Genomic DNA, 55,198 nt, shown 5'->3' with positions numbered 1-55,198 from the left:
GGCCCCAACACGACGGTGCTCAACGGCGCCCTGCTGCTGGCGCTGCCCATCGCCCTGCTCGGCGGCCTCGTCTCCTTCTTCTCCCCGTGCGTGCTGCCGCTCGTGCCGGGCTACCTGTCGTACGTGACCGGCGTCACCGGCACCGACCTGGCCGAGGCCCGCCGCGGCCGGATGGTCGCCGGCGCCTCCCTGTTCGTGCTCGGCTTCACCGCGGTGTTCGTCTCCAGCGGGGCCCTGTTCGGCTACTTCGGCGACACCCTCCAGGCGCACAAGGGCGTCCTGTCGAAGGTGCTCGGCGTCTTCATGATCCTCATGGGCGTCTTCTTCATGGGCCTGATGCCCTGGATGACCCAGCGCGAGTTCCGCCTGCACAAGCGGCCCACGACCGGTCTGCTCGGCGCGCCCGTGCTGGGCGCCCTCTTCGGCATCGGCTGGACGCCCTGCATCGGCCCGACCCTGTCGTCGGTGCTGATCCTCTCCCAGGACCAGGGCAGCGCCGGGCGCGGCGCCCTGCTGACGGTCGCCTACTGCCTCGGCCTCGGTGTGCCGTTCGTGCTCGCCGCGGTCGCCTTCCGCAAGGCGCTCGGCGCCTTCGGCTGGGTCAAGCGCCACTATGTGTGGGTCATGCGCGTCGGCGGCACCATGATGATCGCGACCGGTCTGCTGCTGCTGACCGGCGCGTGGGACAGTCTCGTGCAGCAGATGCAGACCTGGTCCAACGGCTTCACTGTGGGGATCTGATCGATGAGCAAGACCACCGCCTCCGAGCCGGGCCCGGTCCCCGCCGAGGACCAGGACCTCGGCGCCGCGGGCTCCCAGCTCTCCACCGCCCCCCAGGAGGAACAGCCCGGCCTGCCCGCCCTCGGCGTGATCGGCTGGGTGCGCTGGTTCTGGCGGCAGCTGACCTCCATGCGGGTCGCGCTGCTGCTGCTCCTGCTGCTGTCGCTGGCCGCGATCCCCGGCTCGGTGATCCCGCAGACCGGCATCGACGTGCTGAAGGTGGCCGAGTTCCGCAAGGAGCACACCACCCTCGCGCCCATCTACGACAAGCTCGGCCTGTTCCACGTCTACAGCTCGGTGTGGTTCTCCGCGATCTACATCCTGCTGTTCGTCTCCCTCATCGGCTGCATCGTCCCGCGTACCTGGCAGTTCGTCGGCCAGCTGCGCGGCCGTCCGCCGGCCGCGCCGAAGCGGCTGACCCGGCTGCCCGCGTACACCACCTGGCGCACGGAGGCCGACCCCGGGCAGGTCCGTGAGGCCGCGCTCGCGCTGCTGAAGAGGCGCCGCTTCCGCGCGCACGTCGCCGGGGACGCCGTCGCCGCCGAGAAGGGCTATCTGCGGGAGGCCGGCAACCTCGCCTTCCACATCGCGCTGATCGTGATGCTGGTCGCCTTCGCCTGGGGCCAGCTGTACAAGTCCGAGGGCAACAAGCTGATCGTGGAGGGCGGCGGCTTCTCCAACACCCTCACGCAGTACGACGACTTCAAGTCCGGCAACCTCTTCACGCAGGACGACCTGGACCCGTTCAGCTTCCGCCTGAACCAGTTCACCGGCACCTACGAGCTGACCGGCCCCAACCGCGGCACCCCGCGCACCTACCAGGCGGACGTCACCTACAGCGTCGGCGCCTACGGCAAGGACAAGCGGACGATCATCAAGGTCAACGAGCCGCTCCAGATCGGCGACTCCAAGGTCTACCTGGTCAGCCACGGCTACGCGCCCGTCATCACCGTCCGCGACGGCAAGGGCAAGGTCGTCATGAACCGGCAGGCCGTGCCGCTGCTGCCACTGGACGGCAACGTCACCTCCTCCGGCGCGATCAAGGTGATGGACGGCTACCGCAACCCCGAGGGCAAGAAGGAGCAGCTCGGCTTCCAGGCGTTCTTCCTGCCGACGTACGGCGGGAAGGGCTCGACGATGCTGTCGGCGTTCCCGGCGCTGCTCAACCCGATGCTCGCGCTGAACGCCTACCACGGCGACCTGGGCGTGGACTCGGGCATCCCGCAGAGCGTGTACCAGCTGAACAAGAAGAACCTGAAGGAGTTCAAGGACTCCAAGGGCGAGCTGTTCAAGAAGCAGCTGAAGATCGGCGAGACGATGACGCTCCCGGGCGGGGCCGGCTCGGTCACCTTCGAGGGCGTCGAGGAGTGGGCGGGCTTCCAGGTCACCCGGCAGCCCGGCAGCGTCTGGGCACTGGTGGGCGCGGTCGCCGCGATCCTCGGTCTCGCCGGGTCCCTGTTCATCCAGCGCCGCCGCGTCTGGGTGCGCGCGGTGACCGGCGACGACGGCGTGACGGTCGTCGAGATGGCCGGCCTCGGCCGCAGCGAGTCCGCGAAGGTGCCCGAGGAACTCGGCGACCTCGCCGCCACCCTCTACGACCGGGCGCCGGGCGCCCCCGACCCGGAGTCCCCCGAAGACGACCGAGCCTCCGTACCTGCCGAAGGGGCTGAGCAGAAGTGACCCACGCCGCGACAGAGCTGGCCGCCGCGACCAACGAACACCTCGCGAGCATCAGCAACACGCTGATCTACTCCGCGATGGCCGTCTACACCCTGGCCTTCTTCGCGTACATCGCCGAGTGGATCTTCGGCAGCCGCAGCAAGGTCGGCCGTACCGCCGCCGCGCTCACCGCGCAGACCGCGGCGAAGGCGAAGGCGGCGGCGCCGGCCGTCACCGTGAACAAGGCCGGCGGCACCGCCGTACTGGAGCGGCCGAAGGTCGTCGTGCGGTCCGCGGCCGGGTCCCGGGACGTGCCGGACGGTCCCGGCGCGCACGGCGGTGACGAGCAGGGCGACCTGTTCGGCCGGGTCGCGATCTCCCTCACCGTGCTCGCGTTCCTGGTGGAGCTGGGCGGCGTGGTCGCCCGCGCGGCGTCCGTGCAGCGGGCGCCGTGGGGCAACATGTACGAGTTCAACATCACCTTCTCCACGGTGGCGGTCGGCGTCTACCTGGGCCTGCTCGCGCTGAAGAAGAACGTGCGCTGGCTCGGCCTGCTGCTGATCACCACCGTCCTGCTGGACCTCGGCCTCGCGGTGACGGTCCTGTACACCGCCAGCGACCAGCTGGTCCCGGCGCTGCACTCGTACTGGCTGTACATCCACGTCTCGACGGCGATCTTCTGCGGCGCGTCCTTCTACGTGGGCGCGGCCGGAGCGGTCGCCTACCTCTTCAAGGACTCCTACGAGAGCAAGCTGGCGGGCGGCGGAAAGCCCGGCACCTTCGCCACCTCCGTCCTGGAGCGGCTGCCCTCGGCGGCCACGCTGGACAAGTTCTCGTACCGCATCAACGCGGCGATCTTCCCGCTGTGGACGTTCACGATCATCGCGGGCGCGATCTGGGCGGGCGACGCCTGGGGCCGCTACTGGGGCTGGGACCCCAAGGAGACCTGGTCCTTCATCACCTGGGTCGCCTACGCCTGCTACCTGCACGCCCGCGCCACGGCCGGCTGGAAGGGCCGCAAGGCCGCCTACCTGGCGCTGATCGCGTTCTCGTGCTGGCTGTTCAACTACTACGGCGTGAACTTCCTCTTCAGCGGCAAGCACTCCTACGCGGGCGTGTAGCCAGGTCAGCGCCCCGGCGGGGTGCGGATCGGGCGCCCCGGGGTCAGGCTGGTGTCATGACCGGAGCCATCGAGCAGGGCACCAGCCAGACGCACGGGAACACGCACATCCTGCACTTCCTGGTGCGGCTTCCCGGCACCATGGAGTCGGTCTGGCCCGCGCTGTCCACGCCGGAGGGGCTGGCGGCCTGGTTCACCGCGGTCGACGTGCTGGAACCCCGGCTCGGCGGGATCGTCGCCCTGCGCGGCCTGGGCGCCGGTGAGGTCACCGCCTGGGACGTGGACCGGGTCGCCGAGTACACCGTCGAGGGCGGCGGCCGGATCCGCTTCCACCTGGAGCGCGGCGGCGACGCCGGCTGCCTGCTCCGCTTCACCCACGAGTTCCAGGGCGAGGACGGCGAGACGGAACCGTCCTGGCGCGCCCGATTCGAAACCTTGATCGAACAGCTGGGCCGGGGCTAGGCCGGACACGGCCTGGAGCACTCCTACGCCGCCGGTGTCAGGCACTCCGCCGTCGGCGGCTTCCCCTCCGGCCACGCCAGCTTCACGAACCGCGACCCGCCCTCCGGCGTCAGTTCCACGATCGGTACGGCCTTGTCGTACGGGTTGCCGTGGACGTTCAGGCAGATCCAGCCGCTCGCCCCGTCCACCCGCAGCTCCCTGCCCTTGACCTGCGGCCACTGCAGGCCCACGTCCGCCAGCGGCGGGGCCGTCTTCCCCTCGGGGGTGGCCTCGCGGATGCCGTGCACGGCGAGCTGCATCGCGTCGTAGCCGATGATCAGCTGCCCGTCGTCCAGGGCGACCTGGCCGATCGGCCCGATCGGCGCCCGCTCGGCCCGCTTCAGCAGATCGCTCAGGTCCCGCATCGCCTGCGGAGAGCCGCCCGTCGCGGGCGGGTTCTGAGTCCAGGCCATCGGGTGGGCGAGCGAGGTGTAGCGCACCGACAGGTTGTGCCGTAGCGCGCCCCGGTCCAGCGCCTTCTCGCCGCTCAGGTACGACCCCTCGTCCCCGGTCAGCACCGTGAACCTCCGCTCCTGGCAGCCGCGCGCGCCGAGCGCGTTGACGAACTGCCGCAGCTGGGTGTGCCGGCCCGCGAAGAGGATCGTGTCGGTGGTGGGGGCCGTGTTGCACACCAGGTGGCTGATCTGCCGGAACGTGTTCGCGGTCGTGCCCTCCTGGCTGCGGTCGGCGGGCGGTGTGAAGGGCTGCGGCTCGTACGGCGAGCCCTTGATCAGCGCGGCGAACGACCGCTGGAGCGTCCGCGTGTACGGGTCGCCGGGCCGGTCGTACACCAGCAGCGCTTTGCCCGCGGTCACCTTCGCGAAGGAGGCCAGCGCCCGCGCCTCGTCGGTGTTGGTGGGGGAGACCCGGGCCAGCCCCGGGAAGGGGTCCTTGCCGTCCTGGCCGTTGGCCAGGTCGTCCGCGGTGATCGAGGAGCCGACCACGGGGATGCCGCGCCGGGTCAGCTCGGCCACCGCCTTCTTGTTGTTGTCGGTGCTCATGCCGACCCCGGCGACCGCCCGCAGCCGGTCCGACGACGTCGTCATCCGCTCCAGCCGGTCCACCAGCAGCTCCCAGTGGTCGCTGGTGGCGCCCGGGTTGGCGAGCACCAGCCGGATCGCGGGCGCCTGACCGTTGGCGGCGTGGTTGGCCTGCCACTGCGCGAGATAGGCGCCCTGGAGTTCGTGGTGGATGTCGCTGAGCGTGGACGGGGTGGTCGCGGTGTACGGCAGCATCAGCGCGACGGTGACGTAACCGCCGTCCTTCAGGCGGTCGTTCTCCTTGTCGATGGCCTGCACGACGTCCCGGAACTGCGGCCGCCCGAAGTCGTACGCCGTGCTCGTCACGCCGACGCAGTCGTCGCTGCCCTCGGGCCGTGCGACGCCGGGCGCGCAGGCACGGTCGTCGTGCGCGAGGCTGCGCACGGCGAAGTACAGGCCCGTCACCAGGGCCACCGTGACCACCACGGCGACGTACCGGTACAGGCGGATCTCCCAGATCTCCCGCAGCCACCCCATCACGCGCCCCCGTCCCCCTCGTCGGTGTCCTCGTCGGCGGGCGTACGCAGTGCCCGCCCCGCCAGCACCTCGCGCGGCCAGTCCTGCGCCGCCTGCCACAGCAGCGCCCCGCCCTCCTCGCGCAGGTCGCACAGTTGCAGCAGCTCGAACCGGAGCCGGTCGCACACCCGCGGATCGGGCAGCACCAGCGGGTCGGACAGCTGCCATACCGCGTGCAGCAGCCGCCGCACCCGCTGGTGCAGGACCGCGTCCACGCCCTCGGGCGGGGTCTGCCGGGTGCCGGCCCGGTCCAGGGCGACGGCCGCGCGCCGGTCGTCCTGCCCGGCGAAGTCGTGGCCCTCGTCGTCGTGGGCGTGGAAGTAGGGCGCGGACGCGAGGAAGCACAGCGTGTCCAGCCAGGTCCGCGTGTCCAGCACCGGGAAGCTGTCCCGCAGGTACGCCACCGCGCCCGCGGAGTCGCCGAGGGCCAGCTCGTGGTGGAGCCGGTGCCGGGCCCGGCCCGGGTCGCCGGCGGTGCCGTCCGGGTCGCCGTCGGCCGCGTAGTGCGCGATCAGCGTCTCGTGCGTCTCCCGCCACTTGCCGTGCCCGTCCTGCCGGTGGTGCAGCCGCAGCAGCAGCAGGGTCCGCACGAACGGGTCGCCCACGAAGTGCCCGGCCGCCGACGGCAGTCCCTCGGTGGCCAGCCGCGCCTGGAGGGTGCGGACGCCCGCGGAGCCGAAGTCGTCCGGGAGGAGTGCCGCGGCCAGCGCGACCGCCGACTCCAGGTCGTGCGCGGCGGCCAGCACTGTCAGCTCCTCCAGCCGGTCGTCGGGCACCAGCTTCTCCAGCAGCGCGCTGTACAGGGGGCGGTCCTCGTCCCTTTCGCGTTCGTCGACGGCCGGCGCGGTGAGCAGACCGCCCAGCGAGACGGCCTGCTGGGGGCGCCGCCGGGCCGCCCGCGACAGGAGGCGGACGCCGAGCGGGTTCCCGCCGGTCAGCCGGTGGGCGGCGTGCGGGAACCGGGCGGGCGCGCCGACCAGCACGCTCAGGTCGGCGATGTGCAGCGTGTCCTCGGCGGACAGCGGCGGCAGCGGGACCACCAGGGCGCGCGAGGCCGGCGTCGCGTCCGGCCGCCAGTCGGCGCGCCGGCTCACCTCCGGGAGCGCCAGCCGGGGCGCGCCCCGCAGCACCGGATGCCCGTCCCCCCGTACGGCGGCCACGAACACCACCTCGTCGGCGATGCCCTCCGCCCGGTCCCGCAGGACGGCGTCCAGCAGCCGGGGGCCCGGCCCGGCGTGCGCGTTGTCCAGCAGCACCAGCGGCCGGCCCAGCCGCCGCAGCCGCGACCCCAGCCCCGCGTACGCCTCCGTCACATCGGCGAGCAGCGCCCGCACCAGCCACCGCTCCGCGTGCTCACGGGACGGCCCGCCGGCCCGGAAGTGCTCCGACAGCAGGATCAGCCCGCGCTGCGCGTTGCCGCCCGCGTTCGGATACGTCCGGTACCAGCCGGACGACTTCTGCTGCCGGTGCCCGGCGAACCCGTCCGTCACCGACTCCAGCGTCGCCTCGATCGCCGCCGCGACGAACGGCGCCTGGCCGCTGGCCGCGGCGACCACCTTGGACACCACCTTGCCCGCCCACCGGCTGGCGAGCAGCGTGATGCCCGGCCGGCCCTCGTTCAGCAGCAGGATCCGGCCCAGCTCCCGACGGATCCGTTCGGCGTCCGCCTCCTGCCAGCCGGAGGCGGCCACCGCGACCAGCCCCGCCATCAGCCGCGGGAAGACCACCTCGCCCGCGTGCCGCACCCGCTCCCCGAGCCCCTCGGCCAGCACGAGCAGGCCCTGGAAGACCGGCGACCAGGACTCCTCGGGCTGGTTGGGGCGGCGCCGGGCGATCGCCGGGTGCTCGCAGTCGATGAACGCCAGGGGGGTGTGCCGCTGCCGTTCGTTGCGGCGCCGGACCCCCTCGTACGCCTCGCACACAGCCGTCAGCAGGGCGGTCTTCCCCATGCCCCGCCCGCCCGCCACCACCAGCACGGGCAGCTCGTCCGCCCGCGCGTACTCCTTGGCGTCCACGGCGCGCAGCTCGCCCGGCCGCAGCCCGACCAGCCGCGGTACGAGGCCGGCGGGCTCGGCGTTCAGCAGTGCCCCGCGACCGTGCAACACATCGCCCACCGCGTCTCCCCCCAGAGCGGTCATCTGCCCAACGCCAGGGTAAGGAGAGGGAGTTGGTTCGGCATAGAGCGCGTGGTGTCCGTTGTGTTACGAATCCGGCGGCACCCGCCCTCAGTACGGCGCGACCCGCTCCATCACCGCGTAGTCCGCGAAGGTGCGGCGGTAGCGGGTGTGCCGCGTCTCCTGCGTGTGCCGACGCTGCCACTCCTCCACCGGCGCCGGGTCCGGATGGCTGCCCGAGGTCGCGGCGCAGTCGGCGGCGTCCCCCGACACGCACCGCGCCTCGTACTCCGGCTCGGCCGACGCGTCCTGCACGATCACGTACGGCACGTACCGGAAGAGCCTCGGGAACCCGGCCCGGTGGTCCTTCGCCTGATGCCGCCTCATCAGCACGTTGGCGTCGGTCTCCGTCGTACCGTCCCCGCACGCCCGCGCCTCGTGCCGCAGCACCGCCAGCGAGGCGCACTCCTCGCACCCCGCGTACGGCACCGGGGGTGCGTCGATGTCCCTCACCGGTTCCCTCATGTTCTCTCCGCGCTCGCTCGGTGACTCTGGGTGTATTGAGCGTCGCGCACGGGAACCGTCGGTATCAACGCATCCCACGTGCCACTCGGGCCTTGTCACGGAGCGGACCATGAACAGCGCAGAGATCTTCGGTGAGTTGCTCCGCCACTACCGCGAGGCCGCCTTCCTGACGCAGGAGGCGCTGGCCAAGGCGATCCCCTGTGACCGGTCGCTGGTCGCGCGGGTCGAGTCCGCGACGCGGGTCCCGCAGGAGCCGTTCGCGAAGAAGGCGGACGAAGTGCTGGGCACGGGTGGGGTGTTGCACCGGCTGTGGGGGCGGATCGACTGGTATCCGCAGGTGGAGCATCCTGACTGGTTCGAGAGGAGGGCGCGCATGGACGCGGAGGCGGTGGCCGTGCGCGCGTATCAGACGCAGGTGATTCCGGGTCTGTTGCAGACGCAGGACTACGCAACGGCCCTGTTCTCCCGCCGGATTGTGAAGGCCGTGGAGGTGGAGGAGCGGGTCCGGGCCCGCCTCAGCCGACAGCAGCGCTTCTACGCCGACGGCGGCCCGTTCTACCTCGTGGTCCTGGACGAGACCTGCCTGCGGCACATGGTGGGGAGCCCGGCGGTGATGCGGGCGCAGTGTGAGCACCTGCTGTCCGTGGGACGGCTTCCCAACATCCGTATCCAGGTGGCGCCGTTGGGCCGCCCGGAGATCGACCGGCCCGACACGTCCCTGTCGTTGATCACGCTGCCCGACGGGCACCAGTGGGTGTACTCGGAGTCGCTGGACCGCGGCCATTTCAGCGATGACCCGGCCGTCTTCACCCATCACAGCCGGACTTATGATGTGCTCCGGGCGGACGCCCTGTCAGCACCCGAGTCCGCCGCTCTGATCAGCGACGTGATGGAAGGGTACGAACATCATGAACAGCCTCGATCTGAGCGCGGCCCGCTGGACCAAGAGCAGCTACAGCGGGGCCAACGGCGGCGACTGCGTCGAAATCGCCCCCGATTTCCCCGCCACCGTCCCCGTCCGCGACAGCAAGAACCCTGACGGCGCCGTCCTCCTCTTCCCCCGCCCCGCCTGGTCCGCGTTCCTCAGCTCCCTGCGCTGACGCTGAGCAGGAGCTTGCCCACGCTCGTCCGGCTGCCCATCAGGCGGTGTGCTTCCGCCGCCTCGGCCAGGGGGAACTCCGCCGTCACCGGCAGGGTCACCGTGCCGTCGGCCGCCTTCGCGAAGGCCGCTTCTGTGAGGCGGCGCAGGTCTGCCGGGGCGGTCGTCGCCAGGGTCAGGATGGAGAAGCCGGACACGGAGACGCCCAGCGGGTACAGCTCGGGCTGGCCGACGCTCCACGGCTCGGCGCCGCTCGCGTTGCCGTAGGAGACTAGGCGCCCGAAGGGGGCCAGCGAGGCGAGTCCGGCGCGGAGGGTGTCGCCGCCGACCGGGTCCAGGACGAGGTCGACGCCCCGCCCGCCGGTCGCCTCCCGTACGGCCTCCTCGAAGGCGCCGGCGAACACCTCGTCGTAGCCGTGCTCCTTGGCGTGCGCGGCCTTCGCGGGGGACGAGACCACGCCGTACACGGCGCCGGCGCCCGCCGCCCGCGCGAGCTGCCCGGCCGCCGTGCCGACGCCGCCCGCCGCGCCCTGCACGAGGACGGTCTCGCCCTCGCGGAGCCTGCCGACGGTGTGGATGAGGGCGTACGCGGTGGGCAGCACCGTCGGCAGTGTGGCGGCCGTGCGCAGGTCCACGCCGGAGGGGAGCGGGAAGACGGTCGTGGCGTCGGCGACCGCCACCTCGGCGTAGGCGCCGCCCGCCGTCAGCGCGGCCACCTCCTGGCCCACGGTCAGGCCGGTCACCCCGGCGCCGAGCGCGCGCACGCGGCCCGAGACCTCCAGGCCGGGGCGGTACGGCAGGGATGGGACCCGGTAGCCCTCGGCGCGGGCCTTCAGGTCGGCGAAGTTCACGCCGACGTAGGCGACATCGACGGCGACCTGGCCGGGGCCGGGCTCCGGGGCGTCCGCCGTCACCACCCGCAGCACCTCGGGGCCGCCGTACTCCTCGAACTCGATCGCGCGCATGCCGTACCCCTCACTCGGGTGTTCAACGAAAAGCGAACACTCGGGAGTGTATGGTTTTCATCGAACACTCCGCAACAGCCGCAACAGCCCGCACCACGGCACCCGTGACCCGCACCCGGAGGAGGATTCGTGGCCGCCCCCCGCCACCGCGCCGCCCCGGACCACACCCACCCCGACGACGTGGCGGTGGAGACGGCCCTCGCCGCCCTCGCCGACCCCGTACGGCTCACGCTGGTGCGGGAGTTGGCGTCCTCCGGCGAGTGGAGCCGCAGCTGCGGCAGCTTCGACGTGCCCGTCGGCAAGGCCGCCCTCAGCCACCACTTCGCCGTCCTGCGCGCCGCCGGACTGGTCGAGCAGCGCGACGAAGGGCCCCGGCGCGTCAACCGGCTGCGGCGCGAGGAGTTCGACGCCCGCTTCCCCGGCCTGCTCGCGCTGGTGCTGCGCGAGGGCTGACCAGGGCCCATCGGATCCGCCGATGACCCCATCGGCAGGACGCCCCACTGGGCCGTGGACCAGCGCGGATGCCCGTTCGTAGCGTCTTCGGCATGACCTCCGAAACCAAGGGCATCGCCCAGCTGACGACCGCGATGGTGCTCTCCGGCACCCTCGGCGTCTTCGTCGTCGAGTCGGGCGCCTCGCCGTTCAATGTGGTGTTCTTCCGCGTCCTGTTCGGCGCCCTCGCCCTCGGCGCCTACGTCACCGCCCGCGGCTGGCTGCGCGACCACGGCTTCACCCCGCGCACCCTCGGACTCGCCGTCCTCGGCGGCGTGTTCATCGTCTTCAACTGGGTGTTCCTGTTCCAGTCGTACGAGAACACGTCGATCTCCGTCGCCACGGTCGTCTACCACACCCAGCCGTTCTACGTGGTGCTGCTGGGCGCCCTGCTCTTCCGCGAGCGGCTGACCGCCGCCCGGGTCGGCTGGATCGCCGTCGCCTTCGCCGGCCTCATCCTCGTCTCCGGGGTCACCCCGGCCGACTTCGCGAGCGGCGGCACCTACGTCCTCGGCATCGGCCAGGCCCTCCTCGCCGCGCTGCTCTACGGCCTGTCCACGCTGGTCACCAAGCGGATCACCGGCGTGCGGCCGCACCTCATCGCCCTCGTCCAGGTGCTCGTCGGCATCCCCCTGCTGCTGCCCTTCGCCGACTTCGGCGCGATGAGCGGCACCGGCTGGGACTGGGGCTGGCTGGCCGGGCTCGGCCTCGTCCACACCGGCGTGATGTACGTCCTGATGTACGCCGCCTACGCCCAGCTGCCCACCTCGAAGATCGCCGTCCTGGCCTTCGTCTACCCGGCCGTCGCGATGGTCGCCGACTGGGCGGTGTACGGCCACCACATCGGCCCCGTCCAGGCGCTGGGCGTCCCGCTGATCGTCGCCGCCAGCCTCAAGGTCACCCTTGCTCGGCCAGCAGCTGCCGCGCCCGCTGCAGGAACAGCCGCGCGGACGCCGGAAGCCGCTTCCCGGACCGCCACGCCAGCTGCGTGCGAAGCGTGAACGGCGGCGTCCAGTCCAGCCGTACCAGCGAGCCCTCCGCGAGTTCGGCGGCGACCGTCACCTCGGGCAGCAGACAGATCCCGAGGCCGGCCGCCGCCGCGCGTTTGGTCGCCTCGATCGTGCCGAACTCCAGGAAGTCGACGGGCGCCCGGGCCACGGAGGTCAGCTCCCGCTCGAACAGGTCCCGGTAGGCGCAGCCCGGCTCGGTCGCCAGCAGCGGCTGGCGCACCAGGTCGGCGGAGGTCACAGCGGCGCCGTACAGCTTGTGCCCGGGCGCCGCGACCAGCGCCAGCGGCTCGGTGGTCAGCACCTCGCTGTCCAGGCCCGGATGCTCGGTCTCCGCCTCCATCAGGAAGCCCAGGTCGTACGTGCCCTGCCGCAGCGCCTGCCGGGTCTCGTCGCCGAGGGTGGGGCGCAGGGAGAGGCGGACCTTGGGGTAGCGGTGGTGGAAGAACTCCAGCAGGGGCGGCAGCCGGTAGTTGGTGAGGGACTCCATCGTGCCGACGGCCAGCGTGCCCGCCGGTTCCTCGGTGTCGGCGACCGCCGCGCGTGCCTCGTCGGCCAGCTCGATCATCCGGCGGGCGTAGGGCAGGAGGCGTTCGCCCGCCTCGGTCAGACGGATGCGGCTGCCGAGCCGGTCGAACAGCTCCACGCCGAGCGAGGACTCCAGGGCGCGGATCTGGCTGGTCACGCTGGACTGGGCGTACTTCAGCTCGGCCGCGGCCCGGGTGAAGCTCAGCACGGTGGCGACCTTCTCGAAGGTGACCAGCAGCCGCAGTTCCATCAGCCGTCCTCGCCCCCGTCCTTCCTGTCCCTGTCCTTCTCCCTGTCCTTGTCCAGGGACTTCAGGAACTCGGGGTTGTCGTCGGGCGCGACCCAGCGGGTGGCGCCGCCCCCGGACGGTCCGCGCGGCGCCCGGTTCCTCCCGGCCACCAGCCAGGCGACCGGGCCCACCAGCACCTCGCCGAAGAGCAGGATCACGATCACCCACACCACCTTCGGCAGCCCGCGCACCTCCTCCTCGGGGGTGTTCAGGCAGTCGATGAAGGCGTAGATCCACAGCGCCAGCACCAGCAGGAACGGCAGATACCTGAGCATGGGCGGGGTGTCTCCCAGAGGACGGTGTCGGGCCGGTGACGGCCCCGGTGACGGGGTCAGAGTAGCCCGTACCGGATACTGGAACGCATGGCTTACGACGATCTTCGTTCCCTGCTCAGGGCACTGGAACGCGAAGGCGACCTCAAGCGCGTCAAGGCGGAGGTCGATCCGTACCTGGAGGTCGGGGAGATCGTCGACCGGGTGCAGAAGTCCGGCGGCCCGGCGCTGCTGTTCGAGAACGTCCGCGGGTCCGCGATGCCGCTCGCGATGAACGTCTTCGGCACCGACCGCCGCCTGCTGAAGGCGCTGGGCCTCAAGTCGTACTCCGAGATCTCCGACAAGATCGGCGGGCTGCTGAAGCCCGAGCTGCCGCACGGGTTCGTCGGCGTGCGCGAGGCCTTCGGCAAGCTGGGCGCGATGGCGCACGTGCCGCCGAAGAAGGTCAAGGACGCGCCGGTGCAGGAGGTCGTCCTGCACGGCGACGAGGTGGACCTGGACCAGCTGCCCGCGCTGTTCACCTGGCCCAAGGACGGCGGCTCCTTCTTCAACCTGGGCCTGACCCACACCAAGGACCCGGAGAGCGGCATCCGCAACCTGGGCCTGTACCGCCTCCAGCGCCACGACAAGCGCACAATCGGCATGCACTGGCAGATCCACAAGGACAGCCGCAACCACTACCAGGTGGCCGCCCGGCGCGGCGAGCGGCTGCCCGTCGCCATCGCCTTCGGCTGCCCCCCCGCCGTCACCTACGCCTCCACCGCGCCGCTGCCCGGCGACATCGACGAGTACCTGTTCGCCGGGTTCGTCGCGGGCAAGCGGATCGAGATGGTCGACTGCAAGACGGTCCCGCTCCAGGTCCCGGCCCAGGCGGAGGTCGTCCTGGAGGGCTGGCTGGAGCCCGGCGAGATGCTGCCGGAGGGGCCCTTCGGCGACCACACCGGCTTCTACACGCCGCAGGAGCCGTTCCCGGCGCTGCGGATCGACTGCGTGACGATGCGACGCCGGCCGCTGCTCCAGTCGATCGTCGTCGGCCGCCCGCCGACGGAGGACGGACCGCTGGGCCGCGCGACGGAGCGCTTCTTCCTCCCGCTCCTCAAGATCATCGTCCCGGACATCGTCGACTACCACCTGCCCGAGGCCGGCGGCTTCCACAACTGCGCGATCGTCTCGATCGACAAGAAGTACCCCAAGCACGCCCAGAAGGTGATGCACGCCGTCTGGGGCGCGCACATGATGTCCCTGACCAAGCTGATCGTGGTCGTCGACGCCGACTGCGACGTGCACGACCTGCACGAGGTCGCCTGGCGGGCGCTCGGCAACACCGACTACGCCCGCGACCTCACGGTCGTCGAGGGCCCCGTCGACCACCTCGACCACGCCTCCTACCAGCAGTTCTGGGGCGGCAAGGCGGGCATCGACGCGACGCGGAAGTGGCCCGAGGAGGGGTACACGCGCGACGGAGGGTGGCCGGACATGGTGGAGTCCGACCCGGAGACGGCGGCCCTGGTGGACCGCCGCTGGAAGGAGTACGGCCTGTGAGTTCCGCCTCTGCCGCGATCCCCCAGCCGGGGCGCACGAAGGCCTTCCTGCGCCTGGTGATGATCGAGCACTCCGTCTTCGCCCTGCCCTTCGCCTACATCGCCTCCCTCACCGCGATGTACGAGTGGGACAGGAACATCCACTGGGGCCGGCTGCTCCTGGTCACGATCTGCATGGTCGGCCTGCGGACCTTCGCGATGGCCGTCAACCGGATCATCGACCGCGAGATCGACGCCCGGAACCCGCGCACCGCCCACCGCGAGCTGGTCACCGGCGCGATGAGCGTGCGCCACGCCTGGACCGGCGCCCTCGTCGCGCTCGTCGTCTTCCTCGGCGCGGCCGCCCTGCTCAACCCGCTCTGCCTGGCGCTCGCCCCCGTCGCGGTCGTCCCGATGGTGGTCTACCCGTACGGCAAGCGGTTCACGAACTTCCCGCAGGCCATCCTCGGTCTCGCCCAGGCGATGGGCCCGATCGGCGGCTGGCTGGCGATCACCGGCGAATGGTCCTGGACGGCCGTCATCCTCGGCCTCGCCGTCGGCATCTGGATCGGCGGCTTCGACCTCATCTACGCCTGCCAGGACGTCGAGACCGACCGCGAGATCGGCGTCATGTCGGTCCCGGCCCGCTTCGGCATCCCGGCCGCGATCTGGGGCGCCCGCGCCTGCCACCTCGTCACGACGGCCCTGTTCGTCTGGTACGCCCTGGCCACGGACGCGGGCGCGTTCTTCTGGCTGGGCCTGCTCATCGTCGCGGCCGCGTTCGTCTACGAACACCGCATCGTCCGCCCCCACGACCTGTCCCGCCTGAACAGGGCGTTCTTCAGCGTCAACGGCTTCATCGGCATCGCCCTGTTCGCGTGCGCGCTGCTGGATCTGCTGGTGCGGGGTCTGACGGTCTGACGGCGGTCTGACGGTCCGACGTGCGGCCGATCCTGAGGCCGCCGTCGCGCACCGGTACGCTCAAGATGTGAACGCAGGGAAAACGCAGCGCACGCCTTGGATCGTGGGGGTGTCCGGAGCCTCCGGTACGCCGTACGCGGCGGCGGTGCTGCGGGCGCTGCTCGCCGCCGGTGAGAGCGTCGACCTGGTCGTCAGCCGGGCCTCGCGGCTCACCCTGCTGGACGAGACCGGCATCTCCTTCCGGGACGCGCACTGGGCGGACGACCTGCGGGAATGGCTGGCCCGCGGGGCCGACGGCAAGCCCGGCAGCTTCGACGCGGACGTCAGCGCGGTGCGGTACTGGAACGCCGGGGACCTGGCCGCGGGGCCGTCCTCGGGGTCGTACGCCACGAAGGGCATGCTCATCGTGCCCGCCTCGACCGCGTGCGTCGCCGGTGTCGCCCTCGGACTGTCCAAGGACCTGCTCCAGCGGGCCGCGAGCGTCACGCTCAAGGAGCGCCGCCGCCTGGTCGTCGCCGTACGGGAGACCCCCCTCAACGGGCAGACGCTGCGCCACCTGGTCACGCTGGACGACGCGGGCGCGACCGTGGTGCCCGCCTCGCCGGCCTTCTACGCGGGCGCGACCCACATCCAGGACCTGGTGGACTTCGTCGCCGGACGCGTCCTGGACGCCGCCGGCGTCCCGCACGAGCTGTACCGGCGCTGGAAGGGCGAGCTGGGCGGCGGCGGCAACTGAGCAGTACCTCTTCGTTTCACGAATTCCCCGACCTTTTCAGCGGAAGGCTTCGAATCGCATGGACGCGGTGGACAGGCAGCTCATCCAGGCCCTGAGGGAGAACGGCCGGGCCTCCTACGCGGAGCTGGGACGCCTCGTCGGTCTGTCGGGACCCAGCGTCACCGACCGCATCAACCGGCTGGAGGCGGCCGGTGTCATCACCGGCTACCGCGCCACCGTGGACTCGGCCTCGCTGGGCCTCGGCGTGACCGCCCTGATCGGCATCTCGCTCTCCGACGCCGCCGACCACGAGGACGTGGCGCGCCGGATGAAGGACTTCACCGAGATCGAGGACTGCTGGTTCATCGCCGGCGACGACTCCTTCATGCTCAAGGTGCGCGCCTCCGACGTGGACGGGCTGGAGAAGATCATCCGGCGGCTCAGCGGCACCCGGGGCGTCTCCCGCACCCGTACCACCATCGTGCTCTCCACCAAGTGGGAGAACCGGGTCGGGGAACTGCCCGAAGAGGTCTAGGGATACCGTTGGCGGTGCTGTCGGAGAAAGGTGTGGGCATGGACGTCGGACTCAAGCGCGAGCTGGAGGAGAAGGTCCGCTCCGGTGAGCGGCTGACTCGGGAGGACGGCATCGCGCTGTACGAGTCGGACGACCTGGCCTGGCTCGGCGGCCTCGCGCACGAGGTGCGGACACGGAAGAACGGCGACGTCGTCCACTTCAACGTCAACCGCCACCTCAACATGACCAACGTGTGCACGGCGTCCTGCGCCTACTGCTCCTTCCAGCGCAAGCCGGGGGAGAAGGACGCGTACACGATGCGCATCGAGGAGGCCGTCAAGCTCGCCAAGGCGATGGAGTCGGAGAACCTCACCGAGCTGCACATCGTCAACGGCCTCCACCCCAACCTGCCGTGGCGCTACTACCCGCGGTCCCTGCGCGAGCTGAAGGCGGCCCTGCCAAACGTCTCGCTCAAGGCCTTCACCGCCACGGAGATCCACCACTTCGAGACCATCTCCGGGCTGTCGGCGTCCGAGATCCTCGACGAGCTGATCGACGCCGGTCTGGAGTCGCTGACCGGCGGCGGCGCCGAGATCTTCGACTGGGAGGTCCGCCAGCACATCGTGGACCACCGCACCCACTGGGAGGACTGGTCCCGCATCCACCGCCTGGCGCACGAGAAGGGTCTCAAGACCCCCTGCACCATGCTGTACGGCCACATCGAGGAGCCCCGCCACCGCGTCGACCACGTGCTGCGGCTGCGCGAGCTGCAGGACGAGACCGGCGGCTTCCAGGTCTTCATCCCGCTGCGCTACCAGCACGACTTCGTCGACATGCAGGACGGCAAGATCCGCAACCGCCTCCAGGCGCGCACGCAGATGGCGACGGGCGCGGAGGCGCTGAAGACGTTCGCCGTCTCGCGGCTGCTGTTCGACAACGTCCCGCACGTGAAGGTCTTCTGGGTCATGCACGGCGTGCAGACCGCCCAGCTGGCCCTCCAGCACGGCGCCGACGACATGGACGGCTCGGTCGTCGAGTACAAGATCACGCACGACGCGGACAACTACGGCACGCCGAACAAGCTGACCCGTGAGGACCTGCTGGAGCTGATCCGCGACGCGGGGTTCCGGCCGGTGGAGCGGAACACGCGGTACGAGATCATCCGGGAGTACGAGGGGCCTGACGCCGGGCGTCGGGAGTCTCCGCAGCCCATGCGGGTGTGAGACGGATCGGGTAGTCGTTCGGCTGCGGGTGCGTGGGGGCTGGTCGCGCAGTTCCCCGCGCCCCTGAGGTGGGTACTCGGGGCGTATGCCCGCACAGGCCCCCGAGGACCAGTACGACGCGGCGCCGTTCGTCCCCGAGCGCGGTGGACTCCCGGCGCTGCGCGAAGCCGCCGCCGGCTGTCGCGGCTGCCCGCTGCACCGCGCCGCCACCCAGACCGTCTTCGGTTCCGGGGACGCCCACGCGCGCGTGATGCTCGTCGGGGAGCAGCCCGGCGACCAGGAGGACCGGCAGGGCAGGCCCTTCGTGGGGCCCGCCGGGAAGCTGCTCGACCGGGCGCTCGCGGACGCCGGGATCGACCCGGCCGAGGCGTACGTCACCAACGCGGTCAAGCACTTCAAGTTCACGCAGGCCGAGCCGAAGAAGCGGCGCATCCACAAGGCGCCGACGCTGCGGGAGATGACGGCGTGCGGCCCCTGGCTGGCCGCCGAGCTGGCCCTGGTGGAGCCGGATCTGATCGTGGTGCTCGGCGCGACCGCGGGCAAGGCGCTGCTGGGCAGCTCGTTCCGGGTCACCGAGGTGCGCGGCACCGTGCTGGAGCGGGAGATCCACGGGCGCCAGGAGCGGCTCGTACCGACCGTGCACCCGTCGTCCGTGCTGCGGGCGGACGACCGCGAGACGGCGTACGAGGGCCTCGTCCACGATCTGGAAACAGCGGCACGCGCCCTGGCGTAAGGGCTACGATGCCCCGGTGGCCCTTACTTTCACCTTTGACCCGGCCGTCACCCCCGAGCTGCGCGACGGCATCCTCGACCTGTGGGCGGACGTCTCCAACGCGGGAGGCGCCGTCGGCTTCGTGCCGCCGGTGACACCGGAGGCGATCCGGCCGGAGCTGGTGAAGCACTTCGCGGCGATGGCGGAGGGACGCACCCGGCTCCTCGTCGGTCACGACGAGCAGGGAAAGGTGGCCGCGACCGCGTTCCTCACCCTCAACACGCACCGGCTGATGACCCACTGGCTGTGGCTGTACACCGTCATGGTGCACCCGCGTCACCAGGGCAAGGGCTACGGCCGTGACCTGCTGGCCGCCGCCGAGGACGCGGCCCGCGGCCTCGACGGCATCGAGGCGATCCGGCTGACCTGCCGCGGCGGCCTCGGCCTGGAGCGGTTCTACGGCTCCTGCGGCTACAAGGAGGTCGGCCGCATCCCGGGCGCGATCCGCGTGGCGCCGGGCGACGACCGCGACGACGTGATCATGCTGCTGCCGCTGGGCTGAGGCGGCCGTCCGTACCCCGGCGCAAGATCGGCGGCAGCGCGTGCTTCACTGGATGCTGACCCTTTTGTGCCGCCTTTTCGATCGGAAGAGTGGATTGCGATGCTCCGCTACACGCTGATGCGCCTCGGGATCTTCGTGGGCTGCCTCGTGGTCGTCTGGGGCCTCGTCTACTCCGGCGTCGTCCCGCGCGGCCTCGGCGCCTCCAACGGCATGTGGGTGCTGCTGCTGTCGCTGGTGATCTCCGCCCCGATCAGCTTCGTGGTGCTGCGCAAGGAGCGCGACCGCGCCTCCGAGCAGATCGTCCAGAAGGTCGACCGGGTCAAGGCCAACCTGGACGCCAACCGCAGCCAGGAGGACGTGGCGGACGACGCGGCCCGCGCGCAGGGAGCGTCCTAACTACCCTTGCCCTCATGGGTGCTGTGAAGACCAAGCGGATGCCGCGGGCCGTCCGTGAGCAGCAGATGCTGGACGCGGCCGTACGGATCTTCGGGCAGCGCGGGTACATGGCGGCCTCGATGGACGACATCGCGGAACTCGCGGGCGTCTCGAAGCCGCTCGTGTATCTGTACCTGAACTCCAAGGACGACCTCTTCCTCGCCGTCATCCGCCGTGAGGCCGCCGCGCTCACCGAGGCCGTGCGCACGGCCGTGCGGCTGGACCAGCCCGCCGACCGGCGGCTGTGGGACGGGCTGCTGGCATTCTTCACGCACACCGCGCGGCACCCCGACGCCTGGTCCGTGCTGCACCTCCACGCCCGCACCCACGGCGAGCCGTTCGCCGCCGAGGTCACCGCGATGCGGGCGGAGATCGTCACGTTCGTCACGCGGCTGATCGCCGTCGCCGCGCGGGAGGCCCACCGCAACCCCGACCTCGCCGACCACGAGGTCGCCGGGCTCGCCGAGGCCCTCGTCGGTGCCGCCGAGTCGCTCGCCGCCTGGGCCAACACCGGCGACGGCGTCGGCGCCCGGCAGGCCGCGGCCACACTGATGAACTTCGCGTGGGCGGGCCTCGGCTCCCTCATGGCGGGCCGGGCCTGGTCACCGCCGGCACCGTGACGTCGCGTCGCCGGTCAGGCCGGTGCGGTCGTCACGCTGCCGGTCAGGTGGGTGCGGCCGTCGGATGAGCGCAGCTCGAAGCGGCCCGAGGCGTCCGCCGCGTACACCACCGTCGCCGGCAGCGGTACCGGTGCCCTGAACTCGGCCCGCACGACGGCCGCTTCGGGGCTGCCGTGCGCGGCCAGGCAGCGGGCCACCGTCCACATGCCGTGCGCGATGGCCCTCGGGAAGCCGAACAGGCGGGCGGTGAGCGGGTGCAGGTGGATGGGGTTGCGGTCGCCCGAGACGGCGCCGTAGCGGCGGCCGAGGTCGGCGCCGGGCCGCCACTCCGCGACGGCGGGCAGCGGTGACGGGGCCTGCGGGCCGGGCACGGGCGCCCCGGAGTGCTCGCCGGCCGTGCGGTGCCGCGCCAGATAGGTGCTCGTCGACTCCCAGACGACCCGCCCCGTCCCCGCGTCCCGCAGCTCGGTGACGACGGCCGCCTCCGTGCCCCGCCGGTGCGGTGCCAACCGGTCGACGCGCACGGCGAGTTCGTAGGTGCCCGTCGCCGGGAGGGCGCGGTGCCTGCGGATCCCGATCGACGTGTGGACCAGGCCGAGCAGCGGCAGCGGGAAGTCCCGGCCGCTCATCAGCCGCATGGCGAGCGGGAAGCCGAGGACGTGCGGGTAGGTGAGCGGGAGGGCGTCCTCGCCGGTGGCGAAGCCGCAGACCCGTTCGTAGGCGGAGAGCCGCGCGAGGTCGACCCGCAGGCCGGGCAGGACCAGGCGGGTGCGGGGGAAGGGCGCGTCCGGGCGGGGCCGCTTGAACGGGGACAGCAGCGCCCCGCGCGCCAGCAGCGGCGTGAGGGCGGGGGGCTTGCCGAGGACGGTTCCGGTCGTCATCACGCCCCCAGCAGGCTCTGGCCGCACACCCGGACGACCTGCCCGTTGACCGCGCCGGAGGCCGGATGCGCCAGCCAGGCGACGGTCTCGGCGACGTCGACGGGCAGTCCGCCCTGCGCGAGGGAGTTCATCCGGCGGCCGGCCTCGCGGATGAGAACGGGGACCGCCGCGGTCATCTTCGTCTCGATGAACCCGGGCGCGACCGCGTTCACCGTCACCTGGTGCCCGGCCAGCGCGTGCGGGGCGAGGGCGCGGACCAGGCCGGCGATCCCCGCCTTGCTCGCCGCGTAGTTGGTCTGCCCGGCGTTGCCCGCGAGGCCCGCGATGGAGGCGGTGGCGACGATCCGCCCGTGCGGGCGGAGCGCGCCCCGCGCGAGCAGCGCGTCCGTGGTGCGCAGGACGCTCGCCAGGTTGACCTCCAGGACGGAACTCCAGCGCTCGGCGGGCATGTTGGCCAGCCGGCGGTCACGGGTGACGCCCGCGTTGTGCACCAGCACGTCCAGGCCGTCGGGCAGGGCACCGGCGATCCGCTCGCCCGCGTCGGCCGCCGTGATGTCCAGCGCGAGCGCGCTGCCGCCGAGCCGCGCGGCGAGCCGTTCGGCCTCCTCCTGCGCGGACGGCACGTCGAGGACGACGACCCGCGCGCCGTCCCGGGCCAGCGTCTCGGCGACGGCCGCGCCGATGCCCCGGGCGGCCCCGGTGACCAGCGCGGTACGGCCGGACAGCGGGCGGTCCCAGTCGTCCGGGGCGGTGGTGTCGCGGGCGTCGACGTGGATCACCTGGCCGCTGACGTAGGCGGACTTGGGGGAGAGCAGGAAGCGCAGGGTGGACTCGGCGGCGGCCGGGTCGGTGAGCCGGACCAGGTTCACCGTCCTGCCTCCGCCGATCTCCTTGCCCAGCGAGCGCGTGAAGCCCTCCAGGGCCTGCTGGGCCGCCGCCTCATGGTGGTCGGCGGCATCCGGTGGGGCGCCCAGCACGACCACCCGGCCGCTCGTGGCGACCGACCGGACGACCGGGTGCAGGGCGGCGTGCACCTCGGCGAGCGCGCCGACGTCCCGTACTCCGGTGGCGTCGAGGACGACGGCGGCGGGGTCGCGCTCCCCGGCGTCGAGACCGGTGCGCGCCAGGACCTGCTCCAGGCCGGGCATGCCCTTGCCCGCCGTCAGGTGCAGCAACCCGCCGGTGAACACGGGTCGTTCGGCCGACCAGCGGGCCAGCGGGGCCGGGCGCGGCAGCCCGAGACGGCGGGTCAGAAAGCGACCGGGCGCGGTGCCGGTGAAGGTCAGATAGCGGTCGGCCATGCCGGGCGCCCTCCCTGGTCTGCCCAGATTGCTCACTCTCACAGGGCTTACTCCGCCTGCTTACTCTGGAGTAAGGTTACCGCCGGTAATGCTATGCCATTGAAGAGGCGTACAGTCAATGTGAGCCCCCCTCACGTAATCCCCGAGGTTGCACAGCCCCGGCCCCGGACCCGCCCGGAACCCGCACAAGGCCCCCACAGGGGCGCCGTACGATCCGGTACTTAACCGGCGGTAACCCTGCGCGCGGGCCGTCGCCGGTGAACGCCCCGCACCGCGAGGCGCGTACGTCATGCAGCAAGCAGTTCCACGCTGCACGCCCCAGGAGCCGCCCCGTGTCCACCCCCTACTCGCCCTCCGCCGCTTTCGAGGATCTCGACGGCCCCCGGGGACCCGTCCTCGTCGAGCCCGAGACCAAGCGGCTGGACGGGGCCGTACGGGAGGCGTCCGTGCCGCCGCTCGCCCGGCCCGTGCGGCACGGCTCGCTCGCCGACCTGCCCTTCGAGAACGCCGACGCGGCGCCCGCCTCGGTCGTGCTCAGCAGGCGGCAGCCGGACGGCCGGTGGACCGACGTGACCGCCGAGCGGTTCGCCGCCGAGGTGCAGGCCGTCGCGAAGGGGCTGATCGCCGAGGGGCTCGTGCCGGGCGACCGGATCGCGGTCATGGCCCGTACGACGTACGAGTGGACGCTGCTGGACTTCGCCGCCTGGGCCGCCGGCCTGGTCACCGTCCCCGTCTACCCGACCTCCTCCATCTACCAGACCCGCTGGATCCTCCAGGACTCCGGTGCGGTCGCCGTCGTCACCGAGACCGTCGCGCAGGCCGCCGCCCTCGGCCCCGAGCGCCCCCACCTGCCCGACCTGCGGCACGTGTGGGTGATCGAGAAGGGGCATGTCGAGCGGCTGGGCGAGCTGGGCGCGGCCACCGTCCCCGACCAGGAGGTCGCCGTACGGCGCGGGATGCTCGGCCCGGACACCCTCGCCACGCTCATCTACACCTCCGGCACGACCGGCCGCCCCAAGGGCTGCGTGCTCTCCCACGGCAACTTCTTCGCCGAGGTCGACAACGCCGTCGAGCTGCTCTACCCGGTCTTCCGCGCGGAGACCGGGGAGGAGCCGTCGGTGCTGCTCTTCCTGCCGATGTCCCATGTGTTCGGCCGGATGGTCGCCGTCGCGTGCGTCCGCGCCCGGGTCCGCCTCGGACACGCCCCGAGCCTGAAGGCGGAGGACCTGCTGCCGGACCTCGCGGCCTTCCGGCCGACCTGTCTGCTGACCATCCCGTACATGCTGGAGAAGGTCTACAACTCGGCCCGCGCCAAGGCCGAGGCCGGCGGCCGGGTCGCCGCCTTCGACCGCGCGGCCGCGGTGGCCCGCCGCTACGGCGCCGCCCTGGAGGCCCGGCAGGCGGGCACCGGCAGCGGCCCCACCCGCTCCCTGAAGACCGCCCGCACCTTCTACGACCCACTGGTCTACCGCAAGATCCGGGCCGCCATGGGCGGCCGGGTCAAATACGCCATCTGCGGCGGCTCCCCGCTCGGCCGCCGCCTCGCCGCCTTCTACGCGGGCGCCGGCATCCAGGTCTTCGAGGGGTACGGCCTGACCGAGACCACCGGCGCCACGACCGTCACCCCGCCGCTCAAGCCCCGCCTCGGCACGGTCGGCTGGCCGCTGCCCGGCACGCGCGTGCGGATCGCCGCCGACGGGGAGATCCTCGTCTCCGGCGACCACGTGCTGCGCGGCTACTGGGACCCGCAGGCCGGCGGGGTCGTCCCCGCGACCCGCGACGGCTGGCTGCCCACCGGTGACCTAGGCGAACTCGACGACGAGGGCTACCTCACCATCACCGGCCGCAAGAAGGAGATCATGATCACGGCGGGCGGCAAGAGCATCGCCCCCGCCCCGCTGGAGAACTGGCTGCGCCAGCACCCGCTGATCTCCCAGGTGATGCTGGTGGGCGACGGCCGCCCCTACGTCTCCGCGCTGATCACCCTCGACATGGACGGCGTCTCCCACTGGCGCCGCATGAACGGCAAGCACCCCGTCCCAGCGGAACTCCTCGTCGACGACCCGGAGCTGAGGGCCGTACTCCAACGGGCTTTGGACGAGGCCAACAAACTGGTCTCCCGCCCCGAATCCATCCGCCGCTTCACCGTCCTCCCGACCGACTTCACGGAGATGGCCGGCCACCTCACCCCGTCGATGAAGCTGCGCCGCGAGGCGGTCCTGCGGGACTTCGCGGCGGAGGTGGAAGGGCTGTACGCGCAGTAGAGGCCGGGGCCGTGGGAGCCTGCAGCCCGCGCCGGTGCCGCACCACCGTGTCCGCGAACGCCCGCGCCGCCGGGGCCAGGGCGTCCCAGCGGCGTACGGCCCACCCGACGGGCAGCGGGCGCAGACCGGGCAGGGGGAGCAGCCGCAGCGACCCGTCACCGGCCTGCTCAAGTCCCGGAAAGGCGGGCACCACCGCGCGGCCGACGCCCAGTTCGGCCAGCAGCAGGGCCGTGTCCCAGTCGGCGACGCTCGTGTCGTACGCGAACCGCACACCCGCCTCCGCGCAGGCGGCCTCCAGCTGGGCGGCGGACGCCGAGTTCGGGGGCAGGCGGATCACGCGCAGCCCGGCCACATCGGCCGCCTCCACACGCTCCCGCCCGGCGAGGGGATCGTCCGGGCGCACCGCCAGCATCCACGGCAACTCCACCACCGCCCGCTGCTCGATGCCCCGCACCGGCGGGCCCAGGGTGATCCACGCCAGGTCGAGGGTGCCGTCGGCGAGCGCGTCGAAGCTGCCGCGGCCCGAACTGACCGTGCGGAACTCCAGGTTGACCTCGGGGTAGCGGCGGCGGAACGCCACCACCGCGTCGGACATGAAGTGCCGCACCGTGGTCGCCCCGGTCGCCACCCGCACGTACCCGCGCTCGCCGCTGCCCAGATCCCGCAACCGCCGGACGGCCAGATCCAGCCCGGAGATCCCCTCGGCGGCGGCCTCCTCCAGGATCCGTCCCGCCCGCGTGGGCACGACCCCGCGCGGCTGCCGCTCCAGCAGGGCCACGCCGGTCTCCCGCTCCAGCCGCTTCACGTGCTGGCTCACCGCCGACTGGGTACACCCCAGCTCCCGGGCCACGGCACTGAGGCTCCCGGCCCGGCACACGGCCACGAACACCCGCAGGTCGTCGAGGGTCATGGCCCCCAAGCTACAGCTTGGGTCAAGCGACAAATCCCAAGGATTGACTGGCCTTTGACCGGTGTACGACGATCTTCCCAGGGCCCCAAGGGCGGCAACCCGCTCCCCCGGGAGGAGCGGGTGCCGACCCGCCATCCCCCCGTCCGCGCACGCTCCCGAAGGAGCACGGTGACCGTGTCCCCCAGCCTCCGAGCAGCACGCGCCCTCCTCGTCGAAGCGGGCGCCGACCGCATCCCGCACCCCGGCGGCACGCTCCTCGCCCACCTCGACCGGGTGCACGCCCGCCTCGCCGCGTGGGACGCCCGTCCGGCCCTGCGGCTCGCGGGCCTGTGCCACGCCTGCTACGGCACCGACGGCTTCCCCGAGCCCCTGCTCCCGCTCGACCGGCGCGCCGACCTGGCCGCCGTGATCGGGGCGGAGGCCGAGGAGATCGTCCGGCGCTACGCGGGGTGCGCGCGAGAGGCGACGTATCCCACGCTGGACGGCCCGGACGCCCGCTTCCACGACCGCTTCACCGGTACGGCCGTGCCCGCCACGGCCGCCGAGACGCGGGACTTCGCCGAGCTGACCGCCGCCAACGAACTCGACCTCGCCGCCGAGAACCCGGACTTCCGCGCCCGCCACGGCCGCGACCTCCTCGCCCTCTTCACCCGCCTGCGCCCCCTGCTGACCGAGGCGGCGTGGACGGACTGCCGGGCACTGCTCGGCCAGACCTGACGTGAGTCCCCGACGACGGATGCCGGGCGATTGTGCCCACCCAGGGGCGCGGGGCTGTGTCGATATGCGGCTCCGCCGCGTGGGCGCGATCAGCCACGACGTACCCGCACCCGCCTACGAACCGCTGCCTCCCCAGGACTTGCGCACCGCGAGGAACGCCTGCGCCGCCGTCTCGCCCAAGGTGGTGTCCTGGGCCCGTACCGTCTGCCACAGCCGTGTGAAGCCCGCCCCCTCCAGCAGGGCGGTCAGCTGCTCCGGGCGGCGGCGCCGGAAGTCCAGGGAGACCGGGTGGCCCCACGGACGGTCCAGGTGGAGGGGTTCGTCGCCCGTCTGGAAGCCGAGGAGGAGCGGTGCGCCGGGGGCCAGGACGCGGTGCAGTTCCGCGAAGAGGGCCGGGAGGTCATCGTCGGGGGTGTGGATCGTGGAGTACCAGCACACCGCCCCGGCAAGGCTCCCGTCCGCAACGTCCAGCCGCGCCATCGAGCCCTGCTCGAACCGCAGCCCCGGGTTCTCCCGCCGCGCGATCGCCACCATCGACTCCGACAGGTCGAGCCCGTACACCGACAGGCCGAGCGAGGCGAGGTACGCCGTGATCCGCCCGGGGCCGCAGCCCAGGTCGGCCACCGTGCCCTCCCCGCCGACGAGTTCGGCGAACGCCACCAGCTGGGCCCGGTCCAGCGGGCGCCCGGCCAGGGTGTCGCGGAAGTGCTCGGCGTAGTCCTCGGCGATGGTGTCGTAGAAGCGGCGGGTGGAGGTGAGGGAGTCGGTCATGGGCGGAGCGTAGGGGGCCCCACTGACACCGAGGGGCCGCTGAAGTGGGTCCCGCCTCACCCCACCCCCGCCCACCGCAGCACCGCCGTAGCCCCCGCCGCCCCGAGCACCACCACCGCGAACGGCGCCCGGCGCCACGCCAGTACGGCGCCCACCAGGACGCCGGCCGGGCGGGCCCAGCCCGCGAAGGCGCCGGCCTCGGTCAGTGCGCCCGTGGCCAGCAGGGCGACCAGCAGGACGATCGCGCCGGCCGAAAGCAGCTCCTGTACCCGGGGCGGGAGCGTGACCCGGCCGTGCAGGACCGGCCCGATCAGCCGGAAGGCGTACGTCCCCACCGCCAGCGCGAGGATCGCCGCGACCGTGGCGTTCACGCCGTACGCCCCTTCCCGTGCAGCGCCAGCCCGGCGAGCGCCAGCAGCACCGGCACCCCGGCCGGCACGTACGGCGTGACCGCGAGCGCCAGTGCCGCGCCGAGCAGCGCGGAGCGCCGTACCGCGGCGTCGGTGCGCAGGGCGGGCAGGACCAGGGCGACGAGGACGGCGGGGAAGGCGGCGTCGAGGCCGTAGGTGCTGGTGTCGCCCAGGGCACTGCCGGCGAGCGCCCCGCACAGCACACCCGCGTTCCACACGGCGAACAGCCCGAGGCCCGACACCCAGAAGGCAATCCGGCGGCGCGCCGGGTCGCTCTGCGCGAGGGCGAAGGCGACGGTTTCGTCGGTCACCAGGTGCGCGCCGAGAAGACGGGCGGCGCGGCCCCGGCCGAGGACGTCGGCGACGGCGAGACTGTAGGCGGCCGTACGGGTGTTCAGCAGCAGCCCGGTCGCCGCCGCGGCCAGCGGCCCGCCCCCGGCGAGCAGGATGCCGACGGCGCTGAACTGGGCCGAGCCCGCGTACACCACCAGCGACATCACGACCGGCACCCACACCGGCAGCCCGCCGGCGACGGCGATCGCGCCGAAGGACACGCCGACGATGCCGCTGGCCAGCCAGACGAGTGAACTGTCCCGGACGAGGGAACCGACCTCGGGTGTTCGGAGAAGCGAACGCATGTTTTCTACAATGAACAACAGGCGTTGTGTTCGTCAAGGCGAACAGTCGTACCGGCCCAGCGAACGGAATCGAAGGTCACCCCGTGATGTCCCAGCCCTCCGCCCGGCTTCCCATGGAGTGGATCGCCGCCTCCCTCAAGCGCGAGCGCACCCGCGCCGGACTCTCCCTGTCCGAGCTGGCCAAGCGCGCCGGCGTCGCGAAGTCCACGCTCTCCCAACTGGAGGCGGCGAGCGGCAATCCGGGCGTGGAGACGATCTGGGCGCTGGCGGTTGCCCTCGGCGTGCCGTTCAGCGCGCTGGTGGAGCCGCCGACCCAGTCGCTCCAGGTGATCCGGGCGGGGGAGGGGCCGGCCGTGGCCTCGGAACGGGCCGACTTCGTCGCCACCCTGCTCGCGGCGAGCCCCCCGGGCGCGCGCCGGGACATCTATCACATCCGCGCGGAACCGGGCACCGCCCGGGAGTCGGCGCCGCATATCCCCGGCACCGTCGAGCACCTGATCGTCGGCAGCGGAAAGGTGAAGGCCGGGCCGCTGGGAGAAGGCGTGGAGCTGAATCCCGGGGATTACGCGACGTATCGCGGCGATGTTCCGCACGCGTACGAGGGTTTGCTGCCCGGGACGTCTTTCGTGCTGGTCATGCAGCACGTGTAGGGCCGGGGCGGCCCGCGCCGGGAAAGGGCAGGAGCCCCGTCGCCGTACGGCGCGGGGCTCCTTGGGTACTGCACTCAGACTGCGATCATGATGCGATCGAGAAATCGATCAGACCGGGGTGACGTTCTCCGCCTGCGGGCCCTTCGGGCCCTGGGTGACGTCGAAGGACACCTGCTGGTTCTCCTCGAGCGACCGGAAACCGGACGCGTTGATCGCGGAGTAGTGGACGAAGACGTCGGGGCCGCCGCCTTCCTGGGCGATGAAGCCAAAGCCCTTTTCGGCGTTGAACCACTTAACGGTTCCGGTAGCCATAAGCCCTCCTTGGGCTCAAAGGGTTGCCCTGCTCCAGAACCAGCAAGTGTGAAGACAAGTTCTGCACAACTGCATCCGCCTGAAAAGACGAGAGCCCGCGGTCACATGCTCCGCAGGCTCTGTACTGCAAGGGAAACCAAACTGCAACTTGTGGCGAGCGTAGCACGGGGAGACCGGAAAGCAATAGAGGTCAAGATCACGTCACTCGGATGTTTGAGCCGGATCACCCGTTCGACGGCAGGGGCGCCGGTCGTGCCGCCGCCCCCCGGGTCTAGTCTCGCGATGTGGACAATTCTCGCACCCGGCCGCGCGTCGGCCACATCCAGTTCCTGAACTGCCTGCCCCTGTACTGGGGGCTCGCGAGAACCGGCACGCTCCTCGACTTCGAGCTGACCAAGGACACCCCGGAGAAGCTCAGCGAGCAGCTCGTGCGGGGCGACCTCGACATCGGTCCGATCACCCTGGTCGAGTTCCTGAAGAACGCCGACGACCTCGTCGCCTTCCCCGACATCGCCGTCGGCTGCGACGGGCCCGTGATGTCGTGCGTGATCGTCTCCCAGGTCCCGCTGGACCGCCTCGACGGCGCCCGGGTCGCCCTCGGCTCGACCTCCCGCACCTCCGTCCGCCTCGCCCAGCTGCTGCTGGCGGAACGGTTCGGCGTACGGCCCGACTACTACACCTGCCCGCCCGACCTCAGCCTGATGATGCAGGAGGCCGAGGCCGCCGTCCTCATCGGCGACGCCGCGCTGCGGGCCAACCTCCACGACGGCCCGCGCTACGGCCTCGCCGTGCACGACCTGGGCGCGCTGTGGAAGGAGTGGACCGGCCTGCCGTTCGTCTTCGCGGTGTGGGCCGCCCGCCGGGACTACCTCCGGCGCGAGCCCGTCATCACCCGCCGCGTCCACGAGGCGTTCCTCGCCTCGCGCAACCTCTCCCTGGAGGAGGTCGGCAAGGTCGCCGAACAGGCCGCCCGCTGGGAGGCCTTCGACGAGCCGACCCTCGCCCAGTACTTCACCACCCTCGACTTCAGCTTCGGCCCGGCCCAGCTGGAGGCCGTCGCGGAGTTCGCCCGCCGGGTCGGCCCGACGACCGGCTTCCCGGCGGACGTGAAGGTGGAACTGCTGCAGGCGTGAGCCCCGGGGTGCCACGGCCGTGAGTTGCGAGGCCTGCCGCACTACCCTGCTGGGGAGACTCCGCCGGGGGACGGGTGCACGCCCGTCGGCCGGTGCGGGGGACCGGCGCCCGGCGCCGGGACACGGTGGCGCGCGCCGCCGGTGTACGGGGGAGGGAAGACGCCATGCAGCCGCTCGCAGCCGACGAACCCGCCGCCGTGGGGCCCTACCGGCTGCTCGGCCGGCTCGGCTCCGGCGGGATGGGCCGGGTCTACCTGGGCCGCAGCGCCGGCGGGCGCACGGTCGCCGTGAAGGTCGTGCACCCGCACTTCGCGCTCGACGAGGAGTTCCGCGCCCGCTTCCGCCGCGAGGTCGAGGCGGCCCGGCGGGTCGGCGGCGCCTGGACCGCCTCCGTGCTCGACGCCGACCCGGACGCTCCCGTGCCGTGGGCCGCCACCGCCTACGCCGCCGGGCCCTCGCTCGCCGCCGCCGTCGCCGCGCACGGCCCGCTGCCCGTCGCGTCCGTACGGGCCCTGGGCGCGGGGCTCGCCGAGGCGCTCGCGGCCGTCCACGAACTGGGCCTGGTCCACCGGGACGTGAAGCCGTCCAACGTGCTGCTCACCCTCGACGGCCCGCTGCTCATCGACTTCGGCATCGCCCGCGCCACCGACGGCACCGCCTCCCTCACCTCCACCGGCGTCTCCGTCGGCTCGCCCGGTTACATGTCCCCCGAGCAGATCCTCGGCAAGGGCGTCACCGGCGCGGCCGACGTGTTCTCCCTCGGCGCGGTCCTGGCGTACGCCGCGACCGGCGCACCCCCGTTCGCCGGGGACTCCTCGGCCGCGCTGCTCTACCAGGTCGTGCACGAGGAGCCCGACCTCGGCGGGCTCGACGGCGAACTACGGGAGTTGGCGGCGCACTGCCTGGCCAAGGACCCGGCGGCCCGCCCCGCCCCGGCGGAGATTGCCCGGCGGCTCGCCCCCCAGGGCGCGGCACGGCTCGTGGCGGGCGGCTGGCTGCCGGGCGCGCTGGTGGAACAGGTGAGCCGCAGCGCCGTACAGCTGCTGAACCTGGAGGCGGGGGAGGGGCCGGTGTCGGGGCCGGTGGGGTTCGGTGGGGTGGTGGAGGAGACGGGGGGCGGTCCTGCGGCACCTGTCCCGGCGTCGGCTCCCGCTGTGGCCCCGGCCTCGGCGTCCGCAGGGTCCTCTGCCGTCGAAGGGGCCTCCGTGGCGGGCGTGTTCGGGCCGCCGCCGGTGATGCCGGCCGTGCCGCGGCAGACGGCACCCGGCGCGGAGACCGCCGTACCGCGGGAAGCCGTACCTCGGCATGCCGTTCCACGGGACGCCGTACCGCCGGACGCCGTAGCGCAGGACCCGCCCGGAGGCGGCCGGTCGCGGCCCGGGCGGCTGTCGGTCACCGTGGCCGCCGACGCGGCGCCCGTCGCGGGCGGCCGGGGGCGGCGGCTGAGCTGCACGGTGGCGCTCGCGGTCGCCGGGGCGCTCGCGGCCGTGACGGTCGGTTCGGTCTTCGTCCTGGACCTGCTGCCCGGACAGGGCACCAAGGACAACAGCAGCAGCGGCAGCCACGCCTCCCCGTCGGCCGGTGAGCCGGACGCCGCCGCCCCCGCCCCGTCCGGCCCCGTCCCCGCCCGCTACCTCGGCACCTGGGAGGGCCAGGGCACCGGCCTGGGCGGCGCCTTGCCCATGGGCACCTTCCGGGTGACCGTCCGTCAGGCCGAGGCCGGCCAGCAGGTGGGCGAGGTGCGCAACACCGACCAGCTCGGCGGCGTCTGCACCGACGTCCTGACGCTGAAGCAGGTCACGAAGACCGAGCTGGTCGCCTCGTCGGCCGGGGCGAAGACCAACCACGCCGGATGCGACCAAGGGCGGCACACCGTGCGCCTCGTGCCGGAGGGCGACGACCTCGTCTACAAGTCCGACAGCTCGGCGTCGGGCAACCCGGTCGCCCGGCTGTCGAAGATCGGCTGACGGTGTCCCCCGGGCCGGCCCTCCCCGTGGACGTCGACGTGGACGTGCTCCTCGTCGCCGTCGCCGCCGTCTGGGGAGCGCTCGCCGGGACGCTGCTGCCGCGCGCCGCGTACCGCTTCGCCGTACCCGCCGGGGAGGACTGGCGGGGCACTTGCCCTGCCGGGCACCCGGTGCCGGGCTGGCTGGGGCGGGCGCGCTGCCGGGCGTGTCCCGCGCCGGGCGCACGGTACGGCTCCGGAGCGGCGGCCCTGTCCCTCGCCACCGCCCTCGTCTGTGCCGCGCTCGCCGCGGCCACGGGCCCGCGCCCCGAGCTGGCGGTGTGGCTGCTGCTCGCGCCGGTCGGGGTGCTGCTGACGGTGGTGGACGTGCGGGTGCAGCGGCTGCCGGACGCGCTGACCCTGCCGCTCGCCGCCGCCGCGCTCGGCCTGCTCGGCCTCGCCGCGTTCGCGCCCGAGCACGCGGGCCGCTGGCCGACGGCCCTGTATGGCGCGTTCGCCCTGGGCGGCGGCTACTTCCTGCTGTTCTTCCTCAACCCCGGCGGCATGGGCTTCGGCGACGTGAAGCTGGCGCTCGGCGCGGGCGCCGTCCTCGGCTGGTACGGCTGGGGCACGGTCCTGCTCGGCACGTTCGCCGGGTTCGCGTGCGGGGCGCTGTACGGCGGCGCCCTCGTCGTCGCGGGCCGCGCCGGGCGGCGTACGGCGATCCCCTTCGGGCCGTTCATGGTGGCGGGGGTGTTCGTGGGGGTGCTGGTCGGCGCGTACGCGGCGTGAGACGGACGTGCGGCGGGCGGGTGGCGGGCGTGAGCCGGGGCGGGCGGCGCCGTCGGCCTGACGTCGGTGCCGTAAAACACCTGGCGTAGGCTGGTTCGGTCCGCCCACCCGTCTCCCACCACCACCCTTCCATCGAGCGCTTCGCGCCACCTCCTTGATCCTTGACGAAAGGGACGCCCCGGTGACCGAGAAGGCCGACCTCCAGTCCGTCCTCGACCGAGCCGCAGCGGGCGGACGCATCACGCCCGAGGAGGCGCTCGACCTCTACCGCGACGCCCCCCTGCACGCGCTGGGCGCCGCCGCCGACGCCGTACGCCGCCGCAGGTACGCGGGCACCGAGCACATCGCGACGTACATCATCGAGCGGAACATCAACTACACGAACGTGTGCGTCACGGCGTGCAAGTTCTGCGCCTTCTACGCCGCCCCGAAGGACACGGCCAAGGGCTGGACCCGCGACCTCGACGACATCCTGCGCCGCTGCGCGGAGACCGTCGAGCTGGGCGGCACGCAGATCATGTTCCAGGGCGGCCACCACCCGGACTTCGGCGTCGAGTACTACGAGACGCACTTCAAGGCCATCAAGGACGCCTTCCCGCAGCTGGTGATCCACTCGCTGGGCGCGTCCGAGGTCGAGCACATGGCCCGGATCAGCGGCGTGTCCGTCGAGGAGGCCATCACCCGCATCCACGAGGCCGGCCTCGACTCCTTCGCCGGCGCCGGCGCGGAACTGCTCCCCGAGCGCCCCCGCAAGGCGATCGCGCCCCTGAAGGAGTCCGGCGAGCGCTGGCTGGAGATCATGGAGACCGCGCACCGGCTGGGCGTGGAGTCCACCTCCACGATGCTGATGGGCACCGGCGAGACCAACGCCGAGCGCATCGAGCACCTGCGGATGATCCGTGACGTCCAGGACCGCACGGGCGGCTTCCGGGCGTTCATCCCGTACACCTACCAGCCCGAGAACAACCACCTGAAGGGCCGCACCCAGGCCACCCTCTTCGAGTACCTGCGGATGATCGCGATCGCCCGCCTGTTCCTCGACAACGTGGCCCACATCCAGGGTTCCTGGCTCACCACCGGCAAGGAGGTCGGCCAGCTGTCCCTGCACTACGGCGCGGACGACCTCGGCTCGATCATGCTGGAGGAGAACGTGGTGTCGTCGGCCGGCGCCAAGCACCGCTCCAACCGGCTGGAGATCATCGACCTGATCCGCAAGGCCGGCCGCGTGCCCGCGCAGCGCTCCACGACGTACGAGCACCTCGTCGTCCACGACGACCCGGCCAACGACCCCGTCGACGACCGCGTCGTCTCCCACATCTCCTCGACGGCCATCGAGGGCGGCACAGCCCACCCCGAACTGAAGCTCCTCACCTCCAACTGAACCGACCGTGCTGACACTTCATGCCGCGGACGAGGTGCGGTACGTCTGGGAGGACGACGCTGAGCCGGTCAAGGACGGTGCCGTGGCGGTGGACGGCATCCGGATCGCCGCGGTGGGGCCGCTCGCCGAGCTGGAGCAGCGGTTCCCGGGGGCGCGCGTACGCCGCTGGCCCGGGGTGCTCGGCCCGGCCCGGATCCACCCGGGCCCGCTGCCGGAGGCCCCGTCGCCGCGCGAACGCGTGCACGCGGTGCTGAAGTCGGGCGCGGTCGCGGTGCTGGAGGAGCACGTCGGCTCACCCGAACTGCGGGCCGCCGCCGAGCGCAACGACGTGGTGGTGCTCGCGCGGGCCCGCCGTACGGCCCTGGTGGAGCTGGGCCGTGCGGACCTGGCCGTGTTCGACGCGACCGGCGCCTGCATCGCCACGGTGTGCGCCGGGCGCCTGGTGCACCGCCGCCGCTAGGCCGGGTCGCGGAGCCCCTAACCGGTGAAGGCCTCCGCGAACGCCCCCGAACTCTGCGTCACCCCACTGCAGTTCGTCAGGGCGTCCTCCGTGGCGGAGCTGGCGGCACACTGCCGGTCCCGGAACGTCGACCACATCGACAGCCACGCGATGCCCTTCTCCTCCGCGAACGCCCGGACCTGCGCCGCGTCGGCGAGGCCGAACGTCTCGCCGCTCACGTCGTTGACGCCGATCATCGAGGTGAGCGCCATGCCACGCCAGGCCGCCGCGTCGGACAGCCCGAAGACGCTCTTCAGCTGGGCGTGCGCGGCGGTGGCGGAGGTCAGCGCGTAGTCGCCCATGTCGCCGGTGTAGGACTCGCCGTAGTTCATGGTCATGAGGTTGACCGTGGAGACCTGCACGTCGTACGTGTTCGCGGACGCGAGCAGCGCCAGTGAGTCGGCGTCCAGCCCCGACGGCATCACCGGCAGCGTGAACGACACCTTCAGCGCGGGCCGTTCCTTCTGCAGCAGCGCGATGGCCTGCGAGCGCAGGGCGACGGAGGCCGCGTCGGTCAGCTCGTCGCCCTCGATGTCGAAGTCGGCCTCGGAGGCGCCCGCGGCGTCCAGGGCGGCGGCGTAGGCCGCGGCCAGCCCGGCCGCGCTGTCGCAGGTCGCGGCCAGCTCCTTGCCGGACGCGCCGCCGAAGGAGACCCGCACGCGCGCCCCGCCCGCCGTCAGCCCGGCGATCCGGGACCTGACCGCCGTATCGCCGACGGCATACGTGCCGTTCCACTCCGGCGTGCAGCCACTGCCGTCCGAGATGACGAAGGCCAGGTTGTACACCGCCGCGGAGCCCGCGGAGTCACCGCTGGAGGCGGCGGTGGCGCTGACGTACGGCTGGTAGGTCGTGGAGGACTCCGGCGGGGCATCAGACGAACAGCCCGCCGCGCCCAGGAACGCCGTACAGATCAGCCCGGCCGTCAGCGTACGGAAACCCCTCATTGCGCGTGCACCCGCTCTCGTGAATTACGTCTACCGCACCGAAATTGTCACGCAAAGCTGAGCGGTTCCTTTCAGTTTCCGCGCGTTTCCGCAGGTACAGGCCGTGTCTCTCAGGAAAAGGACAGGCTCGGGCCCGTCTCATGGGTGCCGCACAAGAAGCTGAGAGTTTCCGTCACAAAAAGCGTCCCTAACATCCGGGGAATGCATTCCGAGCCTGCCATCGAAAACCGCGCCCCGGCGCGCGGGCGCCGCCGCAAGCGCGCCGCCGGATCCGCCGAGGGACCCGTGTTCGTTGACAACTCCGGCCGCCGCGCCAAGCTGCTGCGCCGGCTCGGCCTGCTGGTCGGCGCCGTGTGCCTCGGCTACGCCGCCGTCCTGGTCATGGCCTTCATGGGCTGGGGCACCTCGCTGACCCCGTCGTCCCTGCTGCCGTTCGACGCGGCCGGCGGGCAGCGCGGCCAGGCCCCCGGCGGCTTCCGCCCCGAGGCGCCCGCCCCGGCGGTCCCGACCGCCTCCGCACCCGCCCCGGCGGTCCCGACCGCCTCCCCTTCCGTACCCGCCCCCACCGCGGCCGACTGACCGGAACGCAGCCACCCTCATGTCCTCGACGACGTCCCCCCGCGGCCGGCGCCGCGCCCCCACCCGGATCGAACGGGCCGCGGGCCGCGCCGCCGCACTGCAGAAACCGCGCGTCATCCTCGCGCTGCTGCTCCTGCTCGCCCTGACCAGCGTCATGCTGCTCGACGGCTACCTGCGCGCCGAGGTCGGCGGCGACCAGCGTGTCCGCACCGGCGCGAGCGCCGACAAGGTGCCCGAGAAGGTCCTCGACGGCGGGCCGATCCTCACCTTCCGCGGCGGCCAGGCGAAGACCGTCTCCGTCCCGGACAAGACGATCGCCCTCACCTTCGACGACGGCCCGGACCCCACCTGGACCCCGCAGGTCCTGGAGATCCTGCGGAAGTACGACGTCCCGGCCACGTTCTTCCTGGTCGGCTCGATGGTCTCGCGCTATCCGGACATCGTGCGGGACATGGTCGAGCAGGGGAACGAGGTCGGCGTCCACACCTTCACCCACATCGACCTCTCCTACCAGAGCGAGGCCCGCGTCGACCGCGAGATGCGGCAGACCCAGCTCGCGCTGGCCGGCGCCGCCGGCATCACCACGACGCTGTTCCGCGCGCCCTACTCCTCCGAGACCGACGCCATCGACGACTACAGCTGGCCCGTCTACCAGAAGCTCGGAAAGGACGGCTACACCAGCGTCTTCATCGACACCGACAGCGACGACTGGAAGCGGCCCGGCGTCAAGAAGATCATCGAGTGGGCCACGCCGGAGGACGGCAAGGGCGCCTCGGTGCTCTTCCACGACGCCGGCGGCGAACGCTCCCAGACCATCGAGGCGCTGCCGCGGTACATCGAGAAGATGCGGGCGGCGGGGTACACCTTCACCACGATCAGCGGCGTACTGGAGAAGCAGCAAGCGGCACAGGCCCAAACGCAGGCACAGGCACAGGGCGGTGGCCCCGTGCGGAACGGCTCCGCCACCGCCACCCGGCTCCAGGCCGCGCACCGCACCGCCACCGGCGTCACCCTCTACGAGGGCAAGGCGCTCGTCGCGGCCGTCGCGGTCGCCGAGTGGACCGTACCGGCGCTGTCGGCCGGGCTGACGGTCGTCGGCGTCGCCGTGCTGGGCCGCTTCGGGATGATGCTGCTCCTCGCCCGCCGCCACCACAGACAGCGCAACCGGCGCCGCTTCAGCTGGGGACCACCGGTCACCCGCCCGGTCAGCGTGATCGTCCCGGCGTACAACGAGAAGGAGTGCATCGCCAACACCCTCGCCTCGCTTGCGCGCAGCACCCACCCCGTCGAGATCATCGTCGTGGACGACGGCTCCACCGACGGCACCGCCGACATCGCCGAGTCCCTGGGCATGCCCAACGTCCGGGTGATCCGCCAGCAGAACGCGGGCAAACCGGCCGCGCTCAACAACGGCGTCCGCAACGCCTCGTACGACATCGTCGTGATGATGGACGGCGACACCGTCTTCGAGCCGGACACCGTACGGCAGCTCGTGCAGCCCTTCGCCGACCCGTCCGTCGGCGCGGTCGCCGGCAACGCCAAGGTCGGCAACCGCACCACCCTCATCGGCGCCTGGCAGCACATCGAGTACGTGATGGGCTTCAACCTCGACCGGCGCATGTACGACCTGCTGCGCTGCATGCCGACGATCCCCGGCGCGATCGGCGCGTTCCGCCGCGAGGCGGTCCTCGCGGTGGGCGGGATGAGCGAGGACACCCTCGCCGAGGACACCGACATCACCATCGCCCTGCACCGCGCGGGCTGGCGGGTCGTCTATCAGGAGCACGCGCGCGCGTGGACCGAGGCGCCCGGCTCGCTCAAGCAGCTCTGGTCGCAGCGCTACCGCTGGTCCTACGGCACGATGCAGGCCCTCTGGAAGCACCGCGGGGCCCTCACCGACCGGGGGCCGTCGGGCCGCTTCGGCCGGGTCGGCCTGCCGCTCGTCGTGCTGTTCCAGATCGTCACGCCGGTCTTCGCCCCGCTGATCGACGTGTTCACCGCCTACTCGATGATCTTCATCGACTTCCGGGCGGCCCTGCTGGCCTGGCTGGCGGTCCTCGGCGTGCAGCTGCTGTGCGCGGCCTACGCCTTCCGCCTGGACCGCGAGAAGTACCGCTACCTGCTGATGATGCCGCTCCAGCAGCTCGCCTACCGGCAGATGATGTACCTGGTCCTCATCCACTCCTGCGTCACGGCCCTGACGGGCGGCCGCCTGCGCTGGCAGAAACTGAAGCGCACGGGCGAGGTCGGCACCCCGGCGGGGGTGGGCTGAGGTGGGGATGCACAGGAGAGGCGGCACCCCGCCCGCCGACCCGGGCCCGGCTGTGGGCAGTCGTTCCGCAGGGCGGAACGGGTGGGCACAGCCACCAGCGCCGGGCACGGCCTCGACCGACGCCCGGGTGAGAGACCGCTACTTCGACACCCTGAGGGCGCTCGCACTCGTACGCGTCGTCGCCTACCACACCTTCGGCTGGCCCTGGGCCGCCATGGCGTTCCCCTCCATGGGCGTCATGTTCGCCCTCGCCGGCACCCTGATGGCCAAGTCCCTGGAGCGCCCCGCCCCGCAGGTGATCAGGGGACGCCTCCGCCGGCTCCTGCCCCCGTTCTGGTTCTGGGGCGTCTTCGTGGTCACCGCGATGCTCGTCCACGGCTGGATGCCGGGCCCGCAGATCGTCTTCTGGGTCGTCCCGCTGGGCGACCCGCCCGGCAACGCCTGGGGCGAGCAGGCCTGGGAGATCCTCTGGTACCTGCGCACCTACCTCTGGTTCGTCCTCCTGTCCCCGCTCCTCCTGCGGATCTTCCGCCTCGCCCCGGTCCCCGTCCTGCTGCTCTCCCTCGCCCCGGTCCTGGTCTTCCAGTACGTCCGGCAGCCCCCCGACGACCGGCTCGGCACCGCCCTGCTGGACCTGGCGACGTACCTGTTCTGCTGGCTGCTCGGCTTCGCCCACCGCGACGGCGTCCTCGCCCGGCTGCGCCCCGGCCCGGTCGTCGTCCTGTCCCTGGCCGCGCTGGCCTTCGGCGGCTGGTACGCCCTCGCCCACCAGGCCGCGTACGGCACCTACGACCTCGACGACATCCCGCTCGCGCAGGCCTTCTGGTCGGCCGGGTTCGTGACGCTGCTGATGTGGACCAAGGCCCGCCTCGGCGTCGACCTCGCCGGGCTGGCCCGGTACCGCCGGCTGAACCGCCTGGTCACCGTCTTCAACGCGCGTGCCGTGACGATCTACCTCTGGCACGAGCTGGCCCTCGTCCTCGCCGTCCCGCTGATCGACGCGTTCTGGAACGTGCCCGCCTTCGAGACGTACCTGCCGCTGGACAGCCAGTGGTTCCTGTTCGGCGTCGGCTGGGTGCTGATCGCGGTGTCCGTCCTGGCCTGCGGCTGGGTGGAGGACGTCGCGGCGCGGAAGAGGCCGAAGCTGCTCCCCTGACCCGGGGCTGACGGGCGTACTGCAACAATGGCGGCGTGACCCGCGCATCCCTGGACAAGCAGCCGCACGAAGTCGCCTCGATGTTCGACGACGTGGCGGAACGGTACGACCTGACCAACGACGTGCTGTCCCTGGGCCAGGCCCGGCTGTGGCGCAGGGAGGTGGCGAAGGCCGTCGACGCCCGGCCGGCGCAGAAGGTCCTCGACCTCGCCGCCGGTACGGCCACCTCCTCGCTGCCCTTCGCCCGCACCGGCGCGTACGTCGTCCCCTGCGACTTCTCGCTCGGCATGCTCCAGGTCGGCAAGAAGCGCCACGCGTGGCTGCCGTTCACCGCGGGCGACGCGACGCGGCTGCCGTTCAAGGACGACACCTTCGACGCGGTGACGATCTCCTTCGGGCTGCGCAACGTGCGGGACTTCGACACCGCCCTGCGCGAGATGCACCGGGTGACCCGGCCCGGCGGACGCGTCGTGATCTGCGAGTTCTCGCATCCGACGTGGGCGCCGTTCCGGACCGTGTACACCGAGTACCTGATGCGCGCGCTGCCGCCCATCGCCCGCGCGGTGTCCTCCAACCCCGACGCCTACGTCTACCTCGCCGAGTCCATCCGCGCCTGGCCCGACCAGCCCGCCCTCGCCCAGCGGCTGCAGAAGGCCGGCTGGTCGAAGGTGGCCTGGCGGAACCTGACCGGCGGGATCGTCACCCTGCACCGGGGCTTCAAGGCGTAGCCACGACTGGTCACGGACGAAGGGCGTCACAGCTCCAGCCGGAAGCAGTGCCCCTGCCGCTGCGACGCCGGCGTCGTGTACGTCTGCGCGAGCCGCATCCCCAGCCGCTCGGTCACCGCGATCGAGCGGGCGTTCCGCGCGTCCACCATCGCCACCACGCTGCCGACGCCCGCCGCGCGCACCCGTTCCAGTGTCATCCGCGCCGCCGCCGTGACGTACCCCTTGCCCCAGTGGTCCCGCCCGAGCCGCCAGCCGATCTCGATCTCGCCGGCCGGTCCCCACGCGTGCGGCCACGGCTGGGCGCCGGTGAACCCGATGACCCGGTCCTCCTCGTCCAGCATCGTCCACAGGCAGAAGCCCAGCTCGGCGTCGTGCCGGCGCTGGCGGGCGGTGAGCTCCTCGTAGACGGACAGCTCGGCGGACCTCCCGCCGTGGAACTCCATGACGTCCGGGTGGTCGAAGACCCGGTGCCAGGCCACGGCGTCCTCGTCGGTGGGGACACGCAGCCGTACCACGGGGAGAGTTCGGTTCACGGGGCAGCCCTTCAGCCGGTCGGTCGTTGCCGCTGAATAGACTGCCCATGTCCAGTGCCCCTCGGCACACAGATTTCTTACTTGGGGAGATCCCGCCGTGACCGTCGTGACCGAGCCCCTCTCCGAGAACACCGCCGATGTGATCGTCGTGGGCGCGGGGCCGGCCGGCTCCACGACGGCGTACCACCTCGCCAAGTCCGGACTCGACGTCCTGCTCCTGGAGAAGACCGAGTTCCCGCGCGAGAAGGTCTGCGGCGACGGGCTCACCCCGCGCGCCGTCAAGCAGCTCGTGGCGATGGGCATCGACATCTCCGAAGAGGCCGGCTGGCTGCGCAACAAGGGCCTGAGGATCATCGGCGGCGGGGTGCGCCTCCAGCTGGACTGGCCGGATCTCGCCTCCTTCCCCGACTACGGCCTCGTCCGCAAGCGCGACGACTTCGACGAGCAGCTCGCCCGCAACGCCCAGAAGGCGGGCGCCCGGCTCTTCGAGCGCTGCAACGTCAGCGGGCCGATCGTCGACGACCGCACCGGCCGCATCACCGGCGTCACCGCCAAGCTCGGCGAGGACAAGCGCGAGGTCACCTTCCACGCGCCGCTCGTCGTCGCCGCCGACGGCAACTCCACCCGGCTGTCCCTGGCGATGGGCCTGCACCGGCGCGAGGACCGTCCGATGGGCGTCGCCGTGCGGACGTACTTCACCTCGCCCCGCCACGACGACGACTACCTGGAGTCCTGGCTGGAGCTGTGGGACCGCCGCGGCCCGCAGGACCGCCTGCTGCCCGGCTACGGCTGGATCTTCGGCATGGGCGACGGCACCTCCAACGTCGGCCTCGGCGTCCTCAACACCTCCGACTCCTTCAAGGAGCTGGACTGGCGCGAGGTGCTGAAGGCCTGGTGCGCCTCCATGCCGGAGGACTGGGGCTACACCCCGGAGAACATGACCGGCCCGATCCGCGGCGCCGCCCTGCCCATGGCCTTCAACCGGCAGCCGCACTACACCAAGGGCCTCCTCCTCGTCGGCGACGCCGGCGGCCTGGTGAACCCCTTCAACGGCGAGGGCATCGCCTACGCCATGGAGTCCGGCCAGCTCGCCGCCGACGTCATCGTCCAGGCCCACGCCCGCGCCACCCCCGGCCAGCGGGAACTCGCCCTGCAGCGCTACCCGCGCATCCTCAAGGACACCTACGGCGGCTACTACACGCTCGGCCGCGCCTTCGTGAAGCTCATCGGCAACCCGAAGGTCATGCAGATCGCCACCCAGCGCGGTCTGAGCCACCCGATGCTGATGAAGTTCACCCTCAAGCTGCTCGCCAACCTCACCGACCCGACCGGCGGCGACGCGATGGACCGCATCATCAACGGCCTGAGCCGGGTGGCCCCGAAGGCCTGAGCCCCGCCGGGGATGCGGGCGGGGCCCATGCTCCAGGGCCGGGCCCGGCTCAGCGTCTCCCAGCGGGCCGGCCCCGGCCGGCTGTCAGTCCCGGTCCATCGCCTCGGCCTTGGCGGCCCGGCGGGCGTAGACCTCGTCCCGCCGGTCCGCCATCTGCCGCAGGGCGTCCTTCTTGTCCCGCTTCGAGAGCCGGTCGAGGTAGAGATGCCCGTGGGTGTGGTCGGTCTCGTGGGCCAGGCAGCGCGCGAAGTAGCCCGTGCCCTCGACGACGAGCGGGTGGCCGTCCTTGTCCAGCCCCCGCACGACGGCCCGGTCCGGCCGCGGTACGTCCATCACGGCGCCCGGCACCGACAGGCAGCCCTCGCCCTCCTCCAGCAGCCGCCGTCCGCTCACGGGCGTCTCCAGCACCGGATTGACGATGTGCCCGACATGTCGGACACCGTCGTCGTCGAGGCAGTCGTACACGAACAGGCGGAGATCGACGCCCACCTGATTCGCCGCCAGGCCCGCTCCGTCGGCCACGTACATCGTGCGGAACATGTCGTCGACGAGCGCCGCCAGGTCGGGCCCGAACTCGGTCACGTCCCGGCAGGGCCTGTGCAGCACCTCCTCGCCGGCCTCGGTGATGCGCCGCACCACGCCGCGCCGCGCCTCGGGCGCGAACGGCGGGTAGGTGTCGACGGGCCTGCCCTGTACGAACACGCTCGGCATGACGTCTCTCCTTCGTCTCGGGTCGGGCCGCCGGTCGACGGGCCCGCCCCGAGCATGTCAGCAGCCGCATCGGCAGCCGCAGCGGGAGACGCCTCAAGGGACGCGTCAGGAGACGCCTGAGGGCCGCTGCCCGGGGAGGCTGCGGCCCTTGCGGCGTTCAGTGGGTGCGGTGAGCGCTCAGAGCACCCGCACCGCGCCGGACGGCGGGTCGTACGACAGCGGCCGCTCGACGACGCCGGTGGACGGGTTCTGCGCGCCGACGAACATGCCGTCGCCGACGTACACCGCCACGTGGTACGCGCTGCCCGCGCCGCCCCAGTAGAGGATGTCGCCCGGCTGCAGGTTGTCCAGCGACACCTGGGTGCCGGCGGTGGACTGGTCCTGCGAGACGCGCGGCAGGTCGATGCCGACCTGCTTGAAGGCGGCCTGCACGAGGCCGGAGCAGTCCCACGAGCTGGGGCCGGTGCCGCCGGAGACATAGGCGTCGCCGACCTGCGCCCTGACGAAGGACACGACCGCGGCGGCCGAACCGGTGGCCTCCGAGACGTTGGTGGAGACGTCGGCGGTGGCGGAGGCGGCGAGGGTGGTGCGCTCGGCGCTGCGCGTGGCGCGCTCGGCGGCGGCCTTGCGGGCGGCCTCCTCGGCCTTCTTCTTGGCGGCGGCCTCGGCCGCCTTCTTCTTCGCCTCCGCGAGGTCCTTGGCGGCCTGCTTGGCGGCCTTCGCGGCGGCCGCGTCACGCTCTGCCTGCAGCTGGTAGTCGGCGGCTGCCAGCTCGGTGGCCTCCGCCGTCTGCGCGACCTGTGCGGACAGGTCGGCGGTCAGGGCGGGCAGTTCCAGGGTCTGCGTCGTCTCCGACTCGGCGGCGTTCGCCGCGGCCGACGCACCGGCCACTGCCAGGGTGCTGAGGACGCCACCGGCAACTCCGGCCCGCATCGCGATTTTAGACGCGCTGCGGCGGGGCTTCCGGTGGCTGCGTATGTGAGCGGTGTGGGACATGGGTACAAGCGGTACCAGGGGCTCCTCCATACCTTCAAGAAACGTGTGCTGCGCCACAGTTGTTCAACGGAGGGCCCGAAACCCGGGCGCGTCGCTCTTTATTGACGCCGTAACGGACATTGCGGACGACCGCCAACACGGCTTTGATCACGTACTTTCGTCATTACGCCCGAATTGCCCCCGGCCTACCATCGGTTGGGGTGGTTGGCCAAGCCCGGTTCTCATCGGCCTCTCATGGATGTGGCGGAGGTCACGGAACGATTACCGGAGCGGCCGCGTCCGCGGCGGGTGCCGCGCCGGCGATCACGGCCGGATCACGACTGCGGGGACTTCGTGAACGCGCGCACGCGTCCACACTCCGACCCGAACCTCCCTCTGATGTGTGAACGCGTCCTCTACCAAGAGATCGAGTCCAACGCCAATTTGCATGCAACGGAAAGCTCTTGATATGGAGACGCCCCCTCTGAGCTGGCCGGACTGGCGAAAATGTCACCTCTGGTGATCACTCGGACGCTTCCTGTGTGAAGATCACTGCTCATCCGACTTCATGATCGTTCGTCAGGTGGTGGAGATCACAAAGCTTGTGGAATACCCCGTGTCGCAGATCACAGACCCACGGGCATAAGATGCACGCGGTTGGGCTTGTGACCTGCTTCACATGTTCCCGATCTTCGCCGGGGCGGGCGGGGTTCGAGGGGCAGTTGGGGCGGATGTGAGCCCGACGCAAACCGCCAGCAGTCAGTGCCGACTGAGAGGAGCGAGGAGCGGTGAACGCGTATGCGCCCATCCTCGTACTGGGAGCCCTCGGGGCAGGCTTTGCGATCTTCTCCGTGGTCATGGCCACGCTGATCGGTCCGAAGCGGTACAACCGCGCCAAGCTCGAAGCCTACGAGTGCGGTATCGAGCCGACCCCCACGCCGGCCGGCGGCGGGCGCTTCCCCATCAAGTACTACCTGACGGCGATGCTCTTCATCGTCTTCGACATCGAGATCGTCTTCCTCTACCCGTGGGCCGTCACCTTCGACGCCCTGGGTGTGTTCGGGCTCGTGGAGATGCTGCTCTTCGTGCTCACCGTCTTCGTCGCCTACGCCTATGTCTGGCGGCGCGGCGGCCTGGAATGGGACTGAGGGGCCTAACGACATGGGACTCGAAGAAAAGCTGCCGAGCGGATTCCTGCTGACCACCGTCGAGCAGGCCGCGGGCTGGGTGCGCAAGGCGTCCGTCTTCCCCGCCACCTTCGGCCTGGCCTGCTGCGCCATCGAGATGATGACCACCGGCGCCGGCCGCTACGACCTGGCCCGCTTCGGCATGGAGGTCTTCCGCGGCTCACCGCGCCAGGCCGACCTGATGATCGTCGCCGGCCGGGTCAGCCAGAAGATGGCGCCGGTCCTGAGGCAGGTCTACGACCAGATGCCCAACCCCAAGTGGGTCATCTCCATGGGCGTGTGCGCCTCCTCCGGCGGCATGTTCAACAACTACGCGATCGTCCAGGGCGTCGACCACATCGTCCCCGTGGACATCTATCTGCCCGGCTGCCCGCCGCGGCCCGAGATGCTGATGGACGCGATCCTCAAGCTCCACCAGAAGATCCAGTCCTCCAAGCTCGGCGTGAACGCCGAGGAGGCGGCCCGCGAGGCGGAGGAAGCGGCGCTCAAGGCCCTGCCCACCATCGAGATGAAGGGGCTGCTGCGGTGAGCGACGCCAACGGCACCCACGGCGCGGACGGGTCGAACGGGGTGAACCCCGAGAAGGACCTCTCCGCCTCCAACCTCCCCGGCCAGCGCGGCCAGGGCGGCGAGGAGATCCGCGTCCAGCGCGGCATGTTCGGCGCCAACAACGGCGGGGACACCTCCGGCTACGACGGCCTGGTCCGCTCGGTCCGGCTCCCGGGACCGGCGAGCCGCCCCTACGGCGGCTGGTTCGACGAGGTCGCCGACGAACTGGAGGGCGCGCTGGAGGAGCAGGGACTGCTCCCCGGCAACGCCATCGAGAAGACGGTCGTCGACCGCGGCGAGCTGACCTTCCACATCGAGCGCGAGCACCTCGTCCGCGTCGCCCGCACCCTGCGCGACGACCCCGCCCTGCGCTTCGAGCTGTGCACCGGCGTCAGCGGCGTCCACTACCCGAACGACAAGGGCCGCGAGCTGCACGCCGTCTACCACCTGCGCTCGATCACCCACAACCGGCTGATCCGGCTGGAGGTCAGCGCCCCCGACAGCGACCCGCGCATCCCCTCCCTCGTCTCCGTCTACCCGACGAACGACTGGCACGAGCGCGAGACGTACGACTTCTTCGGGATCGTCTTCGACGGTCACCCGGCCCTGACGCGGATCATGATGCCGGACGACTGGCAGGGCCATCCGCAGCGCAAGGACTACCCCCTCGGCGGCATCCCCGTCGAGTACAAGGGCGCCCAGATCCCGGCTCCGGACCAGCGGAGGTCGTACTCGTGAGCACGTTCCACGCATCCGACGCGCAGGCCGCCTCGGCCTCGGCGCGCGAGACCACCGAGGGCACCGTCTACACGGTCACCGGCGGCGACTGGGACGAGGTCGTCCAGTCCGCGGCCAAGGCCGACGACGAGCGCATCGTCGTCAACATGGGCCCCCAGCACCCCTCCACCCACGGCGTGCTGCGGCTGATCCTGGAGATCGACGGCGAGACGGTCACCGAGGCCCGCTGCGGCATCGGCTACCTCCACACCGGCATCGAGAAGAACCTCGAGTACCGGACCTGGACGCAGGGCACCACGTTCGTGACGCGCATGGACTACCTGACGTCCTTCTTCAACGAGACCGCCTACTGCCTCGCCGTCGAGAAGCTCCTGGGCATCGAGGACCAGATCACCGAGCGCGCCAAGATCATCCGGGTGCTCCTGATGGAGCTGAACCGCCTCTCCTCGCACCTGGTGTGCATCGCCACCGGCGGCATGGAGCTGGGCGCGACCACGATCATGATCTACGGGTTCCGCGACCGCGAGATGATCCTCGACATCTACGAGCTCATCACGGGCCTGCGGATGAACCACGCCTACATCCGCCCCGGCGGACTCGCCCAGGACCTGCCGCCCGGCGCGGTCGACCACATCCGCGAGTTCGTCAAGAAGATGAAGAAGAACCTCCCCGAGTACGACAAGCTCGCCACGGGGAACCCCATCTTCAAGGCGCGCATGCAGGACATCGGCTACCTCGACCTGGCCGGCTGCATGGCCCTCGGCGCGACCGGCCCGATCCTGCGCTCCACCGGCCTGCCGCACGACCTGCGCAAGGCCCAGCCGTACTGCGACTACGAGACCTACGACTTCGAGATCCCGACCGCCGACAGCTGCGACGCCTACGGCCGCTTCCTGATCCGGCTGGAGGAGATGCGCCAGTCGCTCCGGATCGTCGAGCAGTGCCTGGACCGGCTCCAGCCCGGCCCGGTCATGGTCGCCGACAAGAAGATCGCCTGGCCCGCCCAGCTCGCGCTCGGCCCCGACGGACTCGGCAACTCCCTCGACCACATCAAGAAGATCATGGGCACCTCCATGGAGGCCCTGATCCACCACTTCAAGCTGGTCACCGAGGGCTTCCGCGTCCCGCCGGGACAGGCGTACGCGGCCGTCGAGTCACCCAAGGGCGAACTCGGCGTGCACGCCGTCTCCGACGGCGGCACCCGCCCCTACCGGGTCCACTTCCGCGACCCGTCCTTCACCAACCTGCAGGCCATGGCGGCGATGTGCGAGGGCGGCCAGGTCGCCGACGTCATCGTCGCCGTCGCGTCCATCGACCCCGTGATGGGAGGCGTCGACCGGTGACCACCTCACCTTCGGAGCGGGGCGTCAGCCTGGGCATGCCCGAGCTGCCCGCCCCCGCCTATCCGGACGACGTCCGGGCCCGGCTGGAGGCGGACGCGCGCGAGATCATCTCCCGCTACCCCGACTCCCGGTCCGCCCTTCTGCCGCTGCTGCACCTCGTGCAGTCCGAGGAGGGGCACGTCACGCGCACCGGGATGCGGTTCTGCGCGGACGTACTCGGCCTGACCACCGCCGAGGTCAACGCCGTCGCCACCTTCTACACCATGTACCGGCGCCGCCCGAGCGGCGACTACCAGGTCGGGGTGTGCACCAACACCCTGTGCGCGGTCATGGGCGGCGACGCGATCTTCGAGGAGCTGCAGGAGCACCTCGGCGTCGGCAACGGCGAGACCACCGGTGACGGCAAGGTCACCCTGGAGCACATCGAGTGCAACGCGGCCTGCGACTTCGCGCCCGTCGTGATGGTCAACTGGGAGTTCTTCGACAACCAGACCCCGGACAGCGCCAAGCGCCTCGTCGACGACCTGCGGGCGGGACGGCCCGTGTCGCCGACGCGCGGGGCGAAGCTGTGCACCTTCAAGGAGACCGCGCGGATCCTGGCCGGCTTCCCCGACGAGCGGCCCGGGGCCGTCGAGGAGAGCGGGAGTGCGGGACCGGCGTCGCTGGTGGGCCTCCGCCTGGCCAGAGGAGAGGCCGCACCCGCGCGCGTGGTCCATCCGCGGGACGGCGGCCCGCACGACGAGCCGCAGGACCGGAAGGTGCACGAGCCCTCGCCCGACGAGCACCTGAGTTCCCATGACGCGCCGCAGGACATGTCCGCATCCGACCCCTCCCACCCGGCGGGGCCTGTTGCCGAGGAGGGGGAGTGATGACCTTGGCACCCGAACTGAAGGAGAACAGCCCCGAGAAGCTGCTCGCACCCGTGCTGTCGGCCTTCTGGGACGAGGACAGGTCCTGGACGCTGGACGTCTACCGGAGGCACGAGGGGTACGAGGGGCTCCGCAAGGCGCTCGCCATGTCACCGGACGACGTCATCGCGTACGTCAAGGACTCCGGTCTGCGCGGGCGCGGCGGCGCGGGATTCCCGACGGGAATGAAGTGGCAGTTCATTCCGCAGGGGGATGGAAAGCCGCACTATCTTGTTGTCAACGCCGACGAGTCGGAGCCCGGGACGTGCAAGGACATCCCGCTCCTCTTCGCGAACCCGCACAGCCTCATCGAGGGCATCGTCATCGCGTGCTACGCGATCAGGTCGTCGCATGCCTTCATCTATCTGCGGGGTGAAGTCGTCCCCGTTCTGCGGCGGTTGCACCAGGCCGTGCGCGAGGCCTACGCGGCGGGCTACCTCGGCGAGAACATCCTCGGCAGCGGTCTCGACCTCGAACTCACCGTGCACGCCGGCGCCGGCGCGTACATCTGCGGTGAGGAGACCGCGCTGCTGGACTCGCTCGAAGGCCGCCGTGGCCAACCGCGGCTGCGTCCCCCCTTCCCTGCTGTGGCAGGTCTCTACGCCTGCCCCACTGTGGTGAACAACGTCGAGTCCATCGCGTCGGTTCCCGCGATCCTCAACCGGGGCAAGGAATGGTTCCGGTCGATGGGCAGCGAGAAGTCCCCGGGCTTCACGCTCTACTCCCTCTCCGGCCACGTGGCGAGCCCCGGCCAGTACGAGGCCCCGCTCGGGATCACCCTGCGCCAGCTGCTGGAGATGAGCGGCGGCATGCGCCCCGGCCACAGCCTCAAGTTCTGGACGCCGGGCGGCTCCTCGACCCCGATGTTCACCGACGAGCACCTCGACGTCCCCCTCGACTACGAAGGAGTGGGCGCCGCCGGTTCCATGCTCGGCACCAAGGCGCTCCAGTGCTTCGACGAGACGACCTGCGTCGTCCGCGCCGTCACCCGCTGGACCGAGTTCTACGCCCACGAGTCCTGCGGCAAGTGCACGCCCTGCCGCGAAGGCACCTACTGGCTCGTGCAGTTGCTGCGGGACATCGAGGCCGGCAAGGGCGCCATGAGCGACCTCGACAAGCTCGCGGACATCGCCGACAACATCAACGGCAAGTCCTTCTGCGCCCTCGGCGACGGTGCCGCCTCGCCGATCTTCTCCTCGCTCAAGTACTTCCGCGAGGAGTACGAGCAGCACATCACGGGCCGCGGCTGCCCCTTCGACCCGGCCAGGTCGACGGCCTGGGCGGATCAGCACCTGGAGGTGAACGCATGACGGTGACCACGAGCGCTCCCTCCTCGGGCGGGCAGGCGCCGGTCCCGCCGGAGGACCTCGTGACGCTGACGATCGACGGCATCGAGATCAGCGTGCCGAAGGGCACCCTGGTCATCCGGGCCGCCGAGCAGCTCGGTATCGAGATCCCCCGCTTCTGCGACCACCCCGCCCTCGACCCGGCCGGCGCCTGCCGGCAGTGCATCGTCGAGGTCGAGGGCCAGCGCAAGCCGATGGCGTCCTGCACCATCACCTGCACCGACGGGATGGTGGTCAAGACCCATCTGACCTCGCCGGTCGCGGAGAAGGCCCTGAAGGGTGTGATGGAGCTGCTGCTCATCAACCACCCGCTGGACTGCCCGGTCTGCGACAAGGGCGGCGAGTGCCCCCTGCAGAACCAGGCCATGTCCCACGGCCAGGCCGACTCCCGCTTCGAGGGCCGCAAGCGGACCTACGAGAAGCCCGTGCCGATCTCCACCCAGGTGCTGCTCGACCGCGAGCGGTGCGTGCTGTGCGCGCGCTGCACCCGCTTCTCCAACCAGATCGCGGGCGACCCGATGATCGAGCTGGTCGAGCGGGGCGCGCTCCAGCAGGTCGGCACCGGCGACGGCGACCCCTTCGAGTCGTACTTCTCCGGCAACACCATCCAGATCTGCCCGGTCGGCGCGCTGACCTCGGCGGCCTACCGCTTCCGCTCCCGCCCCTTCGACCTCATCTCCTCGCCGTCGGTGTGCGAGCACTGCTCCGGCGGCTGCGCCACCCGCACCGACCACCGGCGCGGCAAGGTCATGCGGCGGCTCGCCGCGAACGACCCCGAGGTCAACGAGGAGTGGATCTGCGACAAGGGACGCTTCGCGTTCCGGTACGCGCAGCTGAAGGACCGTCTCACCACGCCGCTGGTGCGCAACGCCGAGGGCGAGCTGGAGCCGGCGTCCTGGCCGGAGGCGCTGCAGATCGCCGCGCAGGGGCTGCTCGCCTCCCGCGGCCGCACCGGTGTCCTCACCGGCGGCCGGCTCACCGTCGAGGACGCCTACGCCTACAGCAAGTTCGCGCGGGTGGCGCTCGACACCAACGACATCGACTTCCGCGCGCGCGTGCACAGCGCCGAGGAGGCCGACTTCCTCGCCGCCCGGGTCGCCGGCCGCGGCCGTGACCTGGACGGTACGGGTGTCACGTACACCCTGCTGGAGAAGGCACCGGCGGTGCTGCTGGTCGGGTTCGAGTCCGAGGAGGAGGCCCCGGGCGTCTTCCTCAGGCTGCGCAAGGCCTGGCGCAAGCACGGGCAGAAGGTGTTCGCGCTGGCCACGCACGCCACGCGCGGACTGACCAAGGCGGGCGGCACACTGCTGCCGGCCGCCCCCGGCACCGAGACCGAGTGGCTGGACGCCCTCGCGAGCGGCGTCGGCCTGGAGGGCCCGGGCGCGCTCGCGGCCGAGGCGCTGCGGGCCGAGGGCGCGGTGATCGTCGTCGGCGAGCGGCTGGCCGCCGTGGCGGGCGGACTCACCGCCGCCGTACGCGGAGCCTCCGCCACCGGGGCCCAGCTGGTGTGGATCCCGCGGCGGGCCGGGGAGCGCGGTGCCGTCGAGGCGGGCGCGCTGCCGTCGCTGCTGCCGGGCGGCCGCCCGGCCACCGACCCCCGCGCGCGTGACGAGGTCGCCGCCGCCTGGGGCGTCGCCGAGCTCCCGCACCGCTACGGCCGCGACACCGGCCAGATCGTCGAGGCCGCCGCCTCCGGTGAACTCCAGGCGCTGCTGGTCGCCGGGGTGGAGGTCGCCGACCTGCCCGACCCGGCACGCGCGCGTGCCGCGCTCGACGAGGTCGGCTTCCTGGTCTCGCTGGAGCTGCGGCCCAGCGAGGTCACCGAACGCGCCGACGTCGTCCTGCCGGTCGCGGCGGTCGCCGAGAAGGCGGGCACCTTCCTCAACTGGGAGGGCCGGGTGCGCTTCTTCGAGGCCGCGCTCAAGCCCGACCAGATGACCCGCCGTGTGGAGCCGACCGACGCGCGCGTGCTGCAGATGCTGGCCGACGCCATGGACGTCCACCTCGGCCTGCCGGACCTGCGCACCACGCGCGCGGAGATCGACCGGCTCGGCGCCTGGGACGGACCCCGCGCCACCGAGCCGCTGGAGACCGCGGGCGTGCTGCCCCGGCCCGCCGCCGGTGAGGCCGTCCTCGCCGGGCACCGGCTCCTGCTCGACCGGGGCGTCCTCCAGCAGGGCGACGAGGCGCTCGCCGGTACCCGGCACGCGGCACACGCGCGCGTGTCCGCCGCGACGGCCGCCGAGGCGGGCGTGAAGGACGGCGACCTCCTCGCCGTGACCGGGCCCGCCGGCACCACCGAAGTGCCGCTGCAGGTCACCGAGATGCCCGACCGGGTGGTCTGGCTGCCGCTGAACTCCGTCGGCGGCGGCGTCGCCTCCGACACCGGGGCCCGGCCCGGCTCCCTCGTCCGCATCGGCCCGGCGACGGCCGTCGCCGACGCCCCGAAGGAGGTGGAGGCATGAGCCCGTACCTCGCCGCTGAAGACCTCTCGATGTTCGGCCGCGACCCCTGGTGGCTGGTCGTGATCAAGGCGGTGTTCTGCTTCGCCTTCCTGATGGTGACCGTGCTGTTCTCCATCGTCTGGGAGCGCAAGGTCGTCGCCTGGATGCAGCTGCGCATCGGCCCCAACCGGCACGGCCCCTGGGGCATGCTCCAGTCGCTCGCCGACGGCATCAAGCTGATGCTGAAGGAGGACATCATCGTCCGCCGCGCGGACAAGGTGGTGTACGTCCTCGCCCCGATCGTCGCCGCCATCCCGGCGTTCATGGCGATCGCGGTGATCCCCTTCGGCCCGGCCGGCAACGAGATCTCGATCTTCGGGCACCGCACCACGATGCAGCTCACCGACCTGCCGATCGCGATGCTGTACATCCTCGCGGTCGCCTCGGTCGGCATCTACGGCATCGTCCTGGCGGGCTGGAGCTCCGGCTCGACGTACCCGCTGCTGGGCGGTCTGCGCTCGTGCGCGCAGATGATCTCGTACGAGATCGCCATGGGCGCCGCGTTCGCGTCGGTCTTCCTCTACTCCGGTTCGATGTCGACGTCCACGATCGTCGAGCAGCAGCAGGACCGCTGGTACATCCTGCTGCTGCCGGTCTCGTTCATCCTCTACATCGTCACCATGGTCGGCGAGACCAACCGCGCCCCCTTCGACATGCCGGAGTCCGAGGGCGACCTGGTCGGCGGCTTCAACACCGAGTACTCGTCGATCAAGTTCGCGATGTTCATGCTCGCCGAGTACGTGAACATGGTGACGGTCTCGGCCGTGGCGACGACGCTGTTCCTGGGCGGCTGGCGGGCCCCGTGGCCGGTCAGCACCTTCTGGGAGGGCGCGAACCACGGCTGGTGGCCGATGCTCTGGTTCGTCGTCAAGGTGCAGCTGCTGCTGTTCTTCTTCATCTGGCTGCGCGGCACGCTGCCCCGGGTCCGCTACGACCAGCTGATGAAGCTCGGCTGGAAGGTCCTCATCCCGGTCTCCGTGACCTGGCTGATGCTCGTCGCGACCGTGCGCACCCTGCGCAACGAGAACTACGACTTCGCCGACATCGCCCTCTACGTGGGCGGTGGCGTCCTCGCCCTGCTGCTCCTGTCCTTCGTCGCGGACATGTTCCGGCAGAAGGCGAAGGAGACCGAGCGGCCCGCGCCCGCGCCGACGGCCTTCGACCCGATGGCCGGCGGATTCCCCGTACCGCCGCTGCCCGGACAGGAACTGCCCGCGGTGCCGCGGCGCCGCCCGCGCCGGGAGCGGGAGCTGATTGTCAGTGGTGGGACCGATACTCAGAGTGACGGATCTCTGGATGGAAAGGAGGCGTCCGATGGCTGAGGAGCCCAAGGAGACCAAGCCCGGTTTCCTCAACCCGGTGGCCGGCTTCGGCGTGACCTTCAAGGCCATGTTCAAGAAGCGGCTGACCGAGCAGTACCCGGAGCAGCAGAAGACCACGGCTCCGCGGTTCCACGGACGGCACCAGCTCAACCGCCATCCGGACGGCCTGGAGAAGTGCGTCGGCTGCGAGCTGTGCGCCTGGGCCTGCCCCGCCGACGCCATCTACGTGGAGGGCGCCGACAACACCGACGAGGAACGCTACTCGCCGGGCGAGCGGTACGGCCGCGTCTACCAGATCAACTACGCCCGCTGCATCCTGTGCGGCCTGTGCATCGAGGCGTGCCCCACGCGCGCGCTGACGATGACGAACGAGTTCGAGCTGGCCGACTCCAGCCGCGCGAACCTCATCTACACCAAGGAGCAGCTGCTCGCCGGCCTCGACGAGGGCATGGTCGACACGCCGCACGCCATCTACCCGGGGATGGACGAACAGGACTACTACCGGGGCCTGGTGACCGAGGCGGCGCCCGGCACCGAGCGTCAGGTCGCCGTCTCCAAGGGCGAGGTCCCGCAGGAAGCGGCGTCCACCTTCGGTCCGGAGGAACCGGCGTCGGAGGAGGTGATCCGCCGATGAGCGCGTCCCTGGCCGCCGCGACGGGCGAGCAGCTCGCCGCGTACTCCACCTCCACCGGAGAGGCCTTCCAGTTCTGGGTCCTCGGCACGGTCGCGGTGATCGGCGCCCTGTGCACCGTCTTCATGAAGAGGGCCGTGCACAGCGCCCTCTGCCTCGCCGGGACCATGATCGTCCTGGCGGTGTTCTACCTCGCCAACGGCGCCTACTTCCTCGGCATCGTGCAGATCGTCGTCTACACCGGCGCGATCATGATGCTGTTCCTGTTCGTGGTGATGCTGGTCGGCGTCACCGCGGCGGACTCCCTGAAGGAGACGATCAAGGGCCAGCGCTGGCTGGCCCTGCTGTGCGGAGTCGGCTTCGGCGTCCTGCTGTTCGCCGGGATCGGCAACGCCTCCCTGAAGGAGTTCAACGGCACCGGCCAGGCGAACGCGAACGGCAACGTGGAGGGCCTCGCGTCCCTCATCTTCACCAAGTACGTCTTCGCCTTCGAGATCACCGGCGCCCTGCTCATCACCGCCGCCGTCGGCGCGATGGTGCTCACCCACCGGGAGCGCACCGAGCGCGCGAAGACCCAGCGCGAACTGTCCGAGCAGCGCATCCGCGAGGGCGTGCACATCCCGCCGCTGCCCGCACCCGGCGTGTACGC

57 protein-coding genes (2 of these 57 cut by a window edge) are annotated in these 55,198 nt (G+C 71.8%); 40 read left to right on the top strand and 17 right to left on the bottom strand.

All coding sequences use genetic code 11. The annotated features are described in order from the left end of the window. The 4 genes in view from IE308_RS33050 to IE308_RS33035 are tightly spaced (at most 56 nt apart) and all read left to right on the top strand, a layout consistent with a single transcriptional unit that may run on beyond the window. Nucleotides 1-741 carry the 3' portion of a cytochrome c biogenesis CcdA family protein gene (locus IE308_RS33050; protein ID WP_190220705.1) on the top strand. It extends 33 nt beyond the left edge of the window, so 741 of the gene's 774 nt are visible here — the last part of the coding sequence; its start codon lies beyond the left edge, outside the window; the stop codon is at nucleotides 739-741. 3 nt (nucleotides 742-744) lie between these two features. Further along, nucleotides 745-2,460, top strand: a complete 1,716-nt coding sequence (gene resB, locus IE308_RS33045; protein WP_190220704.1) for a cytochrome c biogenesis protein ResB — start codon at nucleotides 745-747, stop codon at nucleotides 2,458-2,460. Beyond that, nucleotides 2,457-3,560, top strand: a complete 1,104-nt coding sequence (gene ccsB / locus IE308_RS33040) for a c-type cytochrome biogenesis protein CcsB (RefSeq protein WP_190220703.1) — start codon at nucleotides 2,457-2,459, stop codon at nucleotides 3,558-3,560. Before resB ends, ccsB begins: the two co-directional genes overlap by 4 nt. A gap of 56 nt (nucleotides 3,561-3,616) precedes the next feature. Further along, the gene (locus IE308_RS33035) at nucleotides 3,617-4,021 is read left to right on the top strand and encodes an SRPBCC domain-containing protein (protein ID WP_190220702.1); all 405 of its coding nucleotides are present in this window, start codon (nucleotides 3,617-3,619) and stop codon (nucleotides 4,019-4,021) included. 23 nt (nucleotides 4,022-4,044) lie between these two features. Here IE308_RS33035 and IE308_RS33030 read toward each other — a convergent pair whose 3' ends face one another. From IE308_RS33030 to IE308_RS33020, 3 genes are all read right to left on the bottom strand, one after another. Continuing rightward, a complete protein-coding gene (locus tag IE308_RS33030; RefSeq protein ID WP_190220701.1) occupies nucleotides 4,045-5,577 on the bottom strand; it encodes a type 1 periplasmic-binding domain-containing protein in 1,533 nt (510 codons plus the stop codon). Beyond that, entirely contained in the window at nucleotides 5,577-7,730 is a 2,154-nt protein-coding gene (locus IE308_RS33025) for a hypothetical protein (RefSeq protein ID WP_229909313.1), read from the bottom strand. The genes IE308_RS33030 and IE308_RS33025 overlap by 1 nt, the downstream gene beginning before the upstream one ends. A gap of 111 nt (nucleotides 7,731-7,841) precedes the next feature. Continuing rightward, nucleotides 7,842-8,255, bottom strand: coding sequence for a DUF7848 domain-containing protein (locus IE308_RS33020; RefSeq protein ID WP_190220699.1), 414 nt, complete (start codon nucleotides 8,253-8,255; stop codon nucleotides 7,842-7,844). A 109-nt stretch (nucleotides 8,256-8,364) separates the two neighbouring features. On the opposite strand from IE308_RS33020, the gene IE308_RS33015 reads away from it, so the two are divergent. Further along, nucleotides 8,365-9,294 (top strand): helix-turn-helix domain-containing protein, encoded by a 930-nt coding sequence (locus tag IE308_RS33015; protein ID WP_190220698.1) that lies wholly within the window; start codon nucleotides 8,365-8,367, stop codon nucleotides 9,292-9,294. Then, nucleotides 9,242-9,355 carry a DUF397 domain-containing protein gene (locus IE308_RS37120; RefSeq protein ID WP_229909325.1) on the top strand — a complete coding sequence of 38 codons (114 nt, stop codon included), beginning with the start codon at nucleotides 9,242-9,244 and terminating at the stop codon, nucleotides 9,353-9,355. The genes IE308_RS33015 and IE308_RS37120 overlap by 53 nt, the downstream gene beginning before the upstream one ends. Here IE308_RS37120 and IE308_RS33010 read toward each other — a convergent pair. Continuing rightward, nucleotides 9,339-10,319, bottom strand: coding sequence for a quinone oxidoreductase family protein (locus tag IE308_RS33010; protein ID WP_190220697.1), 981 nt, complete (start codon nucleotides 10,317-10,319; stop codon nucleotides 9,339-9,341). The genes IE308_RS37120 and IE308_RS33010 overlap by 17 nt on opposite strands. A gap of 129 nt (nucleotides 10,320-10,448) precedes the next feature. Here IE308_RS33010 and IE308_RS33005 point away from each other — a divergent pair, with 129 nt between their 5' ends. Beyond that, the gene (locus tag IE308_RS33005; protein ID WP_190220696.1) at nucleotides 10,449-10,772 is read left to right on the top strand and encodes an ArsR/SmtB family transcription factor; all 324 of its coding nucleotides are present in this window, start codon (nucleotides 10,449-10,451) and stop codon (nucleotides 10,770-10,772) included. 92 nt (nucleotides 10,773-10,864) lie between these two features. After that, the gene (locus tag IE308_RS33000) at nucleotides 10,865-11,812 is read left to right on the top strand and encodes a DMT family transporter (protein ID WP_190220695.1); all 948 of its coding nucleotides are present in this window, start codon (nucleotides 10,865-10,867) and stop codon (nucleotides 11,810-11,812) included. Here IE308_RS33000 and IE308_RS32995 read toward each other — a convergent pair. Further along, the gene (locus IE308_RS32995; protein ID WP_190220694.1) at nucleotides 11,709-12,596 is read right to left on the bottom strand and encodes a LysR family transcriptional regulator; all 888 of its coding nucleotides are present in this window, start codon (nucleotides 12,594-12,596) and stop codon (nucleotides 11,709-11,711) included. The genes IE308_RS33000 and IE308_RS32995 overlap by 104 nt on opposite strands. Further along, nucleotides 12,596-12,910: a PLD nuclease N-terminal domain-containing protein gene (locus IE308_RS32990; protein ID WP_190220693.1), complete on the bottom strand. Its 315-nt coding sequence runs from the start codon at nucleotides 12,908-12,910 to the stop codon at nucleotides 12,596-12,598. Before IE308_RS32990 ends, IE308_RS32995 begins: the two co-directional genes overlap by 1 nt. Before the next feature lie 87 nt (nucleotides 12,911-12,997). On the opposite strand from IE308_RS32990, the gene IE308_RS32985 reads away from it, so the two are divergent. The 9 genes from IE308_RS32985 to IE308_RS32945 all read left to right on the top strand — a co-directional run bounded on the left by IE308_RS32985 (nucleotide 12,998) and on the right by IE308_RS32945 (nucleotide 20,129). Then, nucleotides 12,998-14,449: a menaquinone biosynthesis decarboxylase gene (locus tag IE308_RS32985; protein WP_190220692.1), complete on the top strand. Its 1,452-nt coding sequence runs from the start codon at nucleotides 12,998-13,000 to the stop codon at nucleotides 14,447-14,449. Then, a complete protein-coding gene (gene mqnP, locus IE308_RS32980; protein WP_190220691.1) occupies nucleotides 14,446-15,348 on the top strand; it encodes a menaquinone biosynthesis prenyltransferase MqnP in 903 nt (300 codons plus the stop codon). The genes IE308_RS32985 and mqnP overlap by 4 nt, the downstream gene beginning before the upstream one ends. A gap of 67 nt (nucleotides 15,349-15,415) precedes the next feature. Then, nucleotides 15,416-16,084 carry a UbiX family flavin prenyltransferase gene (locus IE308_RS32975; protein ID WP_110629696.1) on the top strand — a complete coding sequence of 223 codons (669 nt, stop codon included), beginning with the start codon at nucleotides 15,416-15,418 and terminating at the stop codon, nucleotides 16,082-16,084. A gap of 58 nt (nucleotides 16,085-16,142) precedes the next feature. Next, nucleotides 16,143-16,598: an Lrp/AsnC family transcriptional regulator gene (locus IE308_RS32970; RefSeq protein ID WP_110629697.1), complete on the top strand. Its 456-nt coding sequence runs from the start codon at nucleotides 16,143-16,145 to the stop codon at nucleotides 16,596-16,598. A 38-nt stretch (nucleotides 16,599-16,636) separates the two neighbouring features. Beyond that, a complete protein-coding gene (gene mqnE, locus IE308_RS32965) occupies nucleotides 16,637-17,800 on the top strand; it encodes an aminofutalosine synthase MqnE (protein ID WP_190220690.1) in 1,164 nt (387 codons plus the stop codon). Nucleotides 17,801-17,885: 85 nt separating this feature from the next. Next, on the top strand, nucleotides 17,886-18,533 hold the full coding sequence (locus IE308_RS32960) for a UdgX family uracil-DNA binding protein (RefSeq protein ID WP_190220689.1): 648 nt from the start codon (nucleotides 17,886-17,888) through the stop codon (nucleotides 18,531-18,533). 16 nt (nucleotides 18,534-18,549) lie between these two features. Beyond that, on the top strand, nucleotides 18,550-19,074 hold the full coding sequence (locus tag IE308_RS32955; RefSeq protein WP_190220688.1) for a GNAT family N-acetyltransferase: 525 nt from the start codon (nucleotides 18,550-18,552) through the stop codon (nucleotides 19,072-19,074). A gap of 99 nt (nucleotides 19,075-19,173) precedes the next feature. Further along, nucleotides 19,174-19,470 (top strand): DUF4229 domain-containing protein, encoded by a 297-nt coding sequence (locus IE308_RS32950; RefSeq protein WP_110629701.1) that lies wholly within the window; start codon nucleotides 19,174-19,176, stop codon nucleotides 19,468-19,470. A gap of 14 nt (nucleotides 19,471-19,484) precedes the next feature. Further along, the gene (locus IE308_RS32945; protein WP_110629702.1) at nucleotides 19,485-20,129 is read left to right on the top strand and encodes a TetR/AcrR family transcriptional regulator; all 645 of its coding nucleotides are present in this window, start codon (nucleotides 19,485-19,487) and stop codon (nucleotides 20,127-20,129) included. 14 nt (nucleotides 20,130-20,143) lie between these two features. On the opposite strand, the gene IE308_RS32940 is transcribed toward IE308_RS32945, so the two are convergent. Beyond that, the gene (locus IE308_RS32940; protein WP_190220687.1) at nucleotides 20,144-21,010 is read right to left on the bottom strand and encodes a MaoC family dehydratase; all 867 of its coding nucleotides are present in this window, start codon (nucleotides 21,008-21,010) and stop codon (nucleotides 20,144-20,146) included. After that, nucleotides 21,010-22,311, bottom strand: coding sequence for a 3-oxoacyl-ACP reductase (locus tag IE308_RS32935; protein WP_190220686.1), 1,302 nt, complete (start codon nucleotides 22,309-22,311; stop codon nucleotides 21,010-21,012). The genes IE308_RS32940 and IE308_RS32935 overlap by 1 nt, the downstream gene beginning before the upstream one ends. Before the next feature lie 332 nt (nucleotides 22,312-22,643). Between IE308_RS32935 and IE308_RS32930 the strand changes: the two genes are divergently transcribed. Continuing rightward, on the top strand, nucleotides 22,644-24,575 hold the full coding sequence (locus IE308_RS32930) for an AMP-dependent synthetase/ligase (RefSeq protein ID WP_190220685.1): 1,932 nt from the start codon (nucleotides 22,644-22,646) through the stop codon (nucleotides 24,573-24,575). Here IE308_RS32930 and IE308_RS32925 read toward each other — a convergent pair. After that, complete coding sequence (locus IE308_RS32925) at nucleotides 24,496-25,485, bottom strand: LysR family transcriptional regulator (protein WP_190220684.1); 990 nt, start codon at nucleotides 25,483-25,485, stop codon at nucleotides 24,496-24,498. The two genes, IE308_RS32930 and IE308_RS32925, sit on opposite strands and share 80 nt — an antisense overlap. 168 nt (nucleotides 25,486-25,653) lie before the next feature. Between IE308_RS32925 and IE308_RS32920 the strand changes: the two genes are divergently transcribed. Next, on the top strand, nucleotides 25,654-26,202 hold the full coding sequence (locus IE308_RS32920) for a DUF6817 domain-containing protein (protein WP_190220683.1): 549 nt from the start codon (nucleotides 25,654-25,656) through the stop codon (nucleotides 26,200-26,202). 114 nt (nucleotides 26,203-26,316) lie between these two features. Here the strand turns inward: IE308_RS32920 and IE308_RS32915 are convergent, their stop codons facing one another. From IE308_RS32915 to IE308_RS32905, 3 genes are read right to left on the bottom strand one after another with little or no spacing between them, the layout of a single operon-like run. Next, nucleotides 26,317-26,973, bottom strand: coding sequence for a class I SAM-dependent methyltransferase (locus IE308_RS32915; protein WP_190220682.1), 657 nt, complete (start codon nucleotides 26,971-26,973; stop codon nucleotides 26,317-26,319). A gap of 56 nt (nucleotides 26,974-27,029) precedes the next feature. Then, nucleotides 27,030-27,344 (bottom strand): AzlD domain-containing protein, encoded by a 315-nt coding sequence (locus IE308_RS32910; protein WP_190220681.1) that lies wholly within the window; start codon nucleotides 27,342-27,344, stop codon nucleotides 27,030-27,032. After that, on the bottom strand, nucleotides 27,341-28,021 hold the full coding sequence (locus IE308_RS32905) for an AzlC family ABC transporter permease (RefSeq protein WP_190220680.1): 681 nt from the start codon (nucleotides 28,019-28,021) through the stop codon (nucleotides 27,341-27,343). Before IE308_RS32905 ends, IE308_RS32910 begins: the two co-directional genes overlap by 4 nt. Before the next feature lie 86 nt (nucleotides 28,022-28,107). On the opposite strand from IE308_RS32905, the gene IE308_RS32900 reads away from it, so the two are divergent. Next, nucleotides 28,108-28,671: a helix-turn-helix domain-containing protein gene (locus IE308_RS32900; RefSeq protein ID WP_190220679.1), complete on the top strand. Its 564-nt coding sequence runs from the start codon at nucleotides 28,108-28,110 to the stop codon at nucleotides 28,669-28,671. Nucleotides 28,672-28,779: 108 nt separating this feature from the next. Here IE308_RS32900 and IE308_RS32895 read toward each other — a convergent pair whose 3' ends face one another. Continuing rightward, nucleotides 28,780-28,983 (bottom strand): cold-shock protein, encoded by a 204-nt coding sequence (locus tag IE308_RS32895; protein WP_003992177.1) that lies wholly within the window; start codon nucleotides 28,981-28,983, stop codon nucleotides 28,780-28,782. A gap of 284 nt (nucleotides 28,984-29,267) precedes the next feature. On the opposite strand from IE308_RS32895, the gene IE308_RS32890 reads away from it, so the two are divergent. The 5 genes from IE308_RS32890 (at nucleotide 29,268) to IE308_RS32870 (ending at nucleotide 34,694) form a co-directional block, all read left to right on the top strand. Then, the gene (locus IE308_RS32890) at nucleotides 29,268-30,116 is read left to right on the top strand and encodes a menaquinone biosynthetic enzyme MqnA/MqnD family protein (RefSeq protein WP_110629712.1); all 849 of its coding nucleotides are present in this window, start codon (nucleotides 29,268-29,270) and stop codon (nucleotides 30,114-30,116) included. Nucleotides 30,117-30,280: 164 nt separating this feature from the next. Next, a complete protein-coding gene (locus tag IE308_RS32885; protein WP_190220678.1) occupies nucleotides 30,281-32,083 on the top strand; it encodes a serine/threonine-protein kinase in 1,803 nt (600 codons plus the stop codon). A 2-nt stretch (nucleotides 32,084-32,085) separates the two neighbouring features. Then, nucleotides 32,086-32,853, top strand: a complete 768-nt coding sequence (locus IE308_RS32880; protein WP_229909311.1) for a prepilin peptidase — start codon at nucleotides 32,086-32,088, stop codon at nucleotides 32,851-32,853. A 181-nt stretch (nucleotides 32,854-33,034) separates the two neighbouring features. Further along, complete coding sequence (gene mqnC / locus IE308_RS32875; protein ID WP_190220676.1) at nucleotides 33,035-34,234, top strand: cyclic dehypoxanthinyl futalosine synthase; 1,200 nt, start codon at nucleotides 33,035-33,037, stop codon at nucleotides 34,232-34,234. A 7-nt stretch (nucleotides 34,235-34,241) separates the two neighbouring features. Further along, nucleotides 34,242-34,694, top strand: a complete 453-nt coding sequence (locus IE308_RS32870) for an imidazolonepropionase-like domain-containing protein (RefSeq protein WP_190220675.1) — start codon at nucleotides 34,242-34,244, stop codon at nucleotides 34,692-34,694. 17 nt (nucleotides 34,695-34,711) lie between these two features. Here the strand turns inward: IE308_RS32870 and IE308_RS32865 are convergent, their stop codons facing one another. Continuing rightward, nucleotides 34,712-35,677: a chitinase gene (locus IE308_RS32865; protein ID WP_190220674.1), complete on the bottom strand. Its 966-nt coding sequence runs from the start codon at nucleotides 35,675-35,677 to the stop codon at nucleotides 34,712-34,714. A 201-nt stretch (nucleotides 35,678-35,878) separates the two neighbouring features. On the opposite strand from IE308_RS32865, the gene IE308_RS32860 reads away from it, so the two are divergent. The 4 genes from IE308_RS32860 to IE308_RS32845 are packed head-to-tail and all read left to right on the top strand — an operon-like array spanning nucleotide 35,879 to nucleotide 40,412. Further along, complete coding sequence (locus tag IE308_RS32860) at nucleotides 35,879-36,256, top strand: hypothetical protein (RefSeq protein WP_190220673.1); 378 nt, start codon at nucleotides 35,879-35,881, stop codon at nucleotides 36,254-36,256. A gap of 19 nt (nucleotides 36,257-36,275) precedes the next feature. Beyond that, nucleotides 36,276-38,528: a bifunctional polysaccharide deacetylase/glycosyltransferase family 2 protein gene (locus IE308_RS32855; protein WP_190220672.1), complete on the top strand. Its 2,253-nt coding sequence runs from the start codon at nucleotides 36,276-36,278 to the stop codon at nucleotides 38,526-38,528. A gap of 1 nt (nucleotide 38,529) precedes the next feature. Further along, entirely contained in the window at nucleotides 38,530-39,684 is a 1,155-nt protein-coding gene (locus tag IE308_RS32850) for an acyltransferase family protein (RefSeq protein ID WP_373314655.1), read from the top strand. Nucleotides 39,685-39,719: 35 nt separating this feature from the next. Beyond that, the gene (locus IE308_RS32845) at nucleotides 39,720-40,412 is read left to right on the top strand and encodes a demethylmenaquinone methyltransferase (RefSeq protein WP_190220670.1); all 693 of its coding nucleotides are present in this window, start codon (nucleotides 39,720-39,722) and stop codon (nucleotides 40,410-40,412) included. A gap of 26 nt (nucleotides 40,413-40,438) precedes the next feature. On the opposite strand, the gene IE308_RS32840 is transcribed toward IE308_RS32845, so the two are convergent. Continuing rightward, nucleotides 40,439-40,945 carry a GNAT family N-acetyltransferase gene (locus tag IE308_RS32840; protein ID WP_110629722.1) on the bottom strand — a complete coding sequence of 169 codons (507 nt, stop codon included), beginning with the start codon at nucleotides 40,943-40,945 and terminating at the stop codon, nucleotides 40,439-40,441. A gap of 97 nt (nucleotides 40,946-41,042) precedes the next feature. Here IE308_RS32840 and IE308_RS32835 point away from each other — a divergent pair, with 97 nt between their 5' ends. Beyond that, entirely contained in the window at nucleotides 41,043-42,335 is a 1,293-nt protein-coding gene (locus IE308_RS32835) for a geranylgeranyl reductase family protein (protein ID WP_110629723.1), read from the top strand. Between the two features lie 84 nt (nucleotides 42,336-42,419). On the opposite strand, the gene def is transcribed toward IE308_RS32835, so the two are convergent. Both def and IE308_RS32825 read right to left on the bottom strand, forming a co-directional pair. Beyond that, nucleotides 42,420-43,046: a peptide deformylase gene (gene def / locus IE308_RS32830; RefSeq protein WP_190220669.1), complete on the bottom strand. Its 627-nt coding sequence runs from the start codon at nucleotides 43,044-43,046 to the stop codon at nucleotides 42,420-42,422. A 177-nt stretch (nucleotides 43,047-43,223) separates the two neighbouring features. Further along, nucleotides 43,224-44,042, bottom strand: coding sequence for a C40 family peptidase (locus IE308_RS32825; RefSeq protein ID WP_110629725.1), 819 nt, complete (start codon nucleotides 44,040-44,042; stop codon nucleotides 43,224-43,226). Nucleotides 44,043-44,809: 767 nt separating this feature from the next. Here IE308_RS32825 and IE308_RS32820 point away from each other — a divergent pair. The 10 genes in view from IE308_RS32820 to IE308_RS32775 are tightly spaced (at most 13 nt apart) and all read left to right on the top strand, a layout consistent with a single transcriptional unit that may run on beyond the window. Beyond that, nucleotides 44,810-45,169: an NADH-quinone oxidoreductase subunit A gene (locus IE308_RS32820; RefSeq protein ID WP_007383963.1), complete on the top strand. Its 360-nt coding sequence runs from the start codon at nucleotides 44,810-44,812 to the stop codon at nucleotides 45,167-45,169. Nucleotides 45,170-45,182: 13 nt separating this feature from the next. Continuing rightward, complete coding sequence (locus IE308_RS32815; RefSeq protein ID WP_007383964.1) at nucleotides 45,183-45,737, top strand: NuoB/complex I 20 kDa subunit family protein; 555 nt, start codon at nucleotides 45,183-45,185, stop codon at nucleotides 45,735-45,737. Beyond that, on the top strand, nucleotides 45,734-46,495 hold the full coding sequence (locus IE308_RS32810) for an NADH-quinone oxidoreductase subunit C (protein ID WP_110629726.1): 762 nt from the start codon (nucleotides 45,734-45,736) through the stop codon (nucleotides 46,493-46,495). The genes IE308_RS32815 and IE308_RS32810 overlap by 4 nt, the downstream gene beginning before the upstream one ends. Next, complete coding sequence (locus IE308_RS32805; RefSeq protein WP_190220668.1) at nucleotides 46,492-47,838, top strand: NADH-quinone oxidoreductase subunit D; 1,347 nt, start codon at nucleotides 46,492-46,494, stop codon at nucleotides 47,836-47,838. The genes IE308_RS32810 and IE308_RS32805 overlap by 4 nt, the downstream gene beginning before the upstream one ends. Further along, nucleotides 47,835-48,707, top strand: a complete 873-nt coding sequence (gene nuoE, locus IE308_RS32800; RefSeq protein WP_190220667.1) for an NADH-quinone oxidoreductase subunit NuoE — start codon at nucleotides 47,835-47,837, stop codon at nucleotides 48,705-48,707. Before IE308_RS32805 ends, nuoE begins: the two co-directional genes overlap by 4 nt. Further along, on the top strand, nucleotides 48,707-50,056 hold the full coding sequence (gene nuoF, locus IE308_RS32795; RefSeq protein ID WP_190220666.1) for an NADH-quinone oxidoreductase subunit NuoF: 1,350 nt from the start codon (nucleotides 48,707-48,709) through the stop codon (nucleotides 50,054-50,056). Before nuoE ends, nuoF begins: the two co-directional genes overlap by 1 nt. After that, nucleotides 50,053-52,557 (top strand): NADH-quinone oxidoreductase subunit G, encoded by a 2,505-nt coding sequence (locus IE308_RS32790; RefSeq protein WP_190220665.1) that lies wholly within the window; start codon nucleotides 50,053-50,055, stop codon nucleotides 52,555-52,557. Before nuoF ends, IE308_RS32790 begins: the two co-directional genes overlap by 4 nt. Beyond that, a complete protein-coding gene (nuoH, locus tag IE308_RS32785; RefSeq protein WP_190220664.1) occupies nucleotides 52,554-53,918 on the top strand; it encodes an NADH-quinone oxidoreductase subunit NuoH in 1,365 nt (454 codons plus the stop codon). Before IE308_RS32790 ends, nuoH begins: the two co-directional genes overlap by 4 nt. After that, nucleotides 53,911-54,552 (top strand): NADH-quinone oxidoreductase subunit NuoI, encoded by a 642-nt coding sequence (gene nuoI / locus IE308_RS32780; protein WP_110629732.1) that lies wholly within the window; start codon nucleotides 53,911-53,913, stop codon nucleotides 54,550-54,552. The genes nuoH and nuoI overlap by 8 nt, the downstream gene beginning before the upstream one ends. Further along, nucleotides 54,549-55,198, top strand: the 5' portion of a protein-coding gene (locus tag IE308_RS32775; RefSeq protein WP_190220663.1) for an NADH-quinone oxidoreductase subunit J. Its footprint extends 217 nt past the window's final position; the window shows 650 of its 867 coding nt (coding positions 1-650); it begins with the start codon at nucleotides 54,549-54,551; the stop codon falls past the right edge of the window. The genes nuoI and IE308_RS32775 overlap by 4 nt, the downstream gene beginning before the upstream one ends.

This window comes from Streptomyces griseosporeus, from assembly GCF_014656055.1.
GTDB classification, from domain to species: domain Bacteria; phylum Actinomycetota; class Actinomycetes; order Streptomycetales; family Streptomycetaceae; genus Streptomyces; species Streptomyces griseosporeus.
Note: the sequence above shows the minus strand (reverse complement) of the source record. Positions and strands in the feature narration are given on the sequence as shown.

What these genes read in the sequence shown, in the direction of transcription:
- IE308_RS32940 (WP_190220687.1), bottom strand. Translation starts at nt 21,010, where the DNA reads ATGACGACCGGAACCGTCCTCGGCAAGCCCCCCGCCCTCACGCCGCTG.
- IE308_RS32935 (WP_190220686.1), bottom strand. Translation starts at nt 22,311, where the DNA reads ATGGCCGACCGCTATCTGACCTTCACCGGCACCGCGCCCGGTCGCTTT.
- IE308_RS32855 (WP_190220672.1), top strand. Translation starts at nt 36,276, where the DNA reads ATGTCCTCGACGACGTCCCCCCGCGGCCGGCGCCGCGCCCCCACCCGG.
- IE308_RS33035 (WP_190220702.1), top strand. Translation starts at nt 3,617, where the DNA reads ATGACCGGAGCCATCGAGCAGGGCACCAGCCAGACGCACGGGAACACG.
- IE308_RS32825 (WP_110629725.1), bottom strand. Translation starts at nt 44,042, where the DNA reads ATGTCCCACACCGCTCACATACGCAGCCACCGGAAGCCCCGCCGCAGC.
- IE308_RS32895 (WP_003992177.1), bottom strand. Translation starts at nt 28,983, where the DNA reads ATGGCTACCGGAACCGTTAAGTGGTTCAACGCCGAAAAGGGCTTTGGC.
- nuoF (WP_190220666.1), top strand. Translation starts at nt 48,707, where the DNA reads ATGACCTTGGCACCCGAACTGAAGGAGAACAGCCCCGAGAAGCTGCTC.
- IE308_RS33000 (WP_190220695.1), top strand. Translation starts at nt 10,865, where the DNA reads ATGACCTCCGAAACCAAGGGCATCGCCCAGCTGACGACCGCGATGGTG.
- IE308_RS32960 (WP_190220689.1), top strand. Translation starts at nt 17,886, where the DNA reads ATGCCCGCACAGGCCCCCGAGGACCAGTACGACGCGGCGCCGTTCGTC.
- IE308_RS33015 (WP_190220698.1), top strand. Translation starts at nt 8,365, where the DNA reads ATGAACAGCGCAGAGATCTTCGGTGAGTTGCTCCGCCACTACCGCGAG.
- resB (WP_190220704.1), top strand. Translation starts at nt 745, where the DNA reads ATGAGCAAGACCACCGCCTCCGAGCCGGGCCCGGTCCCCGCCGAGGAC.
- IE308_RS32815 (WP_007383964.1), top strand. Translation starts at nt 45,183, where the DNA reads ATGGGACTCGAAGAAAAGCTGCCGAGCGGATTCCTGCTGACCACCGTC.
- nuoH (WP_190220664.1), top strand. Translation starts at nt 52,554, where the DNA reads ATGAGCCCGTACCTCGCCGCTGAAGACCTCTCGATGTTCGGCCGCGAC.
- IE308_RS32945 (WP_110629702.1), top strand. Translation starts at nt 19,485, where the DNA reads ATGGGTGCTGTGAAGACCAAGCGGATGCCGCGGGCCGTCCGTGAGCAG.
- IE308_RS32990 (WP_190220693.1), bottom strand. Translation starts at nt 12,910, where the DNA reads ATGCTCAGGTATCTGCCGTTCCTGCTGGTGCTGGCGCTGTGGATCTAC.
- IE308_RS32905 (WP_190220680.1), bottom strand. Translation starts at nt 28,021, where the DNA reads ATGCGTTCGCTTCTCCGAACACCCGAGGTCGGTTCCCTCGTCCGGGAC.
- IE308_RS32970 (WP_110629697.1), top strand. Translation starts at nt 16,143, where the DNA reads ATGGACGCGGTGGACAGGCAGCTCATCCAGGCCCTGAGGGAGAACGGC.
- IE308_RS32900 (WP_190220679.1), top strand. Translation starts at nt 28,108, where the DNA reads ATGTCCCAGCCCTCCGCCCGGCTTCCCATGGAGTGGATCGCCGCCTCC.
- mqnE (WP_190220690.1), top strand. Translation starts at nt 16,637, where the DNA reads ATGGACGTCGGACTCAAGCGCGAGCTGGAGGAGAAGGTCCGCTCCGGT.
- IE308_RS32925 (WP_190220684.1), bottom strand. Translation starts at nt 25,485, where the DNA reads ATGACCCTCGACGACCTGCGGGTGTTCGTGGCCGTGTGCCGGGCCGGG.
- IE308_RS33010 (WP_190220697.1), bottom strand. Translation starts at nt 10,319, where the DNA reads ATGCGCGCGATCGAGTTCGAGGAGTACGGCGGCCCCGAGGTGCTGCGG.
- def (WP_190220669.1), bottom strand. Translation starts at nt 43,046, where the DNA reads ATGCCGAGCGTGTTCGTACAGGGCAGGCCCGTCGACACCTACCCGCCG.
- IE308_RS33030 (WP_190220701.1), bottom strand. Translation starts at nt 5,577, where the DNA reads ATGGGGTGGCTGCGGGAGATCTGGGAGATCCGCCTGTACCGGTACGTC.
- IE308_RS32885 (WP_190220678.1), top strand. Translation starts at nt 30,281, where the DNA reads ATGCAGCCGCTCGCAGCCGACGAACCCGCCGCCGTGGGGCCCTACCGG.
- IE308_RS32865 (WP_190220674.1), bottom strand. Translation starts at nt 35,677, where the DNA reads ATGAGGGGTTTCCGTACGCTGACGGCCGGGCTGATCTGTACGGCGTTC.
- IE308_RS32860 (WP_190220673.1), top strand. Translation starts at nt 35,879, where the DNA reads ATGCATTCCGAGCCTGCCATCGAAAACCGCGCCCCGGCGCGCGGGCGC.
- IE308_RS32950 (WP_110629701.1), top strand. Translation starts at nt 19,174, where the DNA reads ATGCTCCGCTACACGCTGATGCGCCTCGGGATCTTCGTGGGCTGCCTC.
- IE308_RS32985 (WP_190220692.1), top strand. Translation starts at nt 12,998, where the DNA reads ATGGCTTACGACGATCTTCGTTCCCTGCTCAGGGCACTGGAACGCGAA.
- IE308_RS32915 (WP_190220682.1), bottom strand. Translation starts at nt 26,973, where the DNA reads ATGACCGACTCCCTCACCTCCACCCGCCGCTTCTACGACACCATCGCC.
- IE308_RS33020 (WP_190220699.1), bottom strand. Translation starts at nt 8,255, where the DNA reads ATGAGGGAACCGGTGAGGGACATCGACGCACCCCCGGTGCCGTACGCG.
- IE308_RS32995 (WP_190220694.1), bottom strand. Translation starts at nt 12,596, where the DNA reads ATGGAACTGCGGCTGCTGGTCACCTTCGAGAAGGTCGCCACCGTGCTG.
- nuoI (WP_110629732.1), top strand. Translation starts at nt 53,911, where the DNA reads ATGGCTGAGGAGCCCAAGGAGACCAAGCCCGGTTTCCTCAACCCGGTG.
- IE308_RS32790 (WP_190220665.1), top strand. Translation starts at nt 50,053, where the DNA reads ATGACGGTGACCACGAGCGCTCCCTCCTCGGGCGGGCAGGCGCCGGTC.